Origin of the sequence: Algoriphagus sp. UBA3586, assembly GCF_002376385.1 — a bacterium.
Lineage (GTDB): Bacteria > Bacteroidota > Bacteroidia > Cytophagales > Cyclobacteriaceae > Algoriphagus > Algoriphagus ornithinivorans.
In genome coordinates, this window is sequence record NZ_DFMT01000044.1 from 1 (window position 1) to 44,678 (window position 44,678).

Below are 44,678 nucleotides of genomic sequence, written 5' to 3' on the forward strand. Positions count from 1 at the left end.
GCATTTATGAATTGAACACGGCAGGTTTTTCGTAGAGGTTATATCAACTAATTTTATTCGTTATGAAAAACCTCTTTTATGTTTTGATTTGTTTGGTGACAGCCGCATTTTTTGGCTGTCAGGATTCGGATGGGCCGAGAAATCCACTTTTAGGAACTTGGGAGAACCGTTCATATGTAGATTCTCTGGATGTTTGGTTTGTCCATTCCCTTACAATTAAAAATGACAGTTTGATGGAAGTAATGGAATTCGCCAGGAAATCAGAGACTGGACCAATCATTGGCTATCATTCAATAGCTGATTCTTGGTATAATTACCAAGATAACAGATTCACCTATTACTATTCAGAAGGCTTATTTTATTTTAATGGGCATAACGATACATATGTAACTAGTCGATATGGTCCCAAAGAATCACTTAAACCTGGTATAATAGACCTTTTTTGGACTCCAGTAGGCGATTTAACTTTTTCTCCTGATGGCCAAAGCTTTGAATTTCAAAAAGAATGTTGGTTTTTAAATGCCAATGGTGATTGTGTCGATGCTCCGCCCATGACTTATATCCGTATCAATTAATTTCTCTTCTTGATTTTATAAATCCAGAAGCCCAATCCTAAAGTAAAAAGGAAAAAAATTACAGTAGTCCACTCGAAGGTCCTTCTATCAGAAAGCCTTTCTTGGGCTACTTTTTCTTTTTCAGCTAAAGCTCTTTTCAAAGCTTGAACGTCTTGTTCCAAACTCATGGTAATTGCCTTGTAATCCTCTTTTTCTTGACCAATTACGGCGGTTTCTATGGACCCACTCAGCTTGAGTTCTTCAATAATCTGATTGTCTTTCGATATAATTCGTTCCAGCCATTCATTGGTCTCAGTCATGTCTTTTTTGGTGCGATTTCCAAAAATCCCAGACTTTTTATTTTCCGAGGACTGCCATTGGCGAAAGAGACTTTCCCTCTCTTCCACAAGCCTTTGGAGCCTGGCACTTTCTGAAGCATCAACTTGGAAAAGGCTTAATAAAATCGAAAAAAGTATTGCTAACATAGTGATTTAGTTTTTTTGAAAAGTATCAAATGGAAGGCCAAAGTTATTCTTTTTCTTTCTTTGCCCGTTCTCATTTCAGCTTTCTGGATTTTCACTTTTCCAGGCTCTTGTCATTTCTTTCTTTCCCGGAGGTCCAGGAGGGTTTTGAACATCCAGTCCCAGTTCTTTGAGATCTCTCTTAAATTGACCTTTTGCACAGTAAGTAGTCAATACAGCGCCTGGACGCATGGACTTTTCAACTTTTTCCAATAAATCCTTAGCCCATAATTCCGGTTGTTTACTTGGGGCAAAAGCATCAAAGAATACTACATCTGAAGGGTATAATTGGGCATCCTCTAGCTTAACCTGGTCTTTTTTAAAATTGAAATATTCCGATACAGGGCCTCCCTCATTCCAAGGTAACTGATGCAATGCTTCGAAATACTTATGGTAATGCCAGATAGCATCGTTTTGATCTATGTAATTCAGTTGGCTGTAGATGTCTTTTTCCAAAGGAAAAGGTTCAATTGTATGATAAAGAACCGGAATTTGATTTTGTTCCGCCCACACTAAAGTCAACCAGGCATTCAGGCCTGTTCCGAAACCCACTTCAAAAATCCGAATAGGATATTTTCGGGGATTTCTTGCCAGCCATGAATCCAAGCCATATATCAAAAACACATGAAGAGACTCTCGATAAGCTCCATGAAAGCTATGATAGGTTTCTTTGAGGTCCTCATGATACAGAGAATGAGAACCATCTTCTGTGGTGATGATTTTCACTTTTGCACTCATACTTTATAAATTAAAGCCACACAATAAGCTGAAACTCCCTCTTCTCTTCCGACAAATCCTAGCCACTCTGTAGTGGTTGCTTTTACAGAAATGGAGGACTCAGGTAAACTCATTACCTCTGCTAAACATGTTTTCATTGCAGGGATATGAGGGTTTACTTTAGGAACTTGTAGACATACTGTGGTATCAATATTTCCAACTTCATAACCTTCATCCCGGATGAGTTTCACCACATCCTTCAACAATATTTTAGAATCGATTCCCTTGTATTTGGGGTCTTTATCAGAAAAGTGGTAGCCAATATCCCGCATATTTGCAGCACCTAACAAGGCATCACAAATGACATGAATCAGCACATCTGCGTCGGAGTGTCCTACAGCTCCTTTGACATGTTCCAGTTTTATTCCACCCAGCCAAAAATCATATCCTTCTTTCAGCTGATGTACATCGTATCCAAAACCTACCCGAAATCCATTCATACTTGATTGCTTTGATAATATAAAGTGGACGATTGAGTTTCGTCCAAAAGTTTATTTGCCCAATTTTTTATTTGTGAAGATTCTATGGAGGACTTTTTCTCATATTCTTTCCAATATAGGTCGGGATGCCCCAGGTTTGCATAGAAAGCCAAGTTCATTACTCTATTGGTAAGCTGGATTGACTCATATGTTTTCATCGCTCTCCCTTGATTTTTGATTTTTTCCAGGGACTCATCTGAAATCTCTTTAGAGAGGAAATCTGCTAATACCTCGTCTAAGGCTTTTTCAGCTTCATGAGCTTTAACTCCTTTCTCCATTTTTCCTGAAAAAATCAGTAAACCTGGATCATTGGATCCCATGATATAGGCACCGGCAGAAGCGAAGTATTTCCCGTTTTTCACCAGCCTTTGCTCCAAAATAGAAGACTTTCCGAAGCCCAAAAGATCGCTAATCAAATCAGCCTCTAAGAAGCCATCTTCCCCTTTTGCTGGCATTTTGAAAGTCTTGTAAAGCGCATCTGTGGGCACAGGATAATGCACTGCTCTTTGACGTTTTTCTTGTTGCTCATTTTCCATCGGAATTAAATGAGGTGCAAGTGTGGCTTTTGGAATAGGACCAAACCACTTCTCAGCTAAGGCCAAAACCTCTTTAGCTTTCACCGCACCTCCCACTACAAGAATGGCGTTGTTTGGGGCATAATTTTTCTTATAAAACTCCCATACATCCTCCTTGGTATATCCCTCAATATCTTCTGGGCTTTTTCCGATTGTAGGCCAGCGGTAGGGGTGAACTTCATAAGCTAAATCCCTCAAATGATGCCATACATCTCCATAAGGCTGGTTAAGATATCGCTGTTTATACTCCTCTAAGACCACTTTGCGCTGAGTTTCTATAGTTTTATCATTGAGAGTCAGCTGTAGCATTCTATCCGACTCCAACCAGAAAGCTGTTTCTAGATTGGAGGCAGGCAAAGTCATATAATAGTTGGTGATATCAGGGCTTGTAAAAGCATTACAGTTACCACCTACACGTTCTAGCTCCCTATCAAATACTTTCACATTGGCAGAGCTACCAAACATCAAGTGTTCAAAAAAATGAGCAAGACCAGTTTTCCCAGGGCTTTCATTTTTGGAGCCAACTTTATATAATAAATTGAAGACAGCCATTTTGCTGCTTTGGTCTTCGTGGACAATCAGCTCAAGTCCATTGTCTAGAAAAAAACGTTCGTATTGAAGCATCATAAGGTCGCAAAGCTAAGCTTTTTGATGGAGACATATATTTTAGTGAAAAGTCAAATCTGGAGAATTTGTTCCTTTTGTTAGGGATATTTGATAGAAACTATCTTCCATTGATGTAAGAAAGCGTGATTTTTAATAAAAAAACCGAACTTTGGCTGATAGCCATCAGTTTGCCTAGACGAAATTACCAATCACCCTCATGAAAAAATACTGCGTAGATCTCAGAGAAACTCATCAGTTTTCATCATTTTTCTTGGATTACATAGAGGGAAAAGCAGAATTGAGACCGTTTTATACACATCTGCCAAAAATCGAGAGTTTCAAGCAGGCTATAGAAAAGAAAGAATTTCCAGAAAATAAGAGGAAAATTCTCTGTCAAAGTTTAGCTAATCAATATGAGGGAATTGAACTTTTTGAAGAAGAAAAAAAACAATTAGAAGCACTTGCCAACCCCAATACTTTTACCGTAACTACGGGTCATCAATTGAATTTATTCACTGGGCCACTTTATTTCATCTATAAGATTGTATCTACTATCAAACTTGCCGAGGAACTAAACAAAGCATATCCTAATCAGCATTTTGTTCCTGTTTATTGGATGGCAAGTGAAGATCATGATTTTGATGAGATCAATTATTTCAAATTAGACGGGAAAAAATATCAATGGAATTCCGATCAAAGCGGGGCTGTTGGAGATTTTGAGTTAGAAGCCAGTTTTCAAGAATTTTTGAAAGAGATTCCTTTTGTACATGATGTTTTTAAGCAAGCATATTCCAGCTCCAAGACGCTGAAAGAAGCTGTCAGAAAATATGTTCACGAATTATTTGGAGAAAAAGGCTTGCTGATTGTAGATGGTCATGATGCGGGTTTGAAAGGACTGTTTAAGGAGGTAATCAAGTCAGATTTGATCGATCATACTCCCCATAAAGAGGCGGTATTGAAAACAGAATCCTTGGAGACTTTAGGTTATTCCGCACAGATTTTTCCAAGAGAAATCAACTTTTTCTATTTGGATCAGGGTTTGCGAGAGCGAATAGAAAAGCATGGAGATTCTTATCTGGTATTAAATTCAGACTTGAAGTTTTCGCAGGATGAGATTCTAAAATTAGTGGAAGATCATCCGGAGAGATTCAGCCCCAATGTGGTTTTAAGACCCCTCTATCAGGAGATGATTTTACCGAATTTAGCCTATTTGGGAGGACCTGCCGAGGTAGTCTATTGGTTGCAGCTGAAGGGTGTATTTGATCATTTCCAAACTCCCTTTCCCGTATTGTTACCAAGGAATTTTGCTTTGATTTTGAGTAAAGAAATTCTTAGAAAAATTGAAAAGTTGGGATGGGATGAGAATTCTATTTTTATGGATAAAGAGGTATGGAAAAAGGATTTTGTTGCCAAGAATGCCCTTTCCGACATTCAAATGAAAAAAGAAAGAGAGCAAGTAGCATTACTTTTTGATATTAGAGGGAAAGAGGCTGAATCTTTGGAGAAAAGTCTAAAGGATTCTTTTGAAGCTGCCAAGGTGAGGAGTTTGAAAATTTTGGATCAAATGTCTGATAAGCTCCGCAAAGCTGAAGAAAAGAGACATCAAATAGCCTTCAGTCGAGTAGATGATATAGAGGACTACCTCAAGCCCAATGGCAGTCCTCAGGAGAGAGTGGTTAATATGATGCAGTTTTATCTAGCAGATGAATTATTGATTGATAAGCTATTTGAAAATTTTGACCCCATGGATTTCAGAATGATGGTTTTGAAATATGAGGACTGAAAAAGATGAATACAGAAGGCTTTATAAGGAAAAGCGGAAATCCTTATCCGATAAGGAGCTAGAGGAGGCTTCCTTATTAATTTTTAAAAACTCAACTGAATGGTTGAAGGATCAAAAATTCCATAGCGTCCATATTTTTTTACCGATAAAAAAGCAGCGTGAGGTAAATACCTTTCCCATTGTTGAGTTTTTTTGGAGAACAGGGGTTCCTTTATATACCTCCATGGTACAAGTTTCAACCAATACGCTCCAAACTATTACTGTCCCAAAAAACGTAGAATTTGTTGAAGATAAGTGGGGGATTCCTTTACCTGTGGAATTTGATTTGATAGAAAAGCCTGAAATAGACCTGATTTTCATCCCATTATTAGCGTATGATGAAAGTGGTGCGAGGTTGGGTTTTGGTAAAGGTTATTATGATAAATTTTTGTCTGAGTTGAGAAATAAGCCGATTAAGATTGGATTGAGTTTTTTTGAACCAGAGAAAGAATTACCTAAAGAAGCTCATGATATTCCATTGGACTTTTGTATAAATCCTCAAAAAGTCCTTACATTTTAGTCTTGAATTTAGAATGTCGATGAAAAAGATTGTGTTTGTGCTATTGTTTGCAGGAGTAGTGTTTTTCCAAATTCCTTCTGCGAAAGCCCAAGTTAGAGCTTATAATACCATGGTGGGAGTAGTTGGAGGAACCAACTTGGGAGGAACGGTCAAGCAATTCATCTCCGAGCAAGGTGCTGTGGACTTATTAGTGTATAATCGATGGAAGGGCTGGGTTGGAGCATTGCTATATGAGCACCATTGGGATATCAGAGAATTTGAGGGGCTAGAATGGTATGTTGGGGGAGGAGCCCACTATGGCATGTGGAAAGATGGGAAGGGTGAACCTCCATGGGTTTACAAAATTGATCAGGACTATAATGTATTTGGAGTAGATGCAATAGTGGGTTTAGAGTATAATATCAACCGGAGTAATTTTTATTTGGGAGTTTACTGGAAACCCGCATATAATTTTGCTGATTTTACTACTCTTTGGGAAGATGAAGCTGCCCTTACTTTAAGATATTCGTTTTAAAATTCAGTCACATATTATTTTTTTGAACCTATTTTTTCTGAATTCGCAAAAAAATAAAGTCATCTTAAAAGATTTGAACCCTGATTTGAGATTTTTTTAATTTTTTCTGAATTGCTATAAGTATTCAATTTTAGCGTCAAAATAAAAATTGGATTACCAGCCTATATATTGGGTTATATTTTTTAAAACCAATTACTGAAAAAACTATATAGGGTTTTAAGAAATAAATCCGTGTAATATTTTTTTAAAAAATGATATTATGGGCCTGATAAATCAAAATAAAATTTTGTCATCCAATTATATACCATGCAAATCAGTTAATATTTGTTAAATAACCGCTTTTTGCCAAATAATCATCTTTTTACACCGCTTATACAAAATTTCTACCGCTTGATTTTAAAAAAGGCTTCAAATTAGTCAATATTTAACTAATCATATGAAAAATAAGGTTAAAATTCTTTTTTAATTGTGTTTAAACAATAAAATACATGACAAATAGAATAATTATTTCAAATTTTGAATATTTTGAAATTCAACTGAAAGAGATTTTCTTTACATATCAACTAAACTAAATACCTTATGAGAAAAGCTTTACTCTTTGTTGTTGCGCTTTTCACCATGACACTCAGCTATGAGGTGTCGGCGCAACAGCGGGTAATTACCGGTACGGTAATTTCCGACGAAGATGGACTAGGCTTGCCGGGTGCAACCGTCCTCGTGAAGGGTACGACAGTGGGTACTACCACCGATTTGGATGGTAATTATTCCATCAGCGTGCCAGCGGGTTCGAATGTGCTGATTTTCTCTTTTGTGGGTCTTGTATCCAAAGAAGAGGCGATAGGCAACCGAACCGTCATTAACGTAACCCTTACAACTGACGCAGCTCAACTATCAGAAGTGGTAGTAACTGCAATTGGTATTGAAAGGGAAAAGAAAGCCTTGGGTTATGCAGTTACCTCTGTAGGTAATGAGCAGCTCGAGAACAGACCTGAGCAAGACGTAGCTCGTGTTTTGCAAGGTAAAGTGCCAGGTGTAAACATTACATCTACCAACGGTATGTCAGGTTCTGGTACCAACATGGTAATTAGAGGTTATTCCTCAGCTACCGGTTCTAACCAGCCTTTATTCGTTGTAGATGGTGTTCCTTTCAACACTAGCACAAACAACCAAAACGGATTTACTACAGGTGGTGCGACCACATCTTCTCGTTTCTTGGATATTGACCCTAACAATATTGAGGCTATCTCTGTATTGAAAGGTTTGTCAGCAACCGTACTTTACGGTGACCAAGGTAGAAACGGTGTGATCTTGATCACTACCAAATCAGGAGCATCTAAGAGAAAAGCTGCTGAGGTAACTATCAACCAATCTGTATTTACCAACGAGGCGGCATCTTTGCCTACTTATGGTCAGGTTTATGGTAATGGTTTCCAGCAAGCGCCTGGTTTCTTCTTCTCTAACTTCGGTCCAAGAATGGATGAAGGAAGAACAGTAAACCACCCATATGCTACTTCTTCTGTACAAAAAGTAAGAGAAGCTTTCCCACAGTTCTGGGTTGATGGAATTGTAGGAGGTACTCCAGTACAGTATGAATATAAGGCATATGCTGATCCTTCTGAGATTTTCTTCAGAACCGGTTTGATTTCTAATACATCTGTTCAAGTTGCAGGTGGTTCAGACAAGACTAGCTTCAACGCTTCTTTCGGTTATACTGACGAAGAAGGATTTACTCCTGGCAACGAATTGAAGAAGTACAACTTCGGTTTGGGTGTTAACTCTGCAGTTTCTGACAAACTTTCTGTTAGATCTTCTTTCACTTTCGCAATTACAGACCTACAGTCTCCTCCAGTTAACGCAGCCTTCGGTTCCGGACCTTCTGGTGGTATTCCATCTGTTTTTGCTCACGTATTGTATACTCCTCGTTCTGTGGATTTGGGTGGTCTTCCTTTTGAAAACCCAATTGATAGAAGCTCTGTATACTACAGAGGAGGTAATGATATCGTTAACCCTAACTGGTTGGTGAGATATTATCAGAATACTTCTGATGTACAGCGTTTCTTCAATTCTACATCAATCAACTATGATTTGACCGACGACTTTTCTATTACTTATAGAATCGGCTTGGATACATATACAGAATTGCAGGAATTGAGATATAATAGAGGAGGACCTTCTTCTTCTTTGGCAACAACTTCTGGTTATTACAGATCAGTAAACGTTACAAATAGTATCTGGAACCAGGATTTGATCATCAACTGGAAGAAGCAATTCTCCGATAAATTTGGTATGAGTGCTTTGATTGGTGGTAACTCCAGATATGACACTTATGCTCAAAATGGTGTAGCTTCTCAAGGTCAGTTGGCTTTCGGTTTGTTCCGTCACTCCAACTTTACTAACTCCTCCAGTAATGATGCATATAGCGGCGGAGGTTTGAACTTTACTCAAGAAGAAAGAAGAATGGGTATTTATGCCAACGTAACGTTGGATTACTCAAACTACTTATTCTTTAACCTTTCTGCTAGAAATGACTGGACTTCAACAGTTGAGCCGGAAAACAGAAGAATTCTTTATCCAGGAGCATCAGTTTCCTTCCTTCCTAGCACTGCGTTCAACTGGAACAGCAGCACTATTAATGATTTGAAATTGAGATTAGGGTACGGTACTTCAGCTGGTTTCCCTTCTCCATATAGAACGAGAAACATTTTGAATCAAAGTGCTCGTGCTTTTGAAAGAGATGGAGCCGTTACTCAGACTCACTCTGTATCCAACCTTTTGGGTAATCCAAATTTGAAGCCTGAGTTACACGAAGAAACTGAATTCGGTATTGAAGCAGTGATGTTCAACAACAAATTGAAGTTTGACATTTCCTTGTACCAGAAAAATACAAGAGATTTGATTACTCAAGCTCCAATTGATCCAGCTACTGGATTTACTTCAACTGCAATCAACATTGGTAAAATTAGAAACAGAGGTATTGAATTCCAGGCAACTGTGACTCCAGTATCTACCGCTTCAGGTTTTGCATGGAATTCTACTATAAACTGGGGTCTTTATAGATCTAAGACCATCGAGTTAGGTGGAGGTTTGGAAGAGATCGTTGTTGCTGGTTTCACTACCTTGGGTAACTTCGCTATTCCTGGTCAGCCGTTCAATATTATCAAGGGTGTAGGATTTGAAAGAGACGAGCAAACTGGTCAGCCAATTGTTCTTTCTAACGGATTGTATAAGCCTTCTGCTGAATTGAAAATATTAGGTGATCCAAACCCAGCTTGGACAGGTTCTTGGATTAACTCCTTTACATACAAAGGGTTTACCTTGAATGCAATGATGGAATATAGACATAAGGGTGCTATTTTCTCTAACACTGTGACTGCAACTCTTGCGAGAGGTGTGACCAAAGATCCGGTTGTTGATAGAGAATTGACCTTCATTATGCCAGGTGTGAAAGAAGATGGAACTCCAAACGATATTCAAATCACTGCTTCTGATTACTTCTTTGCAGGGTATCAGGGAGCAACAGATGAGCCAAACGTTTTCGATGGTTCTATGATTCGATTGAGAGAACTTTCTTTGGGTTATCAGATCCCATCAAACTTGATGTCTAAGACTCCATTTAAGAGAGCTTCTATCGCCTTGAGTGGTACAAACCTTTGGTTCCTTGCCTTGAACTTCCCTCCAAACATGAACTATGATGTAGACGTGTTGGGAACTGGTGTTGGTAACGGATTAGGATTTGACTTTGTAACAGGTCCTAGCTCAAGAAGATTTGGTGGTACTGTAACACTTACATTCTAACCCCAAACAGAAATTAAGATGAAAAAAAGAATATATAGTTTATTGCTGGCTGTCAGCACACTGTTTGCGGTTTCCTGTGACCTAGATTTGTTGGAAAACCCAAATGCTGTAAACGCAGACACAGCTTCTCCTGACTTTCTGTTAAACAGAATTCAGTTAGATTATCAGTCCTTCTTCAACACTGTTGGAGATGATGGAATGCGATTAACTCGTATTATTAACCAAGGTTCTGCTCAGTACGAAGGAGCTTATACTCCAGTTACTACAAACGGATATTGGACTAATGCTTACGCGAATATTTTGGCAGATATCAAGTTCTTGGAGCCTTTAGCTGAAGCTTCAAATTTTCAAAGACACTTAGGTATCGCTAAGACAATCAAGGCAATGGTCTTGTTTAACTTGGTAGATTCATATGGCGATGTTCCTTTCTCTCAGGCTTTGGACCCTAACGAGTTCAACCCTGCAGTAGACCAAGGTGCTGCTGTTTATGACGCTGCTTTAGCAGCTTTGAATGAAGCAGCTGCTCACTTTGCAGCTAACCCTTCTTCTGGTACACCAAATGATTATTACTACAACCGTAACTACACCAAGTGGATTCGTTTGGTGAATACCTTGAAGTTAAGATACCATTTGAACAGAAAATTGGTTGATCGAGCTGGTTCAACTTCAGCTATCAATGCTTTGATTGCAGAAAACAATATGTTGAAGATAGGTGATGATTTCGTATTCCGTTTTGGAACAACAAGAGCTGATCCTGATTCTCGTCATCCTAGATTTGCAGGTCAGTATACACAAGGTGGTGGAGACTACCAGTCTACTTTCTACATGTGGCATTTGACTGAAGCTAAAGGTTTTGACGATCCTCGTGCAAGATTCTATTTCTATAGACAGGTATTAGTTAATTCTACCAATCCAGATGAAATTGAGTGTATTACTCAGATTCCTCCGCCACACTATTTAGTAGGTAATTTTATCTACTGTCTTCCTGGTCAGAGAGGATATTGGGGTCGTGATCACCTAGATCCAAACGGTATTCCACCAGATGGATTGAAGAGAACTGCTTGGGGTGTATTCCCAGCAGGAGGTAGATTTGACAATAACTCTGCTTCTCCAGTAAACAACCCTTCATTGGGAGCTCAGGGTGCTGGAATCCATCCAATCATGTTGGCTGCTTATGTTGACTTTATGTTAGCTGAGGCTGCACAGACTTTGGGTACAACCGGTAGTGCTAAGGACTATTTGTTGTCCGGTATCAAGAAGCATATGGATTATGTAGTTGCATTTAGTAGAGGCACTTCTGAAGGTGGCGCTATCAATGCATTCTTAACCGCTCAGGGTATCAATTTGACTACCAATATTGACAATTACTTGAAGTATGTAGGAGACGAATTTGATGCTACTAGTTCTAGTGATGCCAAAATGGGTATCATTGGTAGAGAGTATTGGTTGTCATTGTACGGTAATGGAATTGAATCATATAACCTTTATAGAAGAACAGGTAAGCCTTCACCTATGCAACCTGGTTTGGAGCAGAATCCTGGAATTTTCCCAAGATCATTCTTCTATCCAAACAACTATATGGTTACAAATACCAAAGCGGTTCAAAAACCTGATCAGTCCGTACAAGTATTTTGGGATACAAATCCTGCAGGAAACGCTTGGGTTCAATAACCGATAAATTTGAAAAATATGAAAATGATAAAATATAGTTTCGGTCTACTGATGGGCGCTTTGATTTTCCTCAGCTCCTGTAGAGACTTTGTAGAGCCGAATATCCCATATTCCGACTTTGATACGGCGGCTTATTTGAGAACTATCTCAAGAACAAGCACTACCTTTAACTTCTTTGACTTGGCGAATTCTAAATTTGCTTTGACTTTGGAAGCCGTAGATGCTGAGGATGGAAACACTGTTGAAACAGTGGAAATTCGAGTTCGTCACAGACGATTGATCCCTGGTGTTGGTCTTGAGTATACTCCAGCGAACGATGTTCTTGTTAGAACTCTTCAGAAGTCTGACTTCGCTCCAAATTCAGAATCTAGATTCTTAAGAGTTTCTTTCGAGATCCCTGCTTCTGAAGCTATCTCTGCAGTAGGTTTAACACCTGCTCAAATTGAAGGTGCGGATGTATTCGAATTCAGATTAGTATTGAATGACAAGTTTGGCAGAAGATTCTCCAGTGATAACGTTACTACTAACGTTGCTGGTGCACCATTCTATGCTTCTCCATTCCAGTACAATGTGAGTGTGATTTGTCCTTCTGACCTTGGAGGAACTTACAACTTCACTCAAACGAACATGCAGTCTATCTATGGCTCTTGTCCTGGTACTATTTCTGGAACTACTACGTTCACCCCGATTGCTTCTACTCCTGGTGCTTATAGAATTACAGACGGAACCTTCGGTTTCTGGAACTGCTATGGGGACTCGTGGGGAAGTGGTAACGTACGAATCAATGATGCTTGTGGTAAGTTGACCATGAGTGGATCTGATAAGTACAGTGCTTCTTACTCCATGACTGTAGTAAGTGTAAATGCTCAGGATCTCGTAATTCAGTGGCTAAACTCTGATGGAGAAACTGGTCTAGTAACAATTAAATCTAATTCTGGTAAGCCTTGGCCTGCTGGATTGAGATAATAAAATTCTTTTGAATTTAAAGAGCGGCAAAATTTGTCGCTCTTTTTTTATTTAATATGTATATTTGGAAAAGCAAATAAGCGGTTTTTTAATCTGAACATTTGGGAGTAGTTTTGTGTTGTTCTCAAAAAATAACCATGGACAAATTCTCATACATCGCCAACGCTCATGTTTCCTATATAGATGAGCTCTATAATTCCTACAAACAAGACCCAGAATCCATAGATCCTAGCTGGAAAGAATTTTTTGATGGATTTGATTTTGCCCTAACCAATTACGGTGAAGGTGAAAATGGCCAGGCTGCAGAATCTACTGCATCGACTCCTAAAAATGGTTCTTTGGCTACTCCAGGTACAATTATGGACATGGAGCAGCTTCCAAAAGAAATTAAAGTTAGGGCTCTAATCCATGCGCACAGATCAAGAGCTCACTTAAGATCTAAAACAAACCCAGTTCGGGAAAGAAGAGATAGAAAAGCCCTGATTGATCCAGATGATTTTGGTTTGGGTCAAGATGATATGAATACCGAGTTCCAAGCGGGTAATGAAATTGGTATCGGAAAATCAAAACTCTCTTCGATAATAGATGCACTTAAAACCATCTATGAGGGTCCAATGGGTTTCGAATATCTCTACATCAGAGATCCCGAAATGCTGGATTGGTTTAAAACCAAAGTTGAGAAGGAAGCTTTAGCCTTTAATCCATCCACTGATGAGAAGAAAAGAATCCTATTTAAACTCAACCAAGCTGTTGTTTTTGAAAACTTTTTGCATACTAAATACCTTGGTCAAAAACGCTTCTCTCTAGAGGGCGGTGAAAGTACTATTCCATTCTTAGACGCTGTAATCAATACGGCTGCTCTAGGAGGTGTGGAAGAAGTAATGATAGGTATGGCTCACAGAGGAAGGCTAAATGTGCTCGCCAATGTGATGGGCAAAACCTATGAGCAGATTTTCTCAGAATTTGAGGGTACAGCCAAGCCAGACCTAACTATGGGGGATGGGGACGTAAAATATCATATGGGTTACTCCTCTGATATCGTTACTCCTGAAGACAAGAAAGTTCACTTGAAGTTGGCTCCCAATCCATCACACTTAGAGGCAGTCAATCCTGTGGTTGAAGGATTTATCAGGGCAAAAATCGATTCAGAACATAAGGGTGATAAAACCAAGGCACTCCCTATTTTGATTCATGGGGATGCTGCAGTAGCGGGTCAAGGTATTGTGTATGAGGTGACTCAGATGGCTGGTTTGAAAGGCTACAACACGGGAGGAACCATTCACTTTGTCATCAACAACCAAGTAGGTTTTACTACTGATTTTGATGATGCAAGATCTTCTATCTATTGTACAGATGTAGCTAAAATCATCGATGCTCCGGTAATTCACGTTAATGGTGATAATGCGGAAGCAGTAGTCTTCGCGGCGAAGTTAGCCGCAGAATTTAGACAAAAATTTGGTAGAGATATTTTTGTGGATATGGTATGCTACAGACGTCATGGTCATAATGAGTCTGATGAACCTAAATTCACTCAACCCGAACTTTATAATATCATCTCCAAGCATCCAAACCCTAGAGAGATTTACGTGAAGCGATTGACCGAAAGAGGGGATATCGATGCCGAAATTGCATCTCAAATGGATGAAGAGTTTAGACAACTTCTACAAGATCGTCTTAACATGGTGAAAGAAAAACCACTTCCTTATCAAGCTACTAAGTTTGAAAGAGAATGGGGTAGCCTGAGAAGATCCAAGCCGGAAGACTTTGATCAGTCTCCAGAAACAGGAGTTGATGCCAAAGTAATTGATCATGTGGCCGAAGCATTAACCACCATTCCAAAAGGCTTCAAGCCAATTAAGCAGATTGAGGCTCAAATGAAGCAGAGAAAAGATATGTTCTTCAAGTCCAAGTCATTGAACTGGGCTTCCGCTGAATTATTGGCTTATGGATCTCTATTACTTGAGGGAAAAACTGTAAGACTTACAGGTCAGGATGTGCAAAGAGGTACATTCTCCCACAGACATGCAGTATTACACGATGCCAACTCCAATCAGCCTTTCAATTCTTTAAAAGAAATGAAAGATAGAAAGGGACAATTCCATATTTACAACTCTCTACTTTCAGAATATGCTGTTTTGGGATTTGAATATGGGTATGGAATGGCTAATCCGCATTCATTGACCATTTGGGAAGCGCAGTTTGGTGATTTTGCAAACGGAGCCCAAACCATGATTGACCAGTTTATTTCCTCCGGTGAATCCAAGTGGCAAAAGCAAAATGGACTGGTTATGCTACTTCCTCATGGGTATGAAGGACAGGGTCCAGAGCACTCTAATGCGAGACCAGAAAGATTTTTGCAGCTTTCTGCTGAATATAATATGGTGGTGGCTAACATCACCGAGCCATCCAACTTCTTTCATTTATTAAGAAGACAATTAGCTTGGGAATTTAGGAAGCCATGCGTTGTGATGTCTCCAAAATCCTTGTTGCGTCACCCTAAGGTAATGTCACCTATAGATGAATTTACTTCGGGTAAGTTTAGAGAATTAATTCCTGATACTACTGTAAACACCAAGGATGTGAAGCGAGTGGTCTTGTGTACTGGTAAAGTATACTATGACCTAGAAGAAGCGAGAGAGAAAGAAAAAGTGAAGAATGTAGCGCTTGTTCGTATTGAACAACTACATCCACTGCCTAAAAAGCAGATTTTTGAAACATTGAAGCAATACAAAGACGCGGAAGTAGTATGGGTTCAGGAAGAGCCAGAAAATATGGGCTACTGGAATTATATGTTGAGACTTCTGCATAAAGAACTTCCAATGGATGTGATTGCCAGAAAGATGAGTGCATCTCCAGCTACCGGATATAACAAAGTCCATGTAGAAGAACAAAAAGCAATTGTTTCCAAAGCATTAAAACTGTAATTAACCGCAAATCCAGAATATTCCTTTTACCTCTTTTGCCATTTTTTGGTAAAAGTCAACAGAAAAACACATGAGCAAAGAAATCAAAGTTCCGGCTGTCGGTGAATCAATCACCGAAGTAACCATAGGCCAGTGGTTTAAAAAAGATGGGGATTCAGTTCAGATGGATGAAGTTCTATGTGAGCTTGAATCTGATAAAGCAACTTTTGAATTGCCGGCAGAGGCTGCAGGTACCTTACGAATCAAAGCAGAGGAAGGTGATACATTGGAAATTGGCGCTGTGATCTGTGTAATAGAAGAATCAGATTCAGGAGTCAAAAGTGAAGAGTCAAAAGACTCCAAAAAGTCTGAGGAAAAGTCTAAATCATCTTCTTCCTCCTCTTCTAAAACAGGGGAAGTAAAGGAAATGGTTGTGCCAACTGTTGGTGAATCTATCACTGAGGTTACGCTGGCAAATTGGATCAAAGCCGATGGCGATTATGTCAAATTAGACGATATCATTGCTGAAGTGGATTCAGATAAAGCAACCTTCGAATTACCTGCTGAAGCTTCTGGAATACTTCGACATGTGGCAAAAGAGGGTGATACACTTGAAATCGGAGGATTGATCTGTAAGATTGAAGTAACTGAAGGAGAGCCTGAAACTTCATCTTCTGAAAAGTCCAGCTCCGAAAGTGCCTCAACCTCATCTTCTTCATCTGATAAGGACAGCTACGCATCAGGTCATGCTTCTCCGGCAGCGTCTAAGATTCTTTCTGAAAAAGGAATTAAGCCAGAGGAGGTAAAAGGAACTGGAAAAGACGGAAGAATTACAAAAGAGGATGCACAAAATGCTCAAAAATCTGCGCCAGCTCCTAAGTCAGAATCCAAGTCGGAAAGCAAGGCAGAAGCTCCTGCTCAAAAACCAACTCAGGGTGGTTCCAGAGAAGAGAGAAGAGAAAAAATGTCCTCATTGCGACGCACTGTTTCTAGAAGATTGGTGTCTGTGAAAAATGAAACAGCCATGTTGACGACATTCAATGAAGTCAATATGAAGCCAATTATGGATTTGAGATCCAAATTCAAGGAGCAGTTTAAAGAAAAGCATGGTGTAGGACTTGGTTTCATGTCATTCTTCACCAAAGCTGTTTGTGTTGCTCTTCAAGAATGGCCAGCTGTCAATGCCAAAATTGATGGGAATGAGATTGTATATAATGATTACTGTGATATTTCAATTGCTGTTTCCGCTCCAAAAGGTCTGGTCGTGCCAGTAATTAGAAACGCTGAAGGACTTAGCTTCGATCAGATTGAAAAAGAAGTGGTAAGATTGGCTACCAAAGCAAGAGATAATAAGCTTTCCATTGAAGAGATGACTGGAGGTACCTTCACCATCACTAATGGAGGTGTATTTGGCTCCATGATGTCTACTCCGATCATTAATGCTCCTCAATCTGCTATTCTCGGTATGCATAATATTGTGGAAAGACCGATGGCTGTTAACGGTGAAGTGAAAATTCTTCCTATGATGTATGTAGCACTTTCTTACGATCATAGAATCATTGACGGAAGAGAGTCTGTAAGCTTCTTGGTTCGCGTGAAGCAACTCTTGGAAGATCCAACTAGGTTGTTGTTTGGAGTATAAACGACTGTACAAAGTAAAAAGTACGATGTACAAAGTGTATTAAAATTTGAATTGATTAGTTAAATTAATAAAAAAAATGTTTAACTAAATTAAATTCAAAATGCATCGTTACAAAGAACTCAAAGTATGGCAGAAGGCCATAGATTTAGCTGTTGAAGTTTACAAGATTACGGAAAATCTTCCTCCTCAAGAGCGCTTTGGATTAATCTCTCAAATGAATAAGTGTGTAATTTCTATTCCTTCAAATATTGCAGAAGGTGCAGGAAGGAATACTAATAAGGAATTTGATCATTTCCTTGGTATTTCACTAGGCTCTTCTTTTGAGTTAGATACCCAAATGGTTATTTCTAACCGCTTGGGCTATGTTAGTATAGATGATTTTGAAAAAATAGAAACTGAACTTGAGCATATTCAAAACATGATAGTCAGACTTAAGCAAAGTTTAAATGTTTAACCTTGTTGTACTTAGTACTTGATACTTGGTACATAATACTTGATAAAAAATGTACGACGTTATAGTAATTGGCTCCGGCCCGGGAGGATATGTGGCAGCGATTAGAGCTGCTCAATTGGGCATGAAAACAGCCATTATTGAAAAATATTCAACATTGGGCGGAACATGTCTCAATGTAGGTTGTATTCCTTCCAAAGCTTTACTTGACTCCTCAGAGCATTATCATAATGCTGCCCATACTTTCAAAACTCATGGTATTAATTTGAGTAATCTGAAAGTGGATTTGAAGCAGATGATTTCCAGAAAGGATGATGTGGTCAAACAAAATGTGGATGGGATTCAATTTTTGATGAAGAAGAATAAAATTGATGTTCACCACGGAATGGGTTCTTTTGTAGATAAGAATACCATCAAAGTGACTAAAGAGGATGGTAAGTCTGAAGAGATCCAAGGTAAAAATATCATCATAGCTACGGGTTCTAAACCAGCTTCCTTGCCTTTCATCAAGCTGGATAAGGATAGAGTGATTACTTCTACCGAAGCTTTGAAAATGAAGGAAATCCCAAAACACCTGATCGTGATAGGCGGCGGTGTGATTGGAATGGAATTAGGATCCGTTTATGGTAGAATGGGAGCCAAAGTTTCTGTAGTTGAGTTTATGGATTCTTTGATTCCTTCTATGGATAAGACCATGGGCAAAGAGCTTCAAAAGTCTTTAAAGAAATTAGGCTTTGAGTTTTATCTGAAACACAAGGTGACTTCTGTAGAAAATAAAGGAAAAGAAGTTATCGTAAAGGCTGAAAACGGAAAAGGAGAAACCATCGAGATCAAGGGCGATTATGTTCTGGTTTCAATAGGAAGAAAGCCATATACTGAAGGCTTGAATGCTGAAGCTGCAGGTGTCAAATTGAATGACAGAGGGCAAGTGGAAGTGAATGAGCATTTACAAACTTCAGCCTCACACATCTATGCTATTGGTGACGTCGTGAAAGGTGCCATGTTGGCTCATAAGGCTGAGGAGGAAGGAACTTTTGTAGCAGAAACAATTGCCGGTCAAAAACCTCACATTAATTATAACCTGATTCCGGGTGTTGTCTACACCTGGCCAGAAGTGGCCTCCGTAGGATATACAGAAGAGCAGTTGAAGGAAAAGGGTATTAAATATAAGTCAGGGAAATTCCCATTCATGGCATCAGGTAGAGCAAGAGCCTCTATGGATACTGATGGCTTAGTGAAGGTTTTAGCAGATGCTGAGACAGACGAAATCCTGGGTGTCCATATGATTGGACCTAGAACTGCTGATATGATCGCTGAAGCAGTTGTTGCGATGGAGTACAGAGCTTCTGCAGAAGATATCGCGAGAATGTCCCATGCTCACCCTACGTATACCGAAGCGTTTAAAGAGGCTTGTTTGGCAGCTACTGATAATAGAGCCTTACATATATAAGTTTGAAATTGATTTAGTGAAGCCATTTCTCTTTTGGGAAATGGCTTTTTTATTTTGCCTAAAAAATAGCTTAATTCCGTCATGAAGTTCAAAATAGCCATTTTAGGAGCAGGAAATGTAGCCTGGCATTTAGCTCCGGCATTGGAGAATGCAGGGCATATGATTACGGAAGTTTATGCCAGAGATATTGAGAAGGCAGGGAGAATCACTGAGCGAGTCTATGCTGCATTAGCTAAGGAGGACTTAGATTTTTCGGAAAGTGAAGCTGAGATTTTTATTCTAGCAGTGAAAGATGATGCTATCCTTGAAATTGCTGATTCCGTTATTTTACCGGAAGGAAGTATTTTGGTTCATACTTCTGGGACGATGCCTCTGGACGTTTTGGGTTACAGTTCGGCTAGCTACACAGGGATATTTTATCCATTGCAATCCTTCACCATGGGGCAGAAAATGGATTTATCAGAAGTGCCTTTTTTATTGGAATCTGATGATCAGGAGGTATTGCAAAAGCTAAAAAAGCTGGCAAAAAGTGTTTCTAACTTAACTTATTTTGTGAGATCCAAGGATAGAAAGGCAGTGCATGTGGCCGCCGTTTTTGCCAGTAATTTTTCAAATCACATGATTAGAATTGCTGAAGAAATTATGAGAAGGCAAGGCTTGGATTTCGAAATGATCAAACCTCTAATTATTGAAACTATCTCAAAAAGTTTACAGATAGGCGCTCAAAAAGCGCAAACTGGTCCCGCCATTCGGGAAGACTATGAAGTCTTGGAAGATCATCACCGCTTTTTAAATTACAATGAGCAAATCGCTGAAATTTATCGGCTGATCTCCCAAGACATTATCGATTCTTAACCATTCCAAGAACCAAATTTTCCTTGCTGGTAATCTTCATAAGCCTCATAGATCTCTTGCTGAGAATTCATGACGAATGGTCCTTGAGCCACTACAGGCTCATTGAAAGGCTTAGCATGACCCAAGATTAGAATTGATTTTTCCTGAGCTTTAACAGAAAGCGTAGAACCTTCATTTTCAAATTCTACCAAATGTCGGAATTGAACTTCCTCTTGATTGACTGTTACCTCACCGCGAACCAAGTAAAAGAAGATATTCTCATCTTCAGGGATCTCCTTAGTAAACTGGCTACCCTCTTCTAAATAAATGGTGCTCATGGTAATGGGGAAGGTTCCCTCAAAAGCGCCTTTCACACCATTCCATTCGCCAAAGAGTTGCTGAACCTGAATTTTACCTTCGCTCAGTTCAAAGGTTGGGATATCATCTTTCTGCAAGCCGATATAATTCGGATCCATCATTTTTTTCGCAGCTGGAAGATTCAACCATAATTGGAGGATCTCCAAGTCACCGCCTTTTTTCTTGAACTCAGAGCTGGAAACTTCAGCATGAATCAATCCCTTCCCAGCAGTCATATACTGGACTCCTCCAGGCCCAATTACAGATTCATGCCCGCTAGAATCCTTGTGCATGATATCACCTTCCAAAATGAAGGTTACTGTTTCCATTCCTCTATGTGGATGAGGTCCAAACGGCAGACCTTGATTATGCTCAGGATAGGTTTGAAATCCATGATGATTCAAAAACAAAAAAGGATCTATCATTTGTAAAGACCGCGTCGGCATAGGGCTATATGTAACTAGGTCTGCGATAGGCCGGTATTCTGATTTGTGTATTTTTTTGATCTTTCTCATAGCTAATTAATGTATATACATGTAAATGTAAAAATGGGTAAAGTTTAGTGAATTGGTTTTTTACGATTACTGAAGCTTTTTATCCAGTTCTAAAATGGTGTAAAGAAGTACGTTGGCGCCATTGGCAATATCCTCCTTGCTGGAGAATTCAGAAGGTGCATGGCTAATTCCATCTTTACTTGGAATAAAGATCATACCCATAGGAGCAATTCTAGCCATTTCTTGAGCGTCATGTCCGGCTCCACTCGGAAGGCTTAGAGTTGAAAGTCCCAGTTTTTCTGCTTGAGTCTGAATTACCCTTCTGACCTCTGGATCAGCTAATGCTGGTTTGGATGCAACCTCAATATGTTTTGAATTAAACTCAACATCAAATTCCTCCGCTATCCTCTTAGCTTGTTTTTCTAAGTCTTTGTAAATAGTCCAAATTTTTTCTGAGGAGAGATCCCGCATTTCTAAATTGAGTTTTACTTCTCCTGGTATTACGTTACCAGCTCCTGGAAATGCCTGAATTTTTCCAACTGTTGCCACCTGTCTTCCTTCATAGGATTTCACAGTTTGGTTTACCGCTAGAATGAATTTTGCTGCTGCCAGCATAGGGTCTTTTCGAAGATTCATAGGAGTTGTTCCGGCATGATTGGCAAATCCTGTAAATGTGATATCCCACCAGTCAATTGCTACAATTCCTTCCACCACACCAATGTCTATTTTTTCATTGTAAAGATTTGCTCCCTGTTCGATGTGTAATTCTAAAAAAGCCGCCAAATCACCCGGATTTCTTTTAATTTCATTGATTCTATCAGGATTCCCTCCTAATTTTTTGATGCCCTCATATTGAGTGATTCCTGCATTACTTACTACTTGTAGTGCCTCTTTACTCAATTGGCCTACCAAAGCTCTACTTCCTACTACTCCACCTTCCTCATTGGTAAATATGATTACTTCCAAAGGATGTTTAGTGGTAAAATTATTTTCAGCTAAGGTTTTGATGACCTCAATGGATGACATAGATCCCACAGGTCCATCGTAATCTCCTCCATTGGGCACTTCATCTATATGTGATCCAAATGCGATGGGCTTTAAAGTATCGTCTGTTCCCTTTTTTCTTCCGATAATATTTCCAGCAAAATCCACGGAAACACTCAGACCTGCATCTTTCATGAGGCTGATTACATATTCCCTAGCTTGTAGATCATAATCGCTATATGCAATTCTATCCGTTCCCCCTTTTTCATTTTTTCCAAAGGTGGAAAGCTGCATTAATGAGGCATGAAGTCTGTCTGAATTGATTTTGAATGACTGCGCATAGCTTATTTGTAAACAAAACAGCAATAAGAGAGTCAGTAGAAATATTCTTTGAATCATAAGTTTAGCTTTTTGAAGAATAGAAATATACAAAAAAAGTCCTGCCGTAAAGACAGGACTTTTATTCGTGGTTTTGACATTATTTATTTCAACCAAGCTAACTTCACCTCATCGGGTGCTTTCATTCGGTCTGCCAATCTCATATATCTATCTGCAAGATTTGATAAGTAATCTTGAGCCTTTGCGGCCATATCATTTAAGCCTGTTACAGCTTCAACTTTCCAGTGATCCACCAAGTGCTGAATGATTCTAGCATAATCCCAGCCTGTGTAGATTCCGACTTTTTGAGTGATTTCAGAGAAGTCTTTGTACAAAGATTGACGGCTTCCACCTTCTCCCATTAATACTGCCGGCATGACAATCTGCTTGCGCATCATTTTTTCGAAGGCTACCATAGCACCGCTAGGATCTATTTCAAAAATTTTAGACATGAAGGTTTTATAAGCCTTTTCATGTCTTGCTTCATCACCCGCAATAGTTTTACAGATTTTTGATAGCACATGGTCTCCTGCTTTATCGGCAAGTTTACCTGTGTTTACGTGGGAAATCTTAGTAGCTCTTTCCTGAAAGGAGGTATAAATCATAGCCTGATATGGATCAGATTCTGATTTCGGGTCAAATCCATTCGAAATCAAACGGTGGATGGTTTGCTCTACTGCCTTCATATCCACTCTTCCTGTTAGGTAGAGATACTTGTTTAAAAGATCTCCGTGACGGTTCTCTTCGGCAGTCCAAGCTTTTGACCATCTAACCCAGCCTGAAGGAGAAAGAAGGTTTCTTTCTTCATTGATTCCTTCCAACAAATTAAAGTAAGTCTGATAAGAAGGTAATGCCTCTTCAGTGATCATGTTTCCTACCAGAGAAGTCAAAACGGTATCTGGAATCCCTTCCGCCCGCATTTGCAATAATTTAATGTCTTCAATCGCTTCTGGATTGGACATATCTGGAAGAAAATCAGATGGCTGCCAACAGTCATCGGGATCAACCAGCACATTATCCACAGCATCACCAACGATGGCATCCAGCTGGGAAATGACTTCCATGTTTTTTTCCAGCTCGTAATTGATAGGTTTTGAACTCATAATATTCGGGTTATTTGATTCTTTTATTTATTGCTAATTAGAATCGTTATAAAGGTAAGGACAATAATGCAGAATCGGCACGGAAAAACTCTATTCCTTATTTGAGTTTCCATGAGTGGATTTTAAACTACTTAGAGAAGAAAAAAGGAGCTGATTTTACAGCCCCTTTGACCTTTAAAGCTATATCTTAGTAATCCAATTTATAAGCTACTACCTTGTTTTTGAAGAAGGTAGGGACATATACGATCATTTCTGATGGATTGTATCCAATGTCTGCTGTATTGGATTCTTCAGCTTTGGTGTCTAGTAGGATGCTTTGGTCTTCAGCGCTAGCAAACCAAACTTCACCTTGCCATCTTGAAGCCACAAAGTTTCCGTCTCCTAAGATCACCAATCCATCTCCTCCTGTTACCGCATTGTTGACTACCTCAGCGGTACCGTCTGCATTCCATTTCTTCAAGCCAGATGCATCCAAACCATAAATAGTTCCATCATTCGCAACTGCTATACCATTGATACTATCATGTCCTTCTGAGATGGTGCTGATTTTCCCATCAGCATACATGTGAACTTTTCCAGTATTCATGTCTGTGAAATAAACTTTGCCATCATGAGTAGCCACATCATTCAGGAATTGAGCCCCCTGAACAGGCCATCTGTTGGATACTTTCGCTGTTGCTATATCGATTTCGACTAACTGATCAATATCAGTGACATACAATTTTCCATTACTGATGCCCATTCCTTTTGGAGCGTTCAGTCCAGTAACCCAATCTTGAGTTACAATATTACCTTCATTGTCAATAATTGAAATTGAACCTTTACCATCTTTACCCAATGGATCTTGGCCAATTATGTTGGAGGTATAAATTGTACCTGTCTCCTCGTCGTAAAGAACTGATTCTACTGTCTCTAGTGTGGCAGGCGTTTCCCAAAGTTTGGTGAGCGTTGGTGTTTTTACCTCCTCAATTACTGCAACTTCTTCGGTTTCCTCGGTTTTCTGTGGTCCGCATTGTGCAAATAAAAAGCTTGCTGATAGGCCAAGTAGGCCAAGTTTGATAGTTGATTTCATTTTTTTAATTTTTGGTTAGTGTCCAGTTTTGTTGATTAAAATTTGATGGAGCTGTAGATTTCAGTCTTTCCTCAATTTTATCTAAATACATGGTGTTGTAGCGAAGACGAGTGATGTAATTGGGAAGGCTTGGATCACCATTCCAGCAATGTTCAGCTCTATCCCCATAGGCTACTTCTCCAGCATAATAAGGATCTTGAGTTTGCTCCAAAAAAGCTTCAGTGAGGTAAACTGCATTATTGAGATAATAGTTATCCATATCACCACAATAAATATTGATTTTTCCCTCCAATTTTGGTCCGAGCTTTTTCCAATCTCTTTCCATAATATATCGGAGGTCGAAATTTTCCTTCCAATAAGCCGCTACCCCAGGATTAATTTCGCCGGTCTTTTTATTCCAAATAGGCTCGGGATAACCATCATTACCTACAGGAGAATATACCGCTTGCCATATGTCAAATTGATCTCCTGAGCGGCTATTTTCTCCACCAAGAGCCAATTCTTTATGGTTCATATCCTTTAACATAGCAGATACATGGCCTAAATAGTTCCTTTTGCCAACTCTAGGAGTTTTTCTGAACGTCCCATTTAAGAAATACGCATTTTTATCCTCATATAGATTGACAGTGGTGTATGCTCTAAAATCTATAGGGTCAGGGCATGCTGCAAAACAGCCATTGTATTCCTCCGGATAAAATACCTGAGCGGCCAAAGCCTCCCATCCACCCGTGGATCCTCCATATAAAAACCTAGCCCATCCTTCACCTATTCCCCGGAATTGCTTTTCTATAAAAGGAATCAATTCATAGGTGATCGCATCTCCATATGGTCCCAAATTCTCTGAGTTAACAGCATAACTGTCGTCGTAATATGGATTAGCATGTTGGATTTCTATGATAATAAATCGCTTGAAGTCCGGTGAAATCCACTTTTGGTAAAAATCATAGGCTTCTTGCTGCTGAAGTTTGGCATAACCATATATTCCAAAGCGAGCACTGTAATCATCTTCTCCCAATTCCGGATCAGGAGGGATGGTTCTGAATCCTCCAAAATCATCAGGAAAATGCCCATGGAAAACCATCAGGGGATAATATTGATTAGGGTTTTGATCAAACCCTTCAGGAATCAAAACATGAGCGCCTAAATACATGTCCCGACCCCAAAATTTGGAAAGTAACTCTGATTTGATTTTGATATGCTTGATGTATTCTGTGTCTTCGGGTTCTTGAACAGGTGGAATTTCCTGGTCAATAGTCAGGCTGAGATTCTCTCCGTCCCAAAGGACTTTTTTCGGAGTGCTGTAAATATTTTTTGGAGCTCTTGCCCATTGGCGGCCCTCTCCCTGATCCATGGGAAGTTTTACAGTGTGGCCATCAGCGCGTTCAAAAGTTTCATGTTTTTGAATAAAAGCCTGAACGTAATATTCTCCTTTTGGGAAATCCTTGAGTTGCTCAATAGGATATCCAAAGCTTTCTGGGTCTAGAATGATAGGATTGCCTGCTTCGAAACCTTCGAAATCCATCCCAAAAACTTGATTGCTACTCACTTCATCATTGATTCCGAATCTTGGTTCGGGAGTACTGTCCGGAGAAAAAATAACTAGAAGTCTACCGTCTTTTAGCTCTTGCTCCAACTCTGAAGCGATGTCAACTTGAATGGGTGAGTTATACTTCTCCGAACAAGAGATGATTAAAATTGAAATGACAAAAATGTAAATGGCTTTTTTCATGGTGCTGATATTGGTTAAATGTAATTTACGATAATTCAATTGATTCTTTGGATTTTTATAATTTTGAGCTTAGAAATCAATGATTCTTTGGCTGGTTTAACCATTGGTGGATTTTTTCTGAGTCATTCTTCAAAAGGTTTTATATTCCAATTTGAAACCAACCTTATGATGAAAAAATACCTGAGCTTTCTCGCATTTGCGGCGATTCTATCCTCTTGTCAAACTTCTGAAAACACAGAGGTGGATTATACTCAAATGTCCGATGAAGAACGATTGGAAATTGCTAAAGAAATAGCCCAAAACACCATCATGGTAGATGGTCATGTTGACTTGCCCTACAGGATGAAAGTGGGCGGATTTACTTTGCAAAGAGAGATTCTGGATGTTTCTGTTAGAACCCCTGACGGAAATTTTGATTTCCCGAGAGCTAAGGAGGGAGGCTTAGATGCTCCTTTCATGTCAATTTATATCCCAGCCGGAAATCAGCAGATCCCAGGAGCTTCCAAAGCATTGGCGGATTCCTTGATTCTCATGACAGAGCGACTAGCTGAAACCTTTCCGGATAAATTTGCCATGGCTTACAGTCCTGCGGATGTAGAGGCCAACTTTGCCAAAGGCCTAGTCTCATTACCAATGGGAATGGAAAATGGAGCTGGTTTGGAAGATGATATTTCCAACGTGGAGTATTTTCATCAGAGAGGTATCCGCTATATCACTTTGACCCATGGGAAAGCAAATTTGATCGGAGATTCCAGTTATGATTCATTAAGACCTCACGGCGGGCTGTCTGAATATGGAGAGCAAGTAGTCAAGGAAATGAACCGAGTGGGGATCATGGTGGATTTAAGTCACGTTTCCGATGAAACATTTAAGGATGCCTTGGCAATAACCCAAGTTCCAGTAATCGCCTCGCATTCTTCAGCTAGAAAATTTACCCCTGGGTTTGAGAGAAATATGAGTGATGAATTGATTCAGGCTATGGCCAAAAACGGTGGAGTGATGATGATCAATTTTGGTGGGAGTTTTATTGATTCTGCTTATGCGGTGGGCTCTTCCAAAGTGCGAGAGCATTTAGTGAACTATATGGCTGAAAATAATCTAAGCAGAAGCGATTCTGCTTTCAGAGCATATGCGGAATCTTATGCAGCTGCTAATAACCCTTTCCCTTCTGTTCAGAAAGTGGCTGACCATATTGACCATGTAGTTAATCTGGTAGGGGTTGATCATGTAGGCTTTGGCTCTGATTTCGATGGGGTAGGTGACTCGTTACCCACTGGTTTGAAAGATGTCTCCATGTTCCCCAATTTGATTGCAGAACTTTTGAAAAGAGGCTATTCTAAAGAGGATATTGAGAAAATTTGCTATAAAAATATCTTTAGAGTTTGGCAGGCAGTAGAAGATTATGCGAAAAAGTAGCCTCCATATTTAGTCTGAATTTTCGAATTTATATCAAGCACCTCTCCATACGAGAGGTGTTTTTTTATTATTTAGTAATTAATCCAGAATAGAATTACTCCTCGTAGCTATAACTGACTGAACCTAAAGTTGAATAGTGAAAAGGATGAAAAAAAATATACTAGTAAGTTATTTATTGATTTTTGGTCTAAACCTTTTGGGGTTTAATCCTGCATTTTCACAAACACAACTCAAAAGGACAAATACCATCAATGCCTGCGTTAGAGAATATATTTTTGGGACGCCTTCTTCAGACGAATTTGTCATCGTAGCCTTCCTTTGTAATAACGGAGGAGTTACGAATAGTTGGAGACCACCTCAGGGTTTGACTGAGTTGACTGAAATGCTGGTAATCGCAGGTGGTGGAGGCGGAGGTAAGCGAAGTGATTCCGGGAATAGAGGAGCCGGTGGAGGCGGAGCTGGTCAGGTCATTCATATCACGAATCCCAATCAATTGCAATTTCAAGTCAATAATGCTGAGGAGCAAGGGCAACCTTTAAGCATTTCAGTAGGATCTGGAGGCCTCGGAGCTACTTTGATTAATGTTCGGGCGCAAAATGGTGAAAACAGTACAGTATCAAGTCCAAGTCCAATCTTCATCAATATAACCGCTATAGGTGGCGGGGGTGGTGGAAGTGCCAATTCTGTTGTAGAGGGAAATAATTCTAATTACAACGATCAACGCCGAGGTAATCGAGGAGGCTCCGGAGGTGGTTCAGTAGGAGCTTACGGAACAGGAGCTTCAGATCCCATTTTTGGTGGAGAAGCTGTAAATTCTGCTTTAGGTAATCCAGGCGGTCGTGGAAGAGGAAATACCTCCGTGACCGGAGGAGGTGGCGGAGGTGGAATCGCAGGCCCTGGAGGAGAACCTGATAACAATAATGCCGGTGGGGCAGGCGGATTGGGACGTGGGGCTTCAAATGGTTTCTACACAAATTTACTTCCTTCTGCTCTTCCAGCCGACATCCCTAGAATGTTTGCTGGTGGCGGTGGTGGAGTAGCAGGTAACCCGGGTTCAGGAGTGGGTGATGCTGCACCCGGAGGTTCTGGTGTAGGAGGTAATGCAGTTGTCTCAGGAAATGGCCAGCCCGGTCGTGCTAACACGGGTTCTGGAGGAGGAGCAGGTGGAAGTAGTTCTCCTTTAAATGCCTTTACAGGTGGTAGGGGAGGAAGCGGTATAGTGCTGATTCGCTATGATTTTGCCAGAATTCTGCCTGTAGAATATGGTTCATACGCTTTGGAAGTAAATGAACAAAAAAGAAAAATTAGCTTTAAATGGTCTACACTGAAGGAATATGAAAATGATTATTTTCAGATACAAAGGTCTACCAATGGAGTAGATGGTTTTGAGGTAATCGGGACCGTTCAGGGTCAAGGCTTCACTAACAATGTTACTAATTATGAATTCATGGACGAGTTTCCACCATTGTATTCTGACCGACTTTATTATCGCTTGGTGCAAGTAGATTTTTCCGGGAAGAAGAATGTAGGAAAGGTATTATTAGCTCAGCTAGCCACTCCGGCTTCTCAAGTTTCCAAATGGCAAGCATTTCCGAATCCTGTAAGAGGATCTAATTTGAGAGTTTCCCCAACTGAAAAAAATCACTTAGAAGGAAACGAGATCTCGGTTCAGCTTATACATACTGCTGGCCGATATTCTTCAAGTTTTCAGGCCAATTCAATTATGGAACTCAATAGATTAATTCAGCAGGAACTGGAAAGCCTACCAAAAGGGGTCCTTTTGCTTAAATTAACCAATGCGCAGAACACTGAAGTGATTCGAATTCTAAAGGAATAGGAATTTTTTAATGACAAAATTTCCTATTTTTTCAATAAATACATTCTTTTTCAGACAGATTGGCTGAAAAATCCTATTGGCGATACTTTTGATGCAAGGATATTAGCTTGTCTATTTTCAAAATAGAAAGCGGTAAACTTGTAACTAAACCACTATCAATACATGGATTTTAAACAATTCACCATCAAGTCTCAGGAAGCTATCCAAAAGGCCGCTGAGCTGGCAATTGCCTCGGGGCAACCCTCCATTGAAACGGCTCACTTGCTGAAAGGGATATTTTCCGAAGATGAGAATGTTACTGAGTTTGTTTTCAAAAAACTCGGTGCCAATAAACAATTAGCTTCTCAGAAGTTGGAAGAGTTATTAGGGAAACTACCAAAGGTTAGTGGGGGAAATCAACAGCCCTACCTTTCCAACTCTGCAAATCAGGCTCTCACAAAAGCAAAGGATTACCTCAAAACTTTTGGAGATGAATATGTGGCAATAGAACACCTGCTGCTAGGAATTTTAGCGGGTTCAGATTCCACTGCACAATTGTTGAAAGATCAGGGTATTGCTGAAAAGCCTCTGATTGAAGGTATCAAAGAACTTAGAAAAGGAAATAAAGTGACTGATCCTAACGCTGAAAGTAAATACAGGGCTTTGGAAAAGTATTCCAAAAACCTGAATGATTTAGCCAAAAAGGGTAAAATCGACCCAGTAATTGGCAGAGATGAGGAAATTCGTAGAGTGTTACAGATTCTGGCAAGAAGGACTAAAAACAACCCGATCTTATTGGGTGAGCCCGGAGTAGGTAAGACTGCTATTGTGGAGGGACTAGCTCAACGAATTGTCTCGGGTGACGTACCTGAAAATCTCAAATCTAAGACCTTGATTTCTTTGGATATGGGCTTGCTTGTGGCAGGTGCCAAATACAAGGGGGAATTTGAGGAGAGATTGAAGGCTGTAATTAAAGAAGTGACCGATTCCGACGGAGAAATTATTCTCTTTATAGATGAGATTCATACGCTGATTGGAGCCGGAGGTGGAGGCGAAGGAGCCATGGATGCGGCCAACTTATTGAAGCCTGCTTTGGCAAGAGGGGAGCTGCATGCGATTGGTGCGACCACTTTGAAAGAATATCAGAAGTACATCGAAAAGGATAAGGCATTAGAGAGACGTTTTCAAACGGTGATCGTGGATGAACCTGATGCGGCAGATGCAATTTCTATCCTGAGAGGTATCAAAGATAAATATGAATTGCACCATGGTGTAAGAATCAAAGACGATGCAGTAATTGCTGCTGTAGAGCTCTCCCAACGCTATATTTCAGATCGATTCCTGCCGGATAAGGCTATCGACTTGATGGATGAGGCTGCGGCCAAACTGAGAATGGAAATTGACTCATTGCCTCAGGAATTAGACGAATTGAATCGCCGAATCATGCAGCTCGAAATCGAAAGAGAGGCAATTCGAAGAGAAAAGAACAAGGATAAGGAGGCTACTTTGAGTAAGGAAATAGCCGAGCTATCCGAAAAGCGTCAGTCCGTGAAGGCCAAATGGGAAAGTGAAAAGGCTGTGATTATGGGTATTCAACGAGAAAAGGAGAATATCGATAAATTCAAACTGGAAGCCGAACAGGCAGAGCGCGCTGGGGATTTTGGGAAAGTTGCAGAAATCCGATACGGTAAAATTGTCGAGTCTGAGAAAAAGCTGGAGTCTTTCCAGAAACAGCTTAATGAAATGCAAGAAGGTTCCCCCCTACTCAAAGAGGAAGTGGATAATGAAGATATCGCCTCTGTAGTATCTAAGTGGACTGGAATTCCGGTTAGCAAGATGATTCAATCTGAGCGGGAAAAATTACTTCATCTGGAAGATGAGTTGGGCAGAAGAATAGCCGGGCAAAAAGAAGCCATAGTAGCACTCTCTGATGCCGTTCGTCGTAGCAGAGCTGGCTTACAGGACCCGAAGCGTCCCATAGGTAGCTTTATCTTCATGGGTACCACAGGAGTTGGTAAGACCGAGTTGGCGAAAGCCTTGGCAGAATATCTCTTCAATGATGAAAATGCCATGGTGAGGATCGATATGTCGGAATATCAGGAAAGGCATGCCGTCAGCCGATTAGTCGGAGCGCCTCCAGGATATGTGGGATATGATGAAGGTGGACAGTTGACTGAGGCCGTCCGAAGAAAACCTTACTCCGTAATTCTACTAGATGAGATCGAAAAAGCCCATCCAGATGTGTTCAATATCCTATTGCAGGTTTTGGATGATGGTAGGTTGACAGATAACAAGGGTAGAATTGCCAACTTCAAGAACACGATCATAATCATGACTACAAATATCGGTTCTCATTTGATCCAGGAACGCTTTGCGGAAATGGAGGAATGGAATAAGGAAGAGATTTTGGAAAAGACAAAGACAGAAGTATTCGATTTATTGAAAAAATCTGTCAGACCGGAATTCTTAAACCGAATCGATGAAACGATCATGTTTGAGCCTTTAAATAAAAAGATCATCCGTAAGATCGTGGATATCCAATGGAGAGAAATCCAAAAGCGATTATCTGAATCAAATATCGAGATAGAAGCTACCACTGAGGTATTGGATTATCTAGGTGAAGTTGGATTTGATCCGCAGTTTGGTGCAAGACCTCTAAAGCGAACTATGCAGCGATTGATTTTAAATGAACTTTCCAAGCAGATATTAGCAGGCTATATTAAAAATGACTCCGCAGTCTTGGTGGATTTGGATGCAGACAAACAAGTCTACTTTAAAAATGTAGAGGCATCTGTTGAAGTCTAATTAAATTGAAAGAAAAATAACCTCGGATTTAGCAATCCGAGGTTTTTTGTTTTAAACTCTAATTCCTTTTGGAAGTTAATTAAAGAAAAGCACTATGATCGAGCACTTTTTCCAATGCCCTTATTGCTTCGAAGAAATTTCTATGCTCCTTGACCCTTCCGTCTCCAGGCAGGAATATATTGAAGATTGTGAGGTATGCTGCAATCCGATTCAGATCAATTTAGAATTGGAAGAAAATGAGCTTGTTTATTTTGAAGCCAACTCAATCGAACAATAATGTTATTTCAGGATAAAGACACCAAAGATGAAATCTGGCAAGCTGTCAAACATGAATTGCATCGTGGTGCGCTAGATGCCAAGCACCCATTCCATTGGGTGAATTTGGGGACGGTTTCCGGTGAATTTCCTTCTGTTCGGACTGTAGTTTTAAGAAAGTTAACTCAAGAGCTTCACTTTTTTGTTTATACAGATTATAGATCTGAAAAATGCTCAGATTTGAAGCAAAACTCCCATGCGACGCTTCATTTATATCATCCCAAAAAGCAGGTACAAATCAGAGTGAAAGTACAGACCATCCTTCATTTTCAAGATGAAATGTCGAATAAACTATGGCAAACTATTCCAAGTCACCGAAGGTCTGAATATACTGGGAGTCAGGCTCCTGGAACTAAGATTTCGAGCCCAGATGATGGCTGGAAGGAAGGTGACTCCAATATTCACTTTTTTACGGTTTTAGAGTTTGTTCCTCAAGAATTAGAGGTTTTACAACTATCCAAAAATGGACATTTAAGAATCGTTTTTAATGAAGAAAATGAATGAGAAGGTAACTGGTTGACTCCCTAAACATTCCACCAATAAGTGAATTTCAAAACAATTGATCGGTTTTTGGTATAGAAAGGGGCAGGTAAATAATTGTCGGTATAGACTATAAACAAGTCTGAGGCCGGCTTAAATCTCCATTGAAACCTGGTGTTTAGGTTGATGTTTTCAATCTGTTCATTGTACTGAACGAATGCCGTGAAAAAAACTGTATTGGTCATAGTAATATCCAGCCTAGGACCTACTAGCCAGAAATTGGTTGTATTCCAAGGCTCTGGAAGAACAATCCTGTTGTAATTGGAGCTCATTGCGATGCTGACAAAGGGCTGGAATCGATATCCCAATTCGCTGCTAATATTAAATCGATCACCATCGGCATAATAACCTCCCATTCTGGTGGAAAAGCTGTAAGTAAAAAGGCTTTGGGGTTTGGAGTTATACTCAGCTCCCAAGCTATTCCATTTGTGTATAGATCCAGCTGGAAGAGTTTCTCCGGAGAAATTGGTCGGATCAAAGGGACGTTGTAGTCTCACGAAATCATGGCCCATCCAGACCGTAAGGTTACTTTGGCTTCTCCATCTCACGCTGTATGCGGCATTAATGATTTTATCTGTTTGTTGGCCGGTAGTATTGAAGAAGAATGTGGTCCCGACATCAGGACCATGAGAAAGGATTTTTTCACTCTTGGGAAACCAACGATAAGCCACTGTCGGGCTAATCTTGTAAAATCCATTCCTCGGCACGAAACCAACTTCTGCAGTATAATTTTCAGAAACATATTCATGTTGCCAGTTCCAACTGAGATTACCTGAAGCATACTTGAGATTTGCCGCATGAACAAATCCTTCTTGTGTTCCATCTGGCCCGAAGCTTTTCAGAACCATGGCTTTTCCAGTCCAGAGATTGTTTGAGGAGGCCAAGTTGTATTCCAATCCTGCATTTCGGTTGAACTGGCTATATAAAGGGTGCTCCGATTTGGGATCCGGATCGTAATTCAGAGATTGCTTGTTAATCAAAATACCAGTGATATTGGATCGTGCGCCTACCTGTCTTTGCAAGGCTAAAACTGTGAAGTTTTGAGAAGGAAGGCCATCTGATTCCACTTCCCCTGTTTGCATATTCATAGCTCCGATTCTCCAGTCTTTATTAATTTTCCCACTGAGTCGGGCTCCAAACTGAATTGGGGCATTTAAGCCTATCCTTCTTGAGAAAAATGGCCTAATTGTACTGTAACCGAAATTTGCGAACAGGTCTCCATTTTCAAGAAAAAACTGTCTTCTTTCAGGAAAAAACAATTCAAATCTATCTAGATTGGTTACCTGCCTATCCACTTCTACCTGAGAAAAATCCGGGTTGACAGTAAGGTCTAAATTTAATGAAGAGGTCAAAGCAATTTTGGCATCTATCCCTACTTCTCTTCTGTAAATATTGCTGCTTTTCGATTCAAAATCTCTGGAAACTCCTCCCAAGGCATAAGGAATGATGGATACATTAGCTCCTGCTGATGGTGGAGGGTTATCCCAGACTAATATTCCAGTGTAAGCTAAAGATGCGGAAGGGAATTGCCTGGGGACAGGTGCCCAGCCTGATTTTTCTGTAGCCTTCAAATCAAGCCTGGAAAAATTGATTCCCCACTCCTTAATTCCTTTCTTGTAACGAATGGATTTAAAAGGGATCGCTGCCTCAAATATCCATTTGTCTTCATAATTTTTGACTTTGGAAGTCCATTTATTGTCCCAACTTAAATCCACACTCCCACCATTAAACATAATCCCGTCCCATTGTGCTCCTGCGGCATTTGCTCCAAACGTAAATCCATTGGTCTGATCATCAAATGGGTCCATGAAGAGTAAAAAGTTGTCATTTTTTCCAAATGAAAAATCTCTACGAAGCGATTCTACCATGTATGGCCCCTCCATCAAATGATGATTGACTACAATGATGTATAAATTTTGCTCATCGTAAGTCATTCGCACATCCGTTTGAACTTGCGCATAGCTAGTATCCATCGGAGTAATCATGAAAAAGTTGGTAGCTACTTCTGCCAATTCCCAGGCTTTTTCATCCAAAACCCCGTCGATGGTAATAGGAGAAACAGCCTTTTGGATAGGAAGGCGATAAGCAGCATTAATTTTTTGACCAAAACAGACTGAGTTGGCAAAGGCTATTAGAAGGACGGAAATTATAAGTTGACGCATTATGATTGTTCCAATTCAGGCTTATGGCTTTAAGCGATAGCTAAATGTTAGATTTAATTGTCTTCGGATAAATTGAGAATCCCCCTCTGTGTAGAAATTGAAGCCTTCAGTAATGTAGCGGTTCCTTCTAGAGTTGAAAATATCATTGGCAGTAAATATCAACCTTCCCCTGTCTGCTAAGATTTGTTTGCTGGCAGAAAAATCCATGAAAAAGATTCCTTTTCTCACCCCTTGGGCAGTTTTTTGGCGAGCATCATAATTTGATCTGACTTGAAGATCCCAGCCATTTTTGAGAGTAAATCTGGAGGTTTGCCTGGCTAAAAAAGAGGAGGTTTTAGCTTGAAATTCGGTCTGAATATTACTTCCGTCTATGGATGCATGGAAAAAGTTTAGATTTAGATCCAATTTCCACCAGGATTTGATTTTATAGTCAGCACTCAATTCCAGACCAAATGCTTGCTCTCCAGTAAGGTTGAAAGGTAAGGTGACTGAAAACCCTTGTTCATCCACAGTCCTGATTCTTTCTATTTTATCCTTGGTGTCTCTGAAGTATGCAGTTGTAAAGAGTGTTCCTTTTTCAAAGTACTTGATATGGCCTAGCTCCAAGGCATCGGTGAATTCAGGGTCTAAATCCGGATTGCCACTAAAAAAGTTTCTTTGATCAGAAAAAGTGACATATGGGCTCAAATCATTGTAGACAGGGCGTCTAACCCTTCTTGAATAGCTCATTTGAATAGCATTTTCCTTAGAAATATTATAGGTTAGATGGGCACTAGGGAATAAGTTTGCATAGTTTCTTGGGTTTCTTTCATTGGTTTCTGAAAGAATGGTCTCTACATCGGTATACTCCGCCCTGATTCCTGCCTGATAGCTCCAATCGCCACTTTTGTTTCCTAAAATCGTGTAAGCTGCAAGGATATTTTCATTGTAGATAAAAATATTATCCAAACCAGGAATTGGATTTAATTGACCGCTTTCGTTCTCTTCGGAGACAACAAAATCATTTTTCATTTCCCGAAAGCTAGTTCTGAATCCGGTTTCAAACTTCCCTTCCGCTGAAATGGGCTTTACATAATCCAACTGAAGGAGGTATTGATTTTCATACTCATCGTTCAAGGAGGTTTGAACTAGGGAGTTTAATGGCTGATTATTACTGTTAAATCTATTTTCGGTAAATAACTGATCGGAATTTTCCCAATAATTCAAGTAGGTGAAATTTGCATTTAATTCATGTCCTTTCTTCTCGAAATTCCGCTTGTAGTTTAAAGAGATTTCTGAATTGGGTTCCTGCTCTGTTTCATCTTGCCTTCTCAAGCTATAGCCTAAAAAATTATTCAGACTGTTTAGATAATCCTCATACCGTATATCTGTAATTCTTCTCGCATCACTCCTTCTCCAGAGATAAGAAAGAGTCAAAATGCTTTTTTCATTGAAGAAATAATCCAAACCACCCCGGATTGAATTATTGAAGCCTTTGACCTTACCGGAATTATTTTGGATTAAAATCTGAGTTTGTCCATTTTCATATACTTCTTGATAGAGTTCACTCACATAAGGCTGATGCCTTCTTGCAAAGCTGTAATTGATAAACCAATTGATCCTCTTTTTGCGATAATTTAGGTTTGCAGAAAATCCTAAATTCAAAGGAGTTCCTCCAATTACCTCAAAAGATCCATTGATTCCTTGCTGATTGTCTTTTTTCAGAATGATATTGATGACGCCAGCCATTCCTTCGGCTTCATATCTCGCTGACGGGTTGGTGATCACTTCCACCCTTTCTACCATGTTAGCCTGTAATTGTCTGAGTCCTGCGGCTCCCTTAAAACTGACTAATCCAGATGGTTTGCCGTCAATTAAAATCCTGACATTCGCAGATCCTCTTAGACGGACATTTCCCTCGGGATCGACTGCAACTGAAGGTAGGTTCATTAGGATATCTGAAGCTGTTCCTCCTGCATTCGCCAAATCCTTCCCGACATTGAATATCCTCTTGTCCAGAGATAGTTCCATGAGTGTTTTTTCGCCCTGGACTAAAACTTCTTCCAAATCGGACGCAGAAGGAGATAGCAAAATTTCTCCTAGATCCAGTGTATTGTTGTTTTTTTCTAATGAAAACAAGCTGGTTTTTTTCGCTTCAAAGCCCATAAACTCTACAAGAGCATAGAATTTTCCATTTGGTAGTTCAATGGAAAATTTGCCATTATCACTTGTAATTCCTCCCCCAATTAAACTATCCTTCTCCGAGTAAATAGCAATGGTAGCAAATGGCAAGGCTTTTCTTGTACTTTGATCGATGACATTCCCTTTGATTTTTCCAGTATTTTCCTGCGCAAAAAGTGGAAAGGAAAGCAAAAGGATTATCAGGAAAAACGAAAAGTTCTTCCCAAAAAAGGGTGAAAACGAGAACATAGGTATAGGCTGAGTTTATTGTTTCAAGTTAAAACAATAGCCCCATTTGAAAAATGAAATTTATTTCTGTGGTGAAAAAGTGGCATCTATAAACCAAAAACAAATAATAATTCTATGGTTTTCAAATTCTTGGTCTTTCCGAATTTGGAATTAGTTAGCCTTGGGGATATTCCCTTTTTGATTTTTCCCCTTTTTAAAAATCTTATTTACAGCCTGAGAAATTAATTCCATCTGATCCAAAGGACCAGGAAGCGTGCTGTGAAGAAAATCCATAGCAGGAAAAGAACCTGAGAATGGTTGATTAGGATATACCAGCAAAAAACTTTTTTCTTTCAGCCAGCGGTTGACTAAATCCGGCAAGTCCTCCATTTTGGGATGGTAAGAATGGTTACCCTTTCGGCTTAAAATCAAGATTACAAAATCATCTTTTCTCAGTTGGATATGGAGATTTTCTGGTTCCTCCCAACCGGCAAATTCTCTAAACTCTATTCGGATAGGATTATTAGCCAGAATTTCCTCTATGTATTCTCTGGATGGCTCTGAAACATAGAAAATCATTCTAGCATGAGAATTTTTTGCCAGGTTCCATATTTTAATCAGCCAAAAAGGAAAACCTAGCTCCTGCTCTGCCTTCGGTGGAATGACCACTAAAATCCTTCTTTGGCTGGAAAAAGGGCTGAAAGGTCGATAGATGTAGGTAGTCGTGTTTACTTTATTCAATAGCCCTTGGGTAAGATTACCAAGAAAAGACTCGTCAAATGGTTGCTGTACGTGAAGTCCTAAGATTAAATCAGTCGCTTTATTTTCATAAACCACACTGGAAATCCCTTTGGAAACATCCGTGTCGTATCGGAGCAATTCATACAAGTTATGATCCGTAGCGGCGGCCCTTTCACTGGCCTTATTAAGCGTTTTCTGGGCTTTTACCTCGGCATTGCTGTCTTGCTGTTCCGGATTGATAATGCTGAGAGCATAAATCCCGCTTTTAGAGTCTGGAGATTTGAGATTGATCGCTAAGTTGATCAATTCCTCTGCAGTCTCCTCATTTCTGACAGGAACCAAAAATCTCTCAGGTAAATCTGCCACATTTTGGTCAGACAAATCACTTTCACTGATGACGATTCCCTTAGCTCCTCTTTGAGCTTCTATGGACGCAAGTGTACAGGTAATTAATATCATTACGATAGTGCCATTTAAGACACTTTCAGGAAGAAGTCGAATGGCGTTTCCGGCATCGTCAATTCCAATAATTAAATTATAGCCGATCAATACTGCAGCTAAAGTGGCAGCAGCTTGGGCATTGCTCAATCCGAAAATTATTCTTCTTTCGTTTGCACTGTAATTGAAGATTTTTTGTGTACCTAAGGCGGCCAGATATTTGGCTAAGGTGGCTGTAACGGTCATGACAACGGCTACCTTGATAGTTTCCTCATCCTGAAAAAACACCCTGAAATCCACCAACATTCCTACTCCAATCAAAAAGAAGGGGATGAATATGGCATTGCCTACAAACTCCACCCGATTCATTAATGGCGAGGTTCTTGGAATTAAAGGGTTGAGAGCTAACCCAACCATGAATGCGCCAATGATTCCCTCCAGGCCAGCCATTTCAGCCATTAATGCTCCTGCGAAGACCAAGCCTAAAATGAACACATATTGAAGGATGGCATCCTCATTAAATTTCAAGAACCATTTGGCAAATCGGGGCATTACCCAGAGAACGATTGCAGAAAAAATCAGTAATGAAACCATTAGCTTGATCCAAAAAATGCTATCTACCTGCCCTTTACTCATGCCAACAATTACAGCCAAAATCAATAAGGCTAAAGTGTCTGTAATCAATGTTCCCCCAACAGCTACCGTAACAGCACGATTTTTTGTGATCCCCAGCTTTGAAATAATCGGATAAGCTATGAGGGTATGTGAAGCAAACATACTTGCCAACAACACGGAAGAAATCATGGATAAATCCAAGAGATATAGTCCTACCCAAGTACCTAGTCCCATGGGTATTAAAAAAGTCAGCATTCCAAAGACCAAACTCTTTTTGCTATGAGACTTAAAGTCTTGAAAGTCTATTTCCAAGCCTGCCAAAAACATAATATAAAGCAAGCCAGCTGTGCCGGAGAGAATTATTCCGCTGTCTCGCTCCATCAATCCAAATCCTTTGGGACCAACTATAGCTCCGGCGACAATTAAGCCCAGAAGTGGAGGGATTTTGAGTCGAGTAAGAAGAAGGGGCGCTAAAAGAATGATGACCAGAATGATCAGAAATTTCATCCCCGGATGGGTAATCGGAAGGCTTAAATTCAAATCAGCGAGTAACATCATGCTCATGAGTATTATTAAATTTCTCCGCTAATCAGGAATCCGGTGTATACCAAATATGCCAAGAGTAGCAATAATGCCTCCCATTGATCCAACTTTTTCCTTTTGCCGGTAAACATGGCAAGAAATAGAAAGATGGTTCCACCGCTCAATAAAAGTATATCCATATTGAATGATGGGTTATACTCCAATGGGCGAATGAGGGAGCTTACGCCTAATATGAGTAAAAGGTTGAAAATATTAGACCCTACTATATTGCCAATGGCTATATCTGCATTTTTCTTCATTGCAGCTACAACAGAAGTTGCCAGTTCGGGTAGGGAAGTACCTGCTGCCACGATGGTTAAACCAATGATTTTTTCGCTTACTCCCAATGTCTGGGCCATGCTGACTGCATTATCCACCACCAACTTTCCTCCTCCAACTAGCCCCGCTAAACCTATAATGATTAGACTCCAAATTTTCAGATTTGAGTAAGGAGGGATTTCGCCTGACGTTGCTTCCGGGTCTTGTTTCAACTGGGTAGCCACATAATAAAGAAATGCCAAGAAAAAGGCCAGTAGAATCAAGCCTTGGGTTCTCCCTAATTCAAAGCCCGAATCATAAAAGAATGAACCTACGAGAACAGGTATCAATATGGCCGCAAAAAGAGAAAAGGGAATTTCTTTCCAAACTGTACTGGATTGAACAGCAAGGGGAGTGATTAGCCCTGCTATTCCCAGAATCATGAAAAGGTTAAAATTATTCGAGCCGATCACGTTGCCAAAAACTATTTCTGGATAGTTTTCTGTGGCGGCAATGGCATTTACAATCAATTCGGGAGCAGATGTACCAAAGGCAACGATGGTTAAACCAATGGCTAAATCAGAGACGTTTTTTTTCTTGGCAAGTACGGATGCTCCATCCACCAACCAATCGGCACCCTTTACCAGTAAGACTAAACCTATCACCAAAAGAATCAGAGAAATTACCATAGTAAACTGAATAAAGGGTTAAAGATTCTTTTGAATATTTCCGCAAAAATAGAATTAAAAAATCCGATGATTTCAGTCTTTTCGATTATTTATTTTTTGAAAAAAAGAGAGAAAAAACGCTAATGTTGTTTTTCGCTGTTATCTATTGATTTTAAGTGTTTTAAAGCTTGTTTTTCGGGTAAAAAGGATTGCTTTTTCTGTTTTTAAAACCGTGTGCTCCTGCATACAAGATGATAGTAACTGCTCCTGCGGCAGAAATCCACTGAATTTCCTGAATTACTTCCCAATGCCTTACCGCTATAGCTATCAAAGCCCATGCCCCAACCAAGGCAAATTCCCTCATATTTCTGGTATAAATGATCCAAAGATTTAAAGCCGTTGCGACTAGTATCATTATTAGGGTCCAAGTGAGTTCATTCGAACCTCCTGTCCAACCTACTTTAGCTAAATAAGCCGAAAAATCAGCGATCGTAGCCACCGCAATCCATCCAGAGTAAAGACAAATAGGCCACCAGATCCATGCAATGATGTTTCTTGGAGCGTTCCAGCGCTCCATATTCAGTCTTAAAATAACCAAGATTAAGGAGGCTAAAATGCCTGTCATTATCAGTACACTAATGCCTGTTTGTTCAGTCAACCAGAACCAAAGCCAAGCTCCATTGAGGAGGTTAGCTAGGATTAAGAAGGGGGCCATTTTGTGAATGAAATCAACTTGATTTTGTGAAAAGGCTGATTTTACCAAATAGATCGCCTGTGCTGTCAAACTCAGAAAAATCAAACCCCAAATAGAAAAAGCATAAGAGGCCGGAGTAAATAGATTTTCATATTCCCTACTGAGTGATCCTACCGTATTCCCATTTATTCCAAGCGTATTGACTTTATAATTCCAATAGATCAATGCTATCAAGATGAACAGGTTGAAGATTGCGAGAATTTTATTTGAAATTTTCATACATCAAGCGGTTGAAGAGATTGTAAAAGTGTGGGAATCAATTCGGCTACAGTGGGATGAGTTTGAACAGAGTTCATTAGAATTTCATAATTGATTTTGCCATACATAGCTGTCAGAAATATTCCTATCAGTTCGTCTGCACCTGTTCCGCAAACCATCGCTCCAGCTATGAGGCCAGTACTCTTTTCTACTAAAACTTTCATTTTGCCCTGAGTTTCTCCTTTTTCCTTAGCCCGATTGATATCTTTCATCAGCATTTCAGCGTGCAGGTACTTTTTTGAAGATCTCAAAGCCTCTGATTTATTCATTCCAGCCCGGGCAAAAGGAGGGTCAACATACAAGGCATAGTTGAGGATGCGATCACTGACTTTTTTCTTTTTATTTCCTGAAATATGGTCTTTTATAATCTCAAAGTCATGGTAGGCTGTATGCGTAAATTCTCCTTTTCCATTGCAATCTCCTAAGGCGTAGATCCCCTCCTTATTGGTTTTTAGAAAATCATCTACCGAAATAAAGCCCTGTTCATCTTGATGAACTCCGGCAAGCTCAAGTCCCAAGGATTCTGTATTGGGTTTTCTTCCAGTAGCAAGTAAAAGGTGAGATCCGCGTATCCTTCTCTCTTTGCCACCACAATCCATTTGAACCTCCACTTGGGAATCTCCCCAATTTTTTCCTGAGAGGCAATTGGCGTTTAATTCAAACTGAATCCCTTCAGATTCTAAAATTTGCTCAATCATTTCCGAGTGATCATGATCTTCTCGATGGATGATACGTGGTCCCTTTTCACATACGGTTACCTTGCTACCAAATCTTCTAAAAATCTGAGCAAACTCCAACCCAATGTAGCTTCCTCCAATGATGATGAGATGCTGAGGGACTTCCTTTAAATCAAGAATACTTTCATTAGTAAAAAATCGAACTTCCTCAAATCCAGGAATAATTCTGGGTCTGGCTCCCACATTGATGTAGATCTTTTCGGCTTTTAGCCTATGATTCCCAACAGCTACTTCTTTGGGTCCTGTGAACTTTCCGACACCCTTGAAAAGAGTGATATTGTCATTGCTTTCAATTCCGTCTTGAATCCCATTTCTTGAGGAGGAGATGATTTTTTCTTTTCTTTTCCAAATTTTCTCCAAAGAAACAGTAGGGCTTTTTTCAGTTGAAATCCCCAATTCCGACGCCTGATTGACTTCCCAAGCCCTCCTTGCAGAGGCGACATAAGTTTTGGTAGGGGTGCAACCAGTATTCACACAAGTTCCGCCGAGTTTTCCTTTTTCTATCAAAGCTACGTTTTGGCCTTTCGCAGCTAAAAAGAAAGCCAAAGGATTTCCTGCTTGTCCGGAACCGATGATAATTGAGTCAAAAGTTTGAATTTCCATCCTTAGAAAAATTGGTTTGTACCTTCAATTTCGCCTAAATGACTCAGGAATAAAAAAAATGCTAATTGATTTGGAACCTTTTCTTTTTCCAAGTAAGTCAGAAAATTATTTTTGATGTGAATATTTTTCTGAGACAATTTTTGTCAACTCATTGAAAATCAGAAAAAAGGAATGTAAATTCATAGCCCTTTAATTTTCAGGCTATGGAAAATCTCATCTACCAAGCTTTTGTCAAAAAAGCATTTGAAAATTTAGACTTCGTAGAACAGGAAGTCATGCAGTCTTTGAAAGAAATTGCCTTATCCGGCGAGTTTAAAGACATCAAGGATTTGGTAGAGATGGAAGGTCTGGAGTTTATGCTGAGCGATTTTGATCAGGCGAGTGACCCGAATATTCATATCCTGAGCTACTTACTGAAAAGTATTTTAATCGCCAAAGAAGACTTGGAGGCTTGGAATGGGAAGGAATATTTGAAAGAAAGCACTTAATTTTTTTTGACAGCAGGAATCATCTGGAATTCCCTGTTAAAATCCCCACTTTAACACCTATAGTCAAATGAGGAACGGAATCCCATCCTTTGAATCGATATCGCCCTGAAAAATCAAAGAAATTCTCGTTCAACCGCTCACTCTGATTTTCAGATAACTCCACCTGACTGATCTGTCTATAACGTCCACGAAATCCAAGTCCTCCAAAAGAGTCAATTAGGATATTTTTGGATGTATAGACTTGTCGGCCAAACTTGATTCCACTACCGATAACTTGAAATCGAATCCTTGCCTCATCATAGTAAAAGGTTCGTCCAGTTTGGCTGTAGTAATCATCGGTTCGAATGAAGTCTTTATTGACAAAGAATAATTCAATCGCCCAATAATTCTTTTTGGTGTAAAATTTCAGCTCGTTCTTAGTTCGCCAAAGTTTAAAATCTTCATTTTTTCCTCGGTCAGTCTTAATTCCAAAAATCCCTCCATTCACACCTATCTCAGACTGAATACTGATTTTGTTGCTGAAAAAGTATTCAATGCCACCTTGAAGAACAATCGTTTCAGGTTCCAAGAAAGCTAAAGGTGAAGTTTTTATTAAAAGTTGCCTTTCTAAGCCTAAATCCTGCTGGGCATAAGAATTATTCACTATACCTAGGATCAATAAAATTTGAACAAAAAGTCGAGTCATGAACTAAATATAACTAAGCCTTTCAAAAAAAAACACCGATCTGTCTAGGTCGGTGTTTTTTTTTAGACTTCATACTTAAGCTTTCTGACTTGCTAAAAAGCTCTTTCCTTCAAATGCTCCTCCAAGTCCAGCAAATTCACACCGCTTTTCCACCAGTCAGGAGCTGCTTCACCTTTCAAGTGATGGTCGAAAAACTCCATCATCCGAACGCT

At 39.8% G+C, this 44,678-nt stretch carries 34 protein-coding genes; 18 read left to right on the forward strand and 16 right to left on the reverse strand.

The genetic code is table 11. The features are described 5' to 3' along the window. The first annotated feature begins 62 nt into the window (after positions 1–62). Complete coding sequence (locus B2906_RS15460; RefSeq protein WP_219957729.1) at positions 63–575, forward strand: hypothetical protein; 513 nt, start codon at positions 63–65, stop codon at positions 573–575. On the opposite strand, the gene B2906_RS15465 is transcribed toward B2906_RS15460, so the two are convergent. The 4 genes from B2906_RS15465 to B2906_RS15480 form a co-directional block, all read right to left on the reverse strand. Continuing rightward, positions 572–1,039: a Clp protease ClpB gene (locus B2906_RS15465; RefSeq protein ID WP_091651079.1), complete on the reverse strand. Its 468-nt coding sequence runs from the start codon at positions 1,037–1,039 to the stop codon at positions 572–574. The genes B2906_RS15460 and B2906_RS15465 overlap by 4 nt on opposite strands. 75 nt (positions 1,040–1,114) lie before the next feature. Further along, positions 1,115–1,813, reverse strand: coding sequence for a tRNA (5-methylaminomethyl-2-thiouridine)(34)-methyltransferase MnmD (gene mnmD / locus B2906_RS15470; protein ID WP_286941384.1), 699 nt, complete (start codon positions 1,811–1,813; stop codon positions 1,115–1,117). Next, positions 1,810–2,292: a 2-C-methyl-D-erythritol 2,4-cyclodiphosphate synthase gene (ispF, locus tag B2906_RS15475; RefSeq protein ID WP_286941415.1), complete on the reverse strand. Its 483-nt coding sequence runs from the start codon at positions 2,290–2,292 to the stop codon at positions 1,810–1,812. Before ispF ends, mnmD begins: the two co-directional genes overlap by 4 nt. Next, on the reverse strand, positions 2,289–3,530 hold the full coding sequence (locus tag B2906_RS15480; protein ID WP_091651065.1) for a M16 family metallopeptidase: 1,242 nt from the start codon (positions 3,528–3,530) through the stop codon (positions 2,289–2,291). The genes ispF and B2906_RS15480 overlap by 4 nt, the downstream gene beginning before the upstream one ends. A gap of 199 nt (positions 3,531–3,729) precedes the next feature. On the opposite strand from B2906_RS15480, the gene bshC reads away from it, so the two are divergent. From bshC to B2906_RS15535, 11 genes are all read left to right on the forward strand, one after another. Further along, positions 3,730–5,295, forward strand: a complete 1,566-nt coding sequence (gene bshC, locus B2906_RS15485) for a bacillithiol biosynthesis cysteine-adding enzyme BshC (protein ID WP_286941420.1) — start codon at positions 3,730–3,732, stop codon at positions 5,293–5,295. Continuing rightward, complete coding sequence (locus tag B2906_RS15490; RefSeq protein ID WP_286941425.1) at positions 5,285–5,854, forward strand: 5-formyltetrahydrofolate cyclo-ligase; 570 nt, start codon at positions 5,285–5,287, stop codon at positions 5,852–5,854. Before bshC ends, B2906_RS15490 begins: the two co-directional genes overlap by 11 nt. Positions 5,855–5,873: 19 nt before the next feature. Next, a complete protein-coding gene (locus B2906_RS15495) occupies positions 5,874–6,368 on the forward strand; it encodes a hypothetical protein (protein ID WP_286941429.1) in 495 nt (164 codons plus the stop codon). Between the two features lie 579 nt (positions 6,369–6,947). Then, positions 6,948–10,163, forward strand: a complete 3,216-nt coding sequence (locus tag B2906_RS15500) for a SusC/RagA family TonB-linked outer membrane protein (RefSeq protein WP_286941435.1) — start codon at positions 6,948–6,950, stop codon at positions 10,161–10,163. A gap of 18 nt (positions 10,164–10,181) precedes the next feature. Then, positions 10,182–11,834 (forward strand): SusD/RagB family nutrient-binding outer membrane lipoprotein, encoded by a 1,653-nt coding sequence (locus tag B2906_RS15505; RefSeq protein WP_286941437.1) that lies wholly within the window; start codon positions 10,182–10,184, stop codon positions 11,832–11,834. An 18-nt stretch (positions 11,835–11,852) separates the two neighbouring features. Beyond that, positions 11,853–12,800 carry a hypothetical protein gene (locus B2906_RS15510; protein ID WP_219957736.1) on the forward strand — a complete coding sequence of 316 codons (948 nt, stop codon included), beginning with the start codon at positions 11,853–11,855 and terminating at the stop codon, positions 12,798–12,800. A 137-nt stretch (positions 12,801–12,937) separates the two neighbouring features. Then, positions 12,938–15,724, forward strand: a complete 2,787-nt coding sequence (locus B2906_RS15515; protein ID WP_286941449.1) for a 2-oxoglutarate dehydrogenase E1 component — start codon at positions 12,938–12,940, stop codon at positions 15,722–15,724. Between the two features lie 70 nt (positions 15,725–15,794). Then, positions 15,795–17,345, forward strand: a complete 1,551-nt coding sequence (gene odhB / locus B2906_RS15520) for a 2-oxoglutarate dehydrogenase complex dihydrolipoyllysine-residue succinyltransferase (RefSeq protein ID WP_219957738.1) — start codon at positions 15,795–15,797, stop codon at positions 17,343–17,345. Between the two features lie 100 nt (positions 17,346–17,445). Next, entirely contained in the window at positions 17,446–17,799 is a 354-nt protein-coding gene (locus B2906_RS15525) for a four helix bundle protein (protein ID WP_219957739.1), read from the forward strand. Between the two features lie 49 nt (positions 17,800–17,848). Further along, positions 17,849–19,246: a dihydrolipoyl dehydrogenase gene (gene lpdA / locus B2906_RS15530; protein WP_091651034.1), complete on the forward strand. Its 1,398-nt coding sequence runs from the start codon at positions 17,849–17,851 to the stop codon at positions 19,244–19,246. 81 nt (positions 19,247–19,327) lie between these two features. After that, entirely contained in the window at positions 19,328–20,101 is a 774-nt protein-coding gene (locus B2906_RS15535) for a Rossmann-like and DUF2520 domain-containing protein (RefSeq protein ID WP_286941461.1), read from the forward strand. On the opposite strand, the gene B2906_RS15540 is transcribed toward B2906_RS15535, so the two are convergent. From B2906_RS15540 to B2906_RS15560, 5 genes are all read right to left on the reverse strand, one after another. Beyond that, complete coding sequence (locus tag B2906_RS15540) at positions 20,098–20,952, reverse strand: pirin family protein (protein ID WP_286941467.1); 855 nt, start codon at positions 20,950–20,952, stop codon at positions 20,098–20,100. The genes B2906_RS15535 and B2906_RS15540 overlap by 4 nt on opposite strands. A 66-nt stretch (positions 20,953–21,018) precedes the next feature. Then, positions 21,019–22,314 (reverse strand): Zn-dependent hydrolase, encoded by a 1,296-nt coding sequence (locus tag B2906_RS15545; RefSeq protein WP_286941469.1) that lies wholly within the window; start codon positions 22,312–22,314, stop codon positions 21,019–21,021. A gap of 83 nt (positions 22,315–22,397) precedes the next feature. Continuing rightward, on the reverse strand, positions 22,398–23,396 hold the full coding sequence (locus B2906_RS15550; protein ID WP_370627647.1) for an acyl-ACP desaturase: 999 nt from the start codon (positions 23,394–23,396) through the stop codon (positions 22,398–22,400). A gap of 187 nt (positions 23,397–23,583) precedes the next feature. Further along, a complete protein-coding gene (locus B2906_RS15555; RefSeq protein WP_286941471.1) occupies positions 23,584–24,468 on the reverse strand; it encodes an SMP-30/gluconolactonase/LRE family protein in 885 nt (294 codons plus the stop codon). A 4-nt stretch (positions 24,469–24,472) separates the two neighbouring features. Continuing rightward, positions 24,473–26,197, reverse strand: coding sequence for an alpha/beta hydrolase-fold protein (locus tag B2906_RS15560; protein ID WP_219957743.1), 1,725 nt, complete (start codon positions 26,195–26,197; stop codon positions 24,473–24,475). Between the two features lie 168 nt (positions 26,198–26,365). On the opposite strand from B2906_RS15560, the gene B2906_RS15565 reads away from it, so the two are divergent. The 5 genes from B2906_RS15565 to B2906_RS15585 all read left to right on the forward strand — a co-directional run bounded on the left by B2906_RS15565 (position 26,366) and on the right by B2906_RS15585 (position 33,053). Beyond that, complete coding sequence (locus B2906_RS15565; protein ID WP_286941538.1) at positions 26,366–27,613, forward strand: dipeptidase; 1,248 nt, start codon at positions 26,366–26,368, stop codon at positions 27,611–27,613. Positions 27,614–27,758: 145 nt separating this feature from the next. Beyond that, entirely contained in the window at positions 27,759–29,450 is a 1,692-nt protein-coding gene (locus B2906_RS15570; protein ID WP_286941493.1) for a T9SS type A sorting domain-containing protein, read from the forward strand. A 162-nt stretch (positions 29,451–29,612) separates the two neighbouring features. Continuing rightward, positions 29,613–32,234, forward strand: a complete 2,622-nt coding sequence (gene clpB / locus B2906_RS15575) for an ATP-dependent chaperone ClpB (protein ID WP_286941497.1) — start codon at positions 29,613–29,615, stop codon at positions 32,232–32,234. 94 nt (positions 32,235–32,328) lie between these two features. Then, positions 32,329–32,511: a CPXCG motif-containing cysteine-rich protein gene (locus tag B2906_RS15580; protein ID WP_091651010.1), complete on the forward strand. Its 183-nt coding sequence runs from the start codon at positions 32,329–32,331 to the stop codon at positions 32,509–32,511. After that, positions 32,511–33,053, forward strand: a complete 543-nt coding sequence (locus B2906_RS15585) for a pyridoxamine 5'-phosphate oxidase family protein (protein ID WP_286941509.1) — start codon at positions 32,511–32,513, stop codon at positions 33,051–33,053. Before B2906_RS15580 ends, B2906_RS15585 begins: the two co-directional genes overlap by 1 nt. A gap of 20 nt (positions 33,054–33,073) precedes the next feature. On the opposite strand, the gene B2906_RS15590 is transcribed toward B2906_RS15585, so the two are convergent. The 6 genes from B2906_RS15590 to B2906_RS15615 form a co-directional block, all read right to left on the reverse strand. Beyond that, on the reverse strand, positions 33,074–35,251 hold the full coding sequence (locus tag B2906_RS15590; protein WP_286941512.1) for a DUF5916 domain-containing protein: 2,178 nt from the start codon (positions 35,249–35,251) through the stop codon (positions 33,074–33,076). A 21-nt stretch (positions 35,252–35,272) separates the two neighbouring features. Further along, the gene (locus B2906_RS15595) at positions 35,273–37,660 is read right to left on the reverse strand and encodes an outer membrane beta-barrel family protein (protein ID WP_286941515.1); all 2,388 of its coding nucleotides are present in this window, start codon (positions 37,658–37,660) and stop codon (positions 35,273–35,275) included. Between the two features lie 150 nt (positions 37,661–37,810). Continuing rightward, positions 37,811–39,991 carry a cation:proton antiporter gene (locus B2906_RS15600; protein WP_286941519.1) on the reverse strand — a complete coding sequence of 727 codons (2,181 nt, stop codon included), beginning with the start codon at positions 39,989–39,991 and terminating at the stop codon, positions 37,811–37,813. A 14-nt stretch (positions 39,992–40,005) separates the two neighbouring features. Next, positions 40,006–40,962, reverse strand: coding sequence for a calcium/sodium antiporter (locus B2906_RS15605; RefSeq protein WP_286941522.1), 957 nt, complete (start codon positions 40,960–40,962; stop codon positions 40,006–40,008). Between the two features lie 160 nt (positions 40,963–41,122). Continuing rightward, complete coding sequence (locus B2906_RS15610) at positions 41,123–41,914, reverse strand: hypothetical protein (protein WP_286941524.1); 792 nt, start codon at positions 41,912–41,914, stop codon at positions 41,123–41,125. After that, positions 41,911–43,293, reverse strand: coding sequence for a mercuric reductase (locus B2906_RS15615; protein ID WP_286941526.1), 1,383 nt, complete (start codon positions 43,291–43,293; stop codon positions 41,911–41,913). Before B2906_RS15615 ends, B2906_RS15610 begins: the two co-directional genes overlap by 4 nt. Positions 43,294–43,496: 203 nt before the next feature. Here B2906_RS15615 and B2906_RS15620 point away from each other — a divergent pair, with 203 nt between their 5' ends. Next, entirely contained in the window at positions 43,497–43,781 is a 285-nt protein-coding gene (locus tag B2906_RS15620; protein ID WP_091650991.1) for a hypothetical protein, read from the forward strand. A gap of 19 nt (positions 43,782–43,800) precedes the next feature. On the opposite strand, the gene B2906_RS15625 is transcribed toward B2906_RS15620, so the two are convergent. Beyond that, complete coding sequence (locus tag B2906_RS15625) at positions 43,801–44,466, reverse strand: DUF3575 domain-containing protein (RefSeq protein ID WP_286941533.1); 666 nt, start codon at positions 44,464–44,466, stop codon at positions 43,801–43,803. Positions 44,467–44,678: the final 212 nt, after the last annotated feature.

What these genes read in the sequence shown, in the direction of transcription:
- B2906_RS15555 (WP_286941471.1), bottom strand. Translation starts at nt 24,468, where the DNA reads ATGAAATCAACTATCAAACTTGGCCTACTTGGCCTATCAGCAAGCTTT.
- clpB (WP_286941497.1), top strand. Translation starts at nt 29,613, where the DNA reads ATGGATTTTAAACAATTCACCATCAAGTCTCAGGAAGCTATCCAAAAG.
- B2906_RS15610 (WP_286941524.1), bottom strand. Translation starts at nt 41,914, where the DNA reads ATGAAAATTTCAAATAAAATTCTCGCAATCTTCAACCTGTTCATCTTG.
- B2906_RS15535 (WP_286941461.1), top strand. Translation starts at nt 19,328, where the DNA reads ATGAAGTTCAAAATAGCCATTTTAGGAGCAGGAAATGTAGCCTGGCAT.
- B2906_RS15465 (WP_091651079.1), bottom strand. Translation starts at nt 1,039, where the DNA reads ATGTTAGCAATACTTTTTTCGATTTTATTAAGCCTTTTCCAAGTTGAT.
- B2906_RS15500 (WP_286941435.1), top strand. Translation starts at nt 6,948, where the DNA reads ATGAGAAAAGCTTTACTCTTTGTTGTTGCGCTTTTCACCATGACACTC.
- B2906_RS15550 (WP_370627647.1), bottom strand. Translation starts at nt 23,396, where the DNA reads ATGAGTTCAAAACCTATCAATTACGAGCTGGAAAAAAACATGGAAGTC.
- B2906_RS15600 (WP_286941519.1), bottom strand. Translation starts at nt 39,991, where the DNA reads ATGATGTTACTCGCTGATTTGAATTTAAGCCTTCCGATTACCCATCCG.
- ispF (WP_286941415.1), bottom strand. Translation starts at nt 2,292, where the DNA reads ATGAATGGATTTCGGGTAGGTTTTGGATACGATGTACATCAGCTGAAA.
- odhB (WP_219957738.1), top strand. Translation starts at nt 15,795, where the DNA reads ATGAGCAAAGAAATCAAAGTTCCGGCTGTCGGTGAATCAATCACCGAA.
- B2906_RS15495 (WP_286941429.1), top strand. Translation starts at nt 5,874, where the DNA reads ATGAAAAAGATTGTGTTTGTGCTATTGTTTGCAGGAGTAGTGTTTTTC.
- B2906_RS15560 (WP_219957743.1), bottom strand. Translation starts at nt 26,197, where the DNA reads ATGAAAAAAGCCATTTACATTTTTGTCATTTCAATTTTAATCATCTCT.
- bshC (WP_286941420.1), top strand. Translation starts at nt 3,730, where the DNA reads ATGAAAAAATACTGCGTAGATCTCAGAGAAACTCATCAGTTTTCATCA.
- B2906_RS15625 (WP_286941533.1), bottom strand. Translation starts at nt 44,466, where the DNA reads ATGACTCGACTTTTTGTTCAAATTTTATTGATCCTAGGTATAGTGAAT.
- lpdA (WP_091651034.1), top strand. Translation starts at nt 17,849, where the DNA reads ATGTACGACGTTATAGTAATTGGCTCCGGCCCGGGAGGATATGTGGCA.
- B2906_RS15505 (WP_286941437.1), top strand. Translation starts at nt 10,182, where the DNA reads ATGAAAAAAAGAATATATAGTTTATTGCTGGCTGTCAGCACACTGTTT.
- B2906_RS15585 (WP_286941509.1), top strand. Translation starts at nt 32,511, where the DNA reads ATGTTATTTCAGGATAAAGACACCAAAGATGAAATCTGGCAAGCTGTC.
- B2906_RS15545 (WP_286941469.1), bottom strand. Translation starts at nt 22,314, where the DNA reads ATGATTCAAAGAATATTTCTACTGACTCTCTTATTGCTGTTTTGTTTA.
- B2906_RS15595 (WP_286941515.1), bottom strand. Translation starts at nt 37,660, where the DNA reads ATGTTCTCGTTTTCACCCTTTTTTGGGAAGAACTTTTCGTTTTTCCTG.
- B2906_RS15460 (WP_219957729.1), top strand. Translation starts at nt 63, where the DNA reads ATGAAAAACCTCTTTTATGTTTTGATTTGTTTGGTGACAGCCGCATTT.
- B2906_RS15490 (WP_286941425.1), top strand. Translation starts at nt 5,285, where the DNA reads ATGAGGACTGAAAAAGATGAATACAGAAGGCTTTATAAGGAAAAGCGG.
- mnmD (WP_286941384.1), bottom strand. Translation starts at nt 1,813, where the DNA reads ATGAGTGCAAAAGTGAAAATCATCACCACAGAAGATGGTTCTCATTCT.
- B2906_RS15515 (WP_286941449.1), top strand. Translation starts at nt 12,938, where the DNA reads ATGGACAAATTCTCATACATCGCCAACGCTCATGTTTCCTATATAGAT.
- B2906_RS15605 (WP_286941522.1), bottom strand. Translation starts at nt 40,962, where the DNA reads ATGGTAATTTCTCTGATTCTTTTGGTGATAGGTTTAGTCTTACTGGTA.
- B2906_RS15590 (WP_286941512.1), bottom strand. Translation starts at nt 35,251, where the DNA reads ATGCGTCAACTTATAATTTCCGTCCTTCTAATAGCCTTTGCCAACTCA.
- B2906_RS15580 (WP_091651010.1), top strand. Translation starts at nt 32,329, where the DNA reads ATGATCGAGCACTTTTTCCAATGCCCTTATTGCTTCGAAGAAATTTCT.
- B2906_RS15510 (WP_219957736.1), top strand. Translation starts at nt 11,853, where the DNA reads ATGAAAATGATAAAATATAGTTTCGGTCTACTGATGGGCGCTTTGATT.
- B2906_RS15615 (WP_286941526.1), bottom strand. Translation starts at nt 43,293, where the DNA reads ATGGAAATTCAAACTTTTGACTCAATTATCATCGGTTCCGGACAAGCA.
- B2906_RS15565 (WP_286941538.1), top strand. Translation starts at nt 26,366, where the DNA reads ATGAAAAAATACCTGAGCTTTCTCGCATTTGCGGCGATTCTATCCTCT.
- B2906_RS15540 (WP_286941467.1), bottom strand. Translation starts at nt 20,952, where the DNA reads ATGAGAAAGATCAAAAAAATACACAAATCAGAATACCGGCCTATCGCA.
- B2906_RS15620 (WP_091650991.1), top strand. Translation starts at nt 43,497, where the DNA reads ATGGAAAATCTCATCTACCAAGCTTTTGTCAAAAAAGCATTTGAAAAT.
- B2906_RS15480 (WP_091651065.1), bottom strand. Translation starts at nt 3,530, where the DNA reads ATGCTTCAATACGAACGTTTTTTTCTAGACAATGGACTTGAGCTGATT.
- B2906_RS15570 (WP_286941493.1), top strand. Translation starts at nt 27,759, where the DNA reads ATGAAAAAAAATATACTAGTAAGTTATTTATTGATTTTTGGTCTAAAC.
- B2906_RS15525 (WP_219957739.1), top strand. Translation starts at nt 17,446, where the DNA reads ATGCATCGTTACAAAGAACTCAAAGTATGGCAGAAGGCCATAGATTTA.